Below are 55,409 nucleotides of genomic sequence, written 5' to 3' on the forward strand. Positions count from 1 at the left end.
CGCGCCCCAGCTGCGCCAGCGCCACCTGCGGGTCATGGGTGAAGAACAGCCGTACGTTGCGCGCCAGCTTGTCTTCAAGGAACTGCCGCTTCTCGTCGATCAGCAGTTCGGCGTTGCGGTCGTAACCCATGGTGATCGGCACGTGCACCCATGAGCGCCCTGGAATCAGGTCGGCACAGAACACCACGCCACCGTGCGCACCCTCGCCGGCATGCGCGTGACCGACGATCTCGGCCAGCATCAGCCCCGGCGTATGCCCGTCGCTGTAGCTGAAGCGCACGCTGCGGCCGAGGACCTTCGAGTACTCCCCGTCCACCACTTCCAGCCGGCCACTGGCCTGCAGCAGGCCGGGCAACTCCGGAATGAAGCTGGCCCGGTCACGCGGGTGCGGATGCATGGCGCGCTGCCAATGCTGTGCGCCGACCACATAGGTTGCGTTGGGGAACAGCAACTCGGGCTCACGCCCTTCGCTCCATGCCGCCAGCAGTCCGCCGGCGTGATCGAAGTGCAGGTGGCTGAGCACCACAACATCGATATCCTCGTGCTCGAAACCGGCTTCGCGCAGCGAATCGATCAGCACGTGCTGGCTTTCCTGCACGCCGTAGCGCTCACGCATGCGCGGATCGAAGAATGCACCGATGCCGGTTTCAAACAGCACCGTCTTGCCTTCCAGCGGGCTGGCAAGCAGCGCACGGCAGGCCAGCTCGATGCGATTGAGCTCGTCCGGTGCCGCCCATTTTTCCCACAACGCACGCGGTGCGTTGCCAAACATCGCGCCGCCATCAAGGCGCTGCGAGTTTCCACGAATAGACCAGAGTTTCATGCGCCGATTATCGGCGCCGGCTCGTTAAATAATCGCTAGAAAGGAAACAGAAAACCCCGCCGGCAAAGGCGGGGTTTCGGCGATCGGCCAGATTGCCGGCGAGCGGCCGGCGCTACCGGATCAGCGCGCCGGTACGACCTGGGCGCTGCCCACCGGATTGCGGGGATCGCTGCCGCCGAACAGTCTGTTCGCCTTGCGGTCCCATTCCACGGTCTGCAGGTTGCCCCACACGTGGCTGGAACCACGGCCGCCTGCGGCGACGTCACCCGGCAGGTCGATCTTGTGGCCCATCGCCTGCAGCTGCTTCACCGTCGCCGCGTCGAACGCATCGTCCTCGGCCTCGATCAGGTCCGGCAGCCACTGGTGGTGGTAGCGCGGCAGCGCGGCCACCTGCTGTGCGTCCAGGCCGGCGTCGTAGCCGAGGATGCCCAGCAGCACCATGGTGATGATACGGCTGCCGCCCGGGGTGCCCAGCACCACCACCTTGTCGGCGTTCTCCATGAAGGTCGGCGTCATCGAGCTGAGCATGCGCTTGCCAGCCTTCGGCGCATTGGCCTCGTAGCCCATCACGCCAAACGCGTTGGGCGTGCCCGGCTTCAGCGCGAAGTCGTCCATCTCGTTGTTCAGCAGTACGCCGGTGCCCTTGGGAATCAGCCCCGAGCCATACAGCAGGTTGACGGTCTGGGTGGCGCCGACGCGGTTGCCGTCGCGGTCGATGATCGAGAAATGCGTGGTCTCGTCGTCTTCCAGCGGCGTCGGATTGCCCGACAGAAGGTCGCTGGGCGTGGCCTTCTCCGGATGGATGGTCGCCCGCAGGCCCTGCGCGTAGTCCTTGCTGGTCAGCACTTTCTGGGGGATCTGCACGAAGTCCGGATCACCGAGGAAGAAGGTGCGGTCGCGGTAGGCGCGGCGCATCGACTCCACCACCAGGTGCGTGCGGTGCGCCGGGTCCATCCTCTTGATGTCCCAGCCTTCCAGGATCTGCAGCATGCTGGCCAGCGCGATGCCACCGGACGACGGCGGCGGCGCGGTGGTGATCTTCCAGCCGTTGTAGTTGAACACGATCGGCTCGCGCTGCTTCACGCGGTAGCCGGCCAGCTCTTCGGCGGTCCACTTGCCGCCAGCCTGCTTCACGCCGGCCAGCAGCAGCGAACCGGTCTGGCCCTTGTAGAAGCCATCGAAGCCACCGGCGGCCAGCCGCTCCAGCGTCTGCGCCAGCTCCGGCTGCTTGAACAGGTCACCGGTGGCGATCGGCTTGCCGTTGCGCAGGTAGACCTCGCGCGTGCCGGGGTAACGCTCCATCACTTCACGGCGCGAGGCATAGCCCTTGGCCATGCGGTCGTACACCGGGAAACCTTCGCGCGCGATGCGGATCGCCGGCTGCAGCGACGCCGACAAGGGCAGCTTGCCGTGCTTGGCCGACAGCTCGACCAGCGCTGCGGGCAGGCCGGGAATACCGGCCGACCAGGCACCGTTGACCGAACGATCACGGTCCAGGTTGCCCTGCTTGTCGAGGAAGGCCTGCGGGGTCGCGGCGGCCGGTGCGGTCTCGCGCGCATCCAGCATCACGTCCTTGCCGGTGGCCGCGTCGTGCAGCAGGAAGAAGCCGCCGCCGCCCAGCCCGGAACTGATCGGCTCGACCACCGCCAGCGTGGACGACACCGCCACCGCGGCGTCGAAGGCGTTGCCGCCCTGCGCGAGGATATCGATTCCGGCCTGGGTGGCCAGCGCGTGGCCGCTGGCAATGGCGGCGCCGTCGGGGCGCTCGGCACGGGCCGGGCTGTCGGCCCAGGCAATCGGGCTCAGCAACAGGCCGAGCAGCAACAGCGGACGGACGATCAGCGTCTTCATTCGGATGGAGGCTCCGCGTAGAGTTCGGGGTGATCGTGCTGCAGCTGGCGCAGCTTGGCCAGCAGCTGGTCTTCCGTTTCCACGATCTCCGGGTCCGGGTCGATGCACTCGACCGGGCAGACGACCACGCACTGTGGCTCGTCGAAATGACCCACGCATTCGGTGCAGCGCGCAGGGTCGATCACGTAGATGGTTTCACCCATCGCAATGGCCTGGTTCGGGCAGGCCGGCTCGCATACGTCGCAGTTGACGCAGAGCTCGTTGATTTTCAGCGACACGGCGATACTCCTCGCCCGCGCCCTGGGACAAAGGACCGGCCAGCGCGGGCGCGCGGGCCGGTCAGGTCATCAGCGGCGCCCTTGCAGGACGACGCCCGGGCCATGCCGGAGCATGGCCGCCATGGCTCGGTATTACTTGGCTTCGACGAAAATGTACTCGGCACCGGTCGGCTGGATCGCAGCCTGGACGCGGGCGTTGTCGGCCGACTGGCCGATGAAGACGACGCGCACGCCCTTCATCGAATCCGGCGACACGTCCTTGAACACGGCCTGGATCATGTCAGCCATCTTGCCCGAGGCCGACGAACCGAAGGCCAGCATGTTGCCCGGCTGCACGCCACGGGCCACGGCCTGGGTCGCGCTCTCGGTCTGGCGCTCGTACTTGGCCTGGAAGTCCGGGTCCGATTCCGGCGAGAGGTAGTACAGGAACGGGCTGTTGGTGATGTTGCCCATGTTCTGGATCGCCACTTCCTGCAGGTACTTCTTCCAGCCTGCATCGTCGTCCTTGGACGGAGCGACCAGGGCCTGCTTGGCCTCGTCGACCGGAGCGGCCTCTTCCTTCTTGCAGGCGGTGAAGGCCAGGGCCAACGAAGCGATCAGCATCGCGCGCATGGTGGTGTTCATGGGTTTCCTCCCGGAATGGTGCGTGGTGTTGTACGTAATGGGGTGCGGGTACAGCGGGGCTTACGACTGTGCCGACTTCGCTTCGCGGACCTTGCGCAGGGCTTCGAGCACCGCGGCCGGCACGAAACCGGACACGTCGCCGCCCAGGCGTGCGATCTCGCGGACCAGCGAGGACGAAATGAAGCTGTGCTGCTCGGCCGGGGTCAGGAACAGGGTCTCGACCTCGGGGATCAGGTGGCGGTTCATGCTGGCCATCTGGAACTCGTACTCGAAATCGGACACCGCGCGCAGGCCGCGCAGCAGCACCCCGCCCTGGACCGAGCGTACGAAATGGGCCAGCAGGGTATCGAAGCCGATGACCTCGACGTTGCCGTGGTGGGCCAGCGCGCCACGCGCCAGCTGCACGCGCTGCTCCAGCGGCAGCGCCGGGCCCTTGGACGGGCTCTGCGCCACGCCGACCACGACCTTTTCGAACAACGGCGCGGCGCGGCTCACCAGGTCGATGTGACCGTTGGTGATCGGGTCGAACGTGCCGGGATAGACGGCGATGCGGCGGTTGGCCACGGTCATGGGCGGATGCAGATGTTCAGATGAGGTCAAAGTGTAGCAGTGGCGCGGCGGTACAGGGCAAAGCGCACCTCGCGGGTGCCGCCCTCGCGGTGCAGCAGCCAGTCCGGCGGCAGCACCGGCACGTGGCCGGCCGGCGATTCCAGGTACAGCCAGGCATCGGCGGCCAGGTGCCGGGGCAGCTGGGCCAGCACGTCCTGCCACAAGCCATCGGCGAATGGCGGGTCGATGAAGACCAGGTCGGCCTGCTGCGCGGGTGCGCCCTGCAGCCAGCGCAGGGCATCGGCCTGCACGACGCTGATCTGGTCGCTGGCCTGCAGCTTGGCCACCGCGGCGGTCAGATTACGCCCCAGCTGTGCATCGCGCTCGACCAGGGTGGCGTGGGCGGCACCGCGCGAGACCGCCTCCAGGCCCAGCGCGCCGCTGCCGGCGAACAGGTCCAGCACGCGGGCCCCACCGAGCCTGGGCATCAGCCAGTTGAACAGGGTTTCGCGCACACGGTCGCTGCTGGGCCGCAGGCCCGGCAGGGTCGGCACCGGCAGGCGGGTATTGCGCCAGCGCCCGCCGATGATGCGGACCTGGCCGTCATTGCCCCCACGACCGCTCATCGGCGCCCCCGGCGGAGGTTGTTCGAGAAATTCAGCATGAGCGGGATTGTAATTCGGCCGGGCGGCGCCCGGGGATGCGTCGAATCAACGGCCACCGCAGGTCACCTGGGGGGGCATGGGACTCCAATGTCGGGATCACGCCCCAGCCAGGTCGACTCCATCGCTCTGAAACATCCGCGCATTGACCAGACTCTCTACGAACTCGGCCACTTCCCAAAGGTCATGAGGCTTGATCTTCGCCGGGGACCAATACTGTCCATGGGCAATCCAGTGTCGAAGCTGGAATGCACTGTTGATACGGCCGTACTGGTGATGGGTCAGCACACCCTGCTGCAGCCAGGCCTTGACGATGTCGTCCATGAGCGCGGCCTTGTTGCGCTTGCGATTGAACAACCTGATGAGGACCCTGGACAGTCCATCTTTGAGCTTCAGACGCTTTCTGTTTGCGTAGTCCAATCGGAAACATGCTTCCAGAAAGGCCAGCAACGCCATCATGTCCCGATTTTGCTGGACTAGGACGCATGCCTTGCGGCGCTTTTCTAGCTCCTGCCGGGATAGGTCCGAGTTGTCAGGATTGTCTTCGGAAAAGAGCAGGTCGATCGCTGCGCGTGTGGTGGTGTGATGTCCCATCACGTGCATGTAATTGGGAAGATCGGGATTAACGACGAGCGGATTGGCCACGGGCAACATCCATGATGGCCGACTGCAGTGCTTCCGGATCCAGAGCGCTGTAGCGGATCAGGGGCGGAGACGTGGACACCTTCCAGACGTACGCAGCCAGATCCATCGGTTTCGCCGGCTTGTCGGGGCGAGCCCCTTCGGAAGCGGTCGACCCAACAAGTATCGGTCGATCTGCATCCGGCAAGGTCAGCACGAAGCGGACTTTGCCGTGCGGCCCCACGAGGTCCACGCGCCCAGGCGACCCCAGCAGGATCGTCCCTACCGGAACGAAGCGTACGCTGCTGTTTCCCAGGTCGATGTTCAGACTCGGCACCTCGTAACTGCCCAGTAACTCTTCACGGAGCTCCATGCTGGACACATGGACCCTCATGGCGCCGCGCTCTATGTAGGGGAAAAGAATTTCCTGGACAGTCGCATAGAGAATCTTGATTTTCTCCAGCCATTGAGCCTTGCGGTCAACCAAGTTGCCGCGCTCGGCCCTCCCTGCATTCTGCTCCCTGAGGAACTGATCGAAATCCAGATGCCTTGTCATAGTGATTGTCGCCATCGAACCGCCCCGCTGAATTGTCTCACGACCCTGACCGGCTTTCCTGGGCAAGACAAGAGATCGAATACGACAATCTAGGCCGCCCCTCTTGGATTAGCCCATCGTGTGCCTGGCTGGCACGGCCTAGGGGGCCGACCGGCCGCCTTGAGCAGGGCCAAATCCGACCCACGCGAGGTGATGGCAGCGAACGGCCAAGGCAATCCAATGCGATTCAGCCCCTGCTCGCCCCCTTGATTTCGGGACAATCAGCCATACCCCTTGGCGAGGCCGCACGCGCTGGCGCGGCATTGCACACGGAGCCTTATCGATGACCGAGACCACCCAGACCGAAACCCTTGGCTTCCAGACCGAAGTCAAGCAGCTGCTGCAGCTGATGATCCACTCGCTGTACTCCAACAAGGAAATCTTCCTGCGCGAGCTGGTCTCCAACGCCGCCGACGCCGCCGACAAGCTGCGCTTCGAGGCCCTGACCCAGCCGGCCCTGCTGGAAGGCGACAGCGAGCTGCGCGTGCGCGTCAGCTTCGACCCCGCCGCCCACACCATCACCATCGAAGACAACGGCATCGGCATGAGCCGCGCCGAAGCCATCGCCCACCTCGGCACGATTGCAAAGTCCGGCACCGGCGACTTCCTGCGCCAGCTGTCCGGCGACCAGAAGAAGGATTCGCAGCTGATCGGCCAGTTCGGCGTCGGCTTCTACAGCGCCTTCATCGTCGCCGACGAAGTGGAAGTGACCTCGCGCCGCGCCGGCCTGGCTGCAGCCGAAGGGGTGCGCTGGACCTCGCGCGGCGAAGGCGATTTCGACGTCGCCACCGTCGACAAGGCCGAGCGCGGCACCCGCATCGTGCTGCACCTGAAGGATGGCGAACACGATTTCGCCGACGGCTGGCGCCTGCGCAGCATCCTCAAGAAGTACTCGGACCACATCGGCCTGCCGATCCAGATGCCCAAGGAGGGCGGTGAAGAAGGCGCAGCGGTCGAGTGGGAAACCGTCAACCGCGCCAGCGCACTGTGGACCCGTCCGCGCACCGAAATCAGCGATGCCGAGTACACCGAGTTCTACAAGCACGTCGCGCACGACCACAGCGACCCGCTGGCCTGGAGCCACAACAAGGTCGAGGGCAAGCTGGAGTACACCTCGCTGCTGTACGTGCCCGGCCGCGCGCCGTTCGACCTGTACCACCGTGATGCGCCCAAGGGCCTGAAGCTCTATGTGCAGCGCGTATTCGTGATGGACCAGGCCGAGCAGTTCCTGCCGCTGTACCTGCGCTTCATCAAGGGCGTGGTCGACTCCAACGACCTGTCGCTGAACGTCTCGCGCGAGATCCTGCAGTCCGGCCCGGTCATCGATTCGATGAAGGCGGCGCTGACCAAGCGCTCGCTGGACATGCTGGAGAAGCTGGCCGCCGACAAGCCGGAGCAGTACGCCACGTTCTGGAAGGAATTCGGCCAGGTGCTGAAGGAAGGCCCGGCCGAGGACTACAACAACCGCGAGAAAGTGGCCGGCCTGCTGCGCTTCGCCTCCACCCGTGGCGACGGCGATGCGCAGAACGTGTCGCTGGCCGATTACCTCGGCCGCATGACCGAAGGCCAGGACAGGATCTATTACCTGACCGGCGAGAGCTACAGCCAGGTCCGCAACAGCCCGCACCTGGAAGTGTTCCGCAAGAAGGGCGTGGAAGTGCTGCTGCTGACCGATCGCATCGACGAGTGGCTGATGGGCTACCTGACCGATTTCGACGGCAAGGGCTTCGTCGACATCGCCCGTGGCGACCTCGACCTGGGCGCGCTGGAAAGCGAGGCAGACAAGCAGGAGCAGGAAGCGGCGGCCAAGGACAAGCAGGGCCTGGTCGAGCGCCTGAAGACGGTGCTGGGCGATGACGTGGCCGAAGTGCGCGTCTCGCACCGCCTGACCGATTCGCCGGCGGTGCTGGCCATCGGCGAGCAGGACCTGGGCCTGCAGATGCGCCAGATCCTGGAGGCCAGCGGTCAGAAGGTACCGGACAGCAAGCCGGTGCTGGAGATCAACCCGGGCCACCCGCTGATTGCCAAGCTCGATGCCGAGGCGGATGGCGCGCGCTTTGACGACCTCGGCCGGGTGCTGTTCGACCAGGCCGCTCTGGCCGCTGGTGACAGCCTGAAGGACCCGGGTGCCTACGTGGCGCGCCTGAACAAGCTGCTGCTGGAACTGTCGGCCTGATCGACAGATCGGGTGCCGGGCAGCGCTTGGCGATGCTCTGGTAGGTGCCAACCTTGGTTGGCGCCCCAAAAGCGTGCCAACCAAGGTTGGCACCCACCAGGGGCAGCGGTCGGCACCTGCCAAAACGGTGTTGCTCAGGCTTCCCGATCCAGCAGCGAGCCCAGCATCTGGTCCTGGCGGCGGATCATAGTGGCATTGGCAGCGAAGGCCACCACCTCGGCTTTCGCGGCCAGCAGATCACCCAGCGGCGCGGTGGCATCGGCGCCGGCGGACGTCACCGAAGCCTGCACCCCACCCTGCCCGGTGGTATTGCGCTGCAACTGCAGGCGCTGGGCATCCGGGGTCGCCAGGTTGGCCACGTTGTGCGCGGCCACCTGCACGCCTTGCTGGGCCGCACGCATCCCGCTGAGGGCAATTCCCATCACGTTGTCCATGGCGGTCTCCGGGCCGCACGACGCAGCCCTCCGGACCGGTTAACGGCCGGTGGGCCGCGACCTTGAGTCCACATCGGCCGGACAGGCCCGAGTGGTAGCATATCCCTCTGATTTCAGCGCCTTTTGCCAATGCTCAGTTTTTTCCGCCGCAAGAAGCCCCAGGATGCCCCCGCAGCGGAGGCACCCAAGACCCAGCACTACTCGGCTGAAGAGCTGGCGGCGGCATTCCCGTCGGCCGCGCCGGTCGAGGACAAGGAACCCGCGCCGGTAGCTGCGCCGGCCGCACCTGCCCCCGTTGAGCCGCCCGCGGCAGCGGTCGCCCCGGTAACGGTCGAGCCCACCCCGGTGGCTCCCGCTCCGGTGGTCCCGGCCGTCCCGGCCCCCATTGCCCCGGCCCCGATCGCGCAGATCGAGGTCGCCCCTGTCGCTGCCCCAGCCATCGAGCCGGTGCCTGCGCCACTGCCGGAACCTGCGCCTGCGCCGACCCCGGCACCGGTCTCCGACGACCTGCCTGCCGCTGCCTCGGTCGACGCCGTTCCGGCGCCTGCCGGCAAGCCCGGCTGGCGCGAACGCCTGCGCAACAGCGTCATCGCGCGCAGCTTCGGCGGCCTGTTCTCGCGCAATCCCAAGCTCGATGACGACCTGCTGGACGAGCTGGAAACCGCACTGATCACCGCCGACGTCGGCGTGGGCGCCACCACCGACCTGGTCGAGGGCCTGCGCAAGCGCATGAAGTCGCGCGAGTTCGCCGACGCCAATGCGCTGCTGGCCGCGCTGCGCGCCGAACTGATCGCGATCCTGCAGCCGGTCGCCAAGCCGCTGGTGATCGACCGCAACGCCAAGCCCTTCGTGGTGCTCACCGTCGGCGTCAACGGCGTCGGCAAGACCACCACCATCGGCAAGCTGGCCAAGCGCTTCAAGGATGACGGCCACAGCCTGATGCTGGCCGCCGGCGATACCTTCCGCGCCGCCGCCGTGGCCCAGCTGCAGGCCTGGGGCGAGCGCAACGGCGTGGCCGTGGTCGCGCAGGGGCAGAACGCCGATGCCGCTTCGGTGGCATTCGACGCGCTGCAGGCCGGCAAGGCCCGCGGCACCTCGGTGCTGATCGCCGACACCGCCGGCCGCCTGCACACCCAGTCCGGCCTGATGAACGAGCTGGGCAAGATCCGCCGCGTGCTCGGCAAGATCGATCCCACCGCCCCGCATGAGGTGCTGATGGTGATCGACGGCACCACCGGCCAGAACGCGCTGTCGCAGCTGCGCCAGTTCAATGCTGCGGTGAACGTGACCGGCCTGGTAGTGACCAAGCTGGACGGCACTGCCAAGGGCGGCGTGGTGTTCGCGCTGGCCCGCGAGTTCGGCATTCCGATCCGTTTCGCCGGCATCGGCGAGCGCCCGGAAGACCTGCGCGTGTTCGATCCGGATGCCTTCGTCGACGCCCTGCTGCCCGAAGCGCTGGGCGCCTGATACACCGTGCAGCCACGCATGGCGTGGCTCTACTGCAATCCGGTAGAGCCACCCCACGGGTGGCTGCCTCTCTGGAACACCGATGCCCCGCCAGCCGCACGCCAGCGCCAAGACTGCCCGGGAAGACGGTTTCGTCGCCCGCCTGCTGCACTGGTTCGACGACCACGGCCGCCACGACCTGCCCTGGCAGCACCCGCGCAGCCCCTACCGGGTCTGGCTGTCGGAAATCATGCTGCAGCAGACCCAGGTGACCACGGTCATCCCGTACTTCCAGCGGTTCCTGCAGCACTTCCCGACCCTGCCCGACCTCGCCGCCGCCAGCAATGACGCGGTGATGGCACAGTGGGCCGGGCTGGGCTACTACGCCCGCGCACGCAACCTGCATGCCGCCGCGAAGCGCTGCGTGGAACTGCACGACGGCGATCTGCCACGTGACTTCGATGCACTGCATGCGCTGCCCGGCATCGGCCGCAGCACCGCCGGCGCGATCCTCAGCCAGGCCTGGAACGACCCGTTCGCGATCCTCGATGGCAACGTCAAGCGCGTGCTCAGCCGTTACCACGGCATCGATGGCTTCCCCGGCCTGCCGGCCATCGAGAAGCAGCTGTGGGTGATCGCCGAGGCGCACGTGGCACAGGTGCCGGCCGGGCGCATGGCCGACTACACGCAGGCACAGATGGACCTGGGCGCAACGGTGTGCAGCCGTGCCAGACCCGCCTGTGTGATCTGCCCGCTGCAGGACGACTGCGTGGCGCGCCGCGAAGGCCGAACTGCCGAACTGCCGACGCAGAAGCCCAGCAAGACCCTGCCCGAACGGGAAGCGGTGGCCCTGCTGCTACGCGACGCCCAGCAGCGCGTGCTGCTGCAGAAGCGGCCGGACACCGGCATCTGGGCGCAGCTGTGGACGCTGCCGCAGGCCGACGCCGGCAGCGAGCTGCAGGACTGGTTCGACGTGCACGTTGAAGGCTCCCTGGAGGACGCCGAAGAACTGCCGGTGCTGCAGCACACCTTCAGCCACTACAAGCTGCACCTGCAGGTACTGTCGCGGCAGGTACACGGCCTGCGCGTGGAAGAACCCACGCTGCGCTGGGTCGCCACCGACGAGCTGCCCGCGCTGGGCTTGCCAGCCCCCATCCGCAAGCTGCTCGACGGCGCCACGATCAAGGCGCCGAAACGAACGTCCAAGAAACCCCGCAACCACGAGTGAGTGCCATGTCCCGAACCGTCTTCTGCCAGTACGAACAACGCGATGCCGAGGGCCTGGACTTCGTGCCCTACCCCGGCGAACTGGGCCAGCGCATCTTCAACAACATCGGCAAGCAGGCCTGGGCTGCGTGGCTGGCGCACCAGACCATGCTGATCAACGAGAACCGCCTCTCGCCGCGCACCCCGGAGCATCGCGCGTTCCTTGAAGGCGAACTGGTCAAGTTCCTGTTCGAGAAGGACGCGGAAAAGCCGGCCGGCTTCACCCCCGAAGCCTGACACGCAGGTAGTGCCGGCCGCTGGCCGGCAACCTGGCATCTGCGCGATGCCGGCCAGCGGCCGGCACTACCATGCTATTTTGCGGTTTCCGCCTCGCGCTCCTGCACCTGCGCCTGGCGCAGCTCCTGCTCGGAAGTGCGCAACGCCTTCACGTCCAGCTTGCGGATGCTGTTGATGAAGCACGGCATGCGCGGGCCACCGGTCGGGTCGCGCACCAGCACCTTGTCGAAACGCGACGACACCCTGCCCATGCTGCTGGTCAACCCGATGGCGGTGGCGTAGGACAGGTCCGGGCACGGGCCACTCAATTCCAGCAGGTAAGCCTCGCTCGGCCGGGTCCAGACCGCCAGGGCGCTGTCACCCAGCTCGGTCCAGCCATTGAGGCTGCCGAAGAACTGCATGTCGTTCTGCGGCGCGCCGGCGTGGGCACGGTACAGATCCAGTTTCTCGGTACTGCTGAGCCGGCCGGTGGTCGCGCAGGCGGCCAGCGCCAGGCAGAGTCCGGCGATCAGGATCGGGGTCTTCATGGCGATCTCCTCAGGGAACCTGCTGCGATCATGCGCCGGCCGATGTGCGGCCGGCGCGATGGCAGGTAAACCCGTTCAGGCGCCGGGAGGCGGGCGTTGCCGGCCGCTCAGACGTCGGCGTGGGCCAGTGCGTGCAGGCGCCCTTCGCGCAGCTCCAGCACCCGGTCCAGGCGCCGCGCCAGGCTGCGGTCGTGGGTGACCAGCACCAGGCTGGTATGACGCGCGCGGTTGAGTTCCAGCATCAGCTCGAACACGGTGCCCGCGGTACGGTCATCCAGGTTGCCGGTCGGCTCGTCGCCGAGCACGCACGCCGGATGATTGACCAGCGCACGTGCCACCGCGGCACGTTGGCGTTCGCCGCCGGACAACTCGCCCGGCTTGTGGTCCAGGCGATGGCCGAGGCCGACCGCTTCCAGCAGCGTGGTGGCCCGGCTGCTCGCTTCGGCCACGGCGGTGCCGGCCAGCAGCACCGGCATCATCACGTTTTCCAGCGCGGTGAACTCAGGCAGCAGGTGGTGGAACTGGTAGACGAAGCCCAGCGCCTGGTTGCGCAGCAGGCCACGCGCGGTGTCCGACAGCGCCGACATGCGCTGGCCGGTCACGTAGACCTCGCCCGCGGTCGGAATATCCAGCCCGCCCAGCAGGTGCAGCAGCGTGCTCTTGCCCGCACCAGAGGCGCCGATGATCGCCACGGTTTCGCCGGCGGTCACGGTCAGGTCCAGGCCATCGAACACCGGGGTCTGCATGCGCCCTTCGGCGTAGGTCTTGCCCAGTGCTTCGGCGCGGATCACTTCATCGCCGCGGTTGAAGACCTTATTCATAACGCAGGGCCTCCGCCGGCTGGGTGCGTGCTGCCCGCCAGGCGGGATACAGGGTGGCCAGGAAGCTCATCAGCAGCGCGACCACGGTGATCGCCACCACGTCGCCGGTCTGCATGTCGGTCGGCAGGCCGGTGATGTAGTAGACGTCCTCCGGCAGCAGCTTGACGTTGAACACGCTCTCGATGGCACCAAGGATGCGTTCCAGGTTGAGGGTCAGAGTGATGCCGCCGATCAGGCCGGCCAGCGTGCCGAAGATGCCGATCAGCGAACCCTGCACCATGAACACCTGCATCACCCCGCCCGGGGTCAGGCCCAGCGTGCGCAGGATCGCGATGTCGGCCTGCTTGTCGGTCACCAGCATCACCTGCGAGGACACCAGGTTGAAGGCGCCCATGGCGATGATCAGCGACAGCAGGATGCCCATCACCACCTTCTCCATGCGCAGCGAGTGGTAGAGGTTGGCGTTCTGCTGGGTCCAGTCACTCACGCGGTACGCACCGCCAAGGCTCTGCGCCAGATCCACGCCCACTTCCAGCGAGCGGTCCATGTCGTGCAGTTTCAGCCGCACGCCGGTGGCACCGTCGCTGCGCAGCACGCGCTCCAGGTCCTGCATGTTGGCGAAGCCGACGCCGCGGTCGACCTCGTTGTAGCCGGCCTCGAAGATGCCGCTGACGGTGAAGCGTTTCATTCGTGGCACCGCACCGGCAGGCGTGCCCTGCACTTCGGCGAAGGTCACCAGCACCTGGTCGCCGACATCAACGCCCAGCCAGATCGCCAGCTCCTTGCCCAGCAGCAGGTTGAAGCTGCCCGGCGTGAGGCTGTCATAGCTGCCCTTGGTGACCTTCTTGTCGATCACCGACACCTTCGGCTCCAGTGCCGGATCGATGCCCTGGATGATCGCACCCTGCACGCGCGGGCCGCTGATCATCGACTGGATCTCGATGTACGGCGCTGCACCGGCCACGCGCGGATCCTTGCGGGCGATGTCGACCACGCGCATCCAGTCCGGCATCGGCTCGCCGTCGCGGCTGATGGTGGTGTGGGCGGTCATCTGCAGCAGGCGGCTGCGGATTTCCTTCTGGAAACCGCTCATCACCGCCAGGGTGGTGATCAGCACCGTGACGCCGAGCGCGATGCCCAGGATCGATGCCATCGAGATGAAGGAGATGAAGCCGTTGCGGCGCTTGGCGCGCAGGTAGCGCAGGCCAATGGCCACGGGAATGGGTTTGAACATGCAGGCACGCCGGTCAATTCAGCTTATGGTGCCATCGTACGGGGCCGACGGGAAACGGCGCGTGCGGCCACGGCCAGTCGCAGTTCACGTCGCTGCCCGGAATCCAGCACATCGGGCCAGAACAGCAGGCGTTGGCGGCGCTGGTCCCGGTGCCAGAGCAACAGCAGCCACGGCCCGCGCACCACCAGCCGGGGGGCCTCGACCTCCTGCCCTGCCACCCGCATCGGCTCGGGAAGCAGAGGCAGAAGCACCTGCACGCGTGGCCTGCGCTGGCGCCAGGCCAGTTCGGCCAGCCCGATGCCCCAGGCCAGCATCACCGCGGGCATCAGCAGCCGGGGCGGCAGATCCGATGCGCGCAGCAGCCAGGGGGCGGCCAGCAGCACCGCCAACTGGGCGGCGGCCTGCAGCCGCGAGGGGCGCCACTCAAGGCTTGAGGGCGAGGATCTTCTGCATGAGGGGGATCGCGTGCGCATGCGGGCAGGCCTCATAGCCCATGAACCAGCGCCACAACTTATCGTCCTCGCAATCGAGCAGGAACAGGAAAACCTCGCGCTCTTCGGTCGGCGCAGTGCTCCACTCACGGTCCAGGTAGCGGCCGAACAGCTGGTCCAGTTCACGCATGCCGCGACGGCAACGCCAGCGCAGCTTCTTCAGCAGAACGTCTTCTTCCATTGTGTTTCTCCAGATACAGCAAAGCCACGCATCGCGTGGCTCTACTGGGGTGGCACAGCCACGCGTGGCGTGGCTCTACCCGGTACAGCCAGAGCCGATCAGGCGCGGCGTTCCATCATCAGCTTCTTGATCTCGGCGATCGCCAGCGCCGGGTTCAGGCCCTTCGGGCAGGTCCGGGCGCAGTTCATGATGGTGTGGCAGCGGTACAGCTTGAACGGATCTTCCAGATCGTCCAGGCGCGCACCGGTGTCCTCATCGCGCGAGTCGATGATCCAGCGGTAGGCCTGCAGCAGGATCGCCGGGCCCAGGTAACGCTCGCCGTTCCACCAGTAGCTCGGGCAGCTGGTCGAGCAGCAGGCGCACAGGATGCACTCGTACAGGCCATCCAGCTTCTTGCGGTCTTCCGGCGACTGCAGGCGCTCACGGTCCGGCGGCGCCGGGGTCTGGGTGCGGATCCACGGCTTGATCGACGCGTACTGCGCGTAGAAGTGGGTCAGGTCCGGAACCAGATCCTTGACCACGTTCATGTGCGGCAGCGGGTAGATCGGCACTTCCTTCTTGCCGCAGTCCGAGATGGCTCGGGTGCAGGCCAGGGTGTTGGTGCCGTCGATGTTCATCGCGCACGAACCACAGATACCTTCGCGGCAGGAGCGGCGGAAGGTCAGGGTCGGGTCGATCTCGTTCTTGATCTTGATCAGGGCGTCCAGGACCATCGGGCCACAGGCGTCCAGATCGACTTCATAGGTATCGGTGCGCGGGTTGCTGTCGTCGTCCGGACTCCAGCGGTAGATCTTGAAGGTGCGCACGTTCTTGCCGCCGTTCTTGACGGGGAAGTGCTTGCCCTTCGTGATCTTGGAATTCTTGGGGAGTGAAAACTCGGCCATGGCTGCTCTCGTTGGCTCAGGCGGCCCGCGCCCGTGGGCGCGGATTGCATGGTAGGCGGGGTCGGATCAGTACACGCGCGGCTTCGGCGGCACCACGGACACGTCGTCGGTCAACGTGTACATGTGCACCGGACGGTAGTCGAAGCTGCACTTGCCCTTCTCGTCGACGCTGACCAGGGTGTGCTTCTGCCAGTTGACGTCGTCGCGGTCCGGATAGTCCTCGTGCGCATGCGCGCCGCGGCTTTCCTTGCGCTGTTCGGCCGAGTTGATCGTCGCCACCGCGTTGAGCAGCAGGTTGTTCAGCTCGTAGGTCTCGATCAGGTCCGAGTTCCAGACCAGCGAACGGTCGGAGACCTTCACGTTCTGGAACGAGTCGAAGATCTTGTCCATCTTCTCGCAGCCTTCCTTCAGCGTCTGGCTGGTGCGGAAGACCGCCGCGTCGGCCTGCATGGTGCGCTGCATGCGGTCGCGGATGACCGAGGTCGGGGTATCGCCGTTGGCGTGGCGCAGCTTGTCCAGCAGGCCCAGCGCCTTGTCGCAGGCATCGGCCGGCAGCGGCTTGTGCGAAGCGCCCGGCTTGATGGTCTCGGCGCAGCGGTTGGCCACCGCACGGCCGAACACCACCAGGTCCAGCAGCGAGTTCGAGCCCAGGCGGTTGGCGCCGTGCACGGACACGCAGGCCGCTTCACCGATGGCGTACAGGCCCGGCACGACCGCATCCGGGTTGTCGCCGACCTTGCGCACGACTTCGCCGTGGTAGTTGGTCGGGATGCCACCCATGTTGTAGTGCACGGTCGGGATGACCGGGATCGGCTGCTTGTGCACGTCGACGCCGGCGAAGATGCGGGCGCTCTCGGCGATGCCCGGCAGCTTCTCGTCGATCACGCCCGGGCCGAGGTGGGTCAGGTCGAGCAGGATGTGGTCCTTGTGCTCGCCGACGCCGCGGCCTTCGCGGATCTCGATGGTCATCGAACGGCTGACCACGTCGCGCGAGGCCAGGTCCTTGTAGTGCGGTGCGTAGCGCTCCATGAAGCGCTCGCCGCTGCTGTTGCGCAGGATGCCGCCTTCACCGCGGACACCCTCGGTGATCAGGCAGCCGGCGCCGTAGATGCCGGTCGGGTGGAACTGCACGAACTCCATGTCCTGCATGGCGATGCCGGCACGCATGGCCAAGCCGCCACCGTCGCCGGTGCAGGTGTGCGCCGAGGTGGCGCTGAAGTAGGCACGGCCGTAGCCGCCGGTGGCCAGCACCACGCCCTGGGCGCGGAACAGGTGCAGGGTGCCGTCGGACATGTCCAGCGCCAGCACACCGCGGCAGGCGCCTTCGTCATCGAAGATCAGGTCGAGTGCGAAGTACTCGATCATGAAGCGCGCATCGTGCTTCAGCGACTGCTGGTACAGGGTGTGCAGCATCGCGTGGCCGGTACGGTCGGCCGCCGCGCAGGTACGCTGCGCCGCCGGGCCTTCGCCGTACTTGGTGGTCATGCCACCGAACGGACGCTGGTAGATCTTGCCTTCGGCGGTGCGCGAGAACGGCACGCCGTAGTGTTCGAGCTCGATGATGGCCGGGATGGCCTCACGGCACATGTATTCGATGGCGTCCTGGTCGCCCAGCCAGTCCGACCCCTTGATGGTGTCGAAGAAGTGGTAGCGCCAGTCGTCCTCGCCCATGTTGGCGAGTGCGGCCGAGATACCGCCCTGGGCGGCAACGGTGTGCGAACGGGTCGGGAAGACCTTGGTCAGGCACACGGTCTGCAGGCCCTTGGCGGCCAGGCCGAACGTGGCGCGCAGGCCGGCACCGCCGGCGCCGACCACGACCATGTCGTACTTGTGTTCGGTGATCTTGTAAGCGGACATCTAATCTGGATTCCTGTGTTGGTGCCTGGGCTCAGGCAACGCCGAGGGCGATGCGGCCCACCGCAAACACACTGACGATCATGCCGAGCACGGCGACGAACTTCACCGCGGTCTGCAGCACCAGGGCCAGCAGCGATTCGTGGATGTAGTCTTCCAGCACGACCTGCATGCCGAGCTGCGCGTGCCAGAACATGGCGATCAGCAGGCCGATCAGCGGCACGGCGTTCCACGGCTTGGCCACGGCGGCGGCGGCGGTCGCGTAGTCCGAGCCCAGCAGGCTCAGCACGAAGACCAGGAACCAGATGCCCAGCGCCACCAGGGCGGCGGCGGTCAGGCGCTGGTGCACGAAGTGCTCGGTGCCGGTCTTGGCCGAGCCAAGGCCACGCACGCTCTTCAACGGGGTACGGAACTTGCTCACGCGGCACCTCCGAACATCACATAGGCCCACACCAGCAGGGTGATCACCAGGCTGCCGATGACCGACAGCCAGCTGCTGCGGATGAAGGCGGGGATGCTGAAGCCGATGGCGAAGTCCTGCACCACATGGCGGATGCCATTGCACAGGTGATAGGCGAACGACCATGTCCACGCGAACAGGAACACGCGGCCATACCAGGCCCCGGCATGGCCGGTGAAGCAGTTCCAGGACTCGGGCCCCATCATCAGGGCCAGCAGGCCGGCGGCGATGATGAGGGCACCAACAGACAGAAAGACGCCAGTGGCTCGATGCAGGATCGAGGTGGCCATCTGAATCTGCCAGCGATACACCTGAAGGTGCGGGGAAAGTGGGCGTTGTCTGGTCGCCATTCGCTGGGCTCGTTGTCTCGGCTGGGCGGCACGCGGCCGCGTTGGCTCAATGCTGATCAGAAATCGATGCAGCGTCCGTTTTTCTCCCAATCGCCATACCGCACCGGATCAAGTCCGCCGCGGCCGCCGAATTCTTCTGCTTTTTCCTGTTCCACGGGCACGGGTGCCGCGGGGACCAGCGGGGCTTCAGATTCGTCGTCGGGAGTGGGGGTTGTTTGGCCTATCATGTTCGGTCTCGCAACGCACAAATTTTAGACCTCGTTCACGTGCCTGACAACCTGCCCCCTGCTTTCGTCGGATATCCGCGCCTGCCCGGCCACCAGCTGCTGAGCCTGCAAGGCCCGGATGCGGCTGTCTTTGCCCACGCCCAGTTCAGCAGCGATGTCACCGCCCTGCCCCTGCAGCACTGGCAGTGGAGTGCCTGGCTGAGCGCCAAGGGCCGCACCCTGGCGGTGTTCCAGCTGCTTCGGCTGGCCGACGACCACGTGATGCTGGTGCTGGCCGACGGCGATGCCGATGCGATTGCGTCGCAACTGCAGCGCTTCGTGTTCCGTCGCAAGGTGAAGGTGCAGGTGCGCAGCGATCTGGCCGTGGCCGGCGCGTTCACCGCACCCGAGGCCGCCAGCGGCGCCGCGATTGCGCAGACCGCAGGTGACGGTTGGGAGCTGGACCTGGGCAGCGATGCCCTGCCGCGCACCCTGCGTATCGGCAGCGCCGATGCCTTCGCCGCCGGCAGCGAAGCCGATGAGGCCGCCTTCACCCTGGCCTGGCGCCAGGCCGACCTGCGCTATGGCCTGCCGCGGCTGGAAGAAAGCCAGCGCGAAGTGTGGACCCCGCAGCAGCTGGGTCTGGACCGCCTGAACGGCTACAGCGTGAAGAAGGGCTGCTATCCCGGCCAGGAAATCGTCGCCCGCACCCACTTCCTCGGCAAGGCCAAGCGCGCGGTGCAGTTGCTGCATACCGCAGCACCGGTACAGGCCGGCGATGGCGTGCAGCAGGATGGCGCGGCGCTGGGCACGATCGCCACCGTGGCCGGCGACCTGGCACTGGCGGTACTGCCGCTGGAGGCCAGTGATGCCGAGCTGCACGTGGGTGAAGCGATCGCGCAGCGCGTACCGCTACTGGATGGGCTGGCACGCTGAATCTGAAGGGCTCTCATCCACGCATGGCGTGGATCTACTGACCGACCCAGTGGGTGCGGACCGTTGGTCCGCACGCTTGGAATGGTAGTGCCGGCCGCTGGCCGGCAACCACGCATGGTTGAGGTTGCCGGCCAGCGGCCGGCACTACCGCTTACAGGCGCTCGCCGGTTTCCGGGTTGAAGAAGTGCAGGCCCTGCGGGTGGATCGCCACGCGGATCTGCTCGCCCACCGCCGGCAGCGCCTGTGGCGCCACGCGCATGGTCAGCGCATGCTGGCCACTGCTCAGGTTGACGAAGATCTCGTTGCCGACCGGTTCGATGCCTTCAATGCGCGCGGTGAATGCATGCGTATCATCGGCGACCGCCGGTTGCAGGTGTTCCGGACGCACGCCCACCGCGATCGGCTTCTGCAGCCATGCCGGATCGATCGTGGCCTGGCCCAGCGGTGCACGCCACTCGCCGTCGACCACGGTCACGCCGCCGGCGTCGCCCTGCAGCGTGCCACGCAGCACGTTCATCGCCGGGCTGCCGAGGAAGCCGGCCACGAACAGGTTGGCCGGGCGGTCGTACAGCGCCATCGGCGTATCGATCTGCTGGATGATGCCGTCCTTCAGCACCACGATGCGCTGGCCCAGGGTCATCGCTTCGACCTGGTCGTGCGTCACGTAGATCATGGTGGTGCCCAGCTTGCGGTGCAGCTGCGCGATTTCGGTACGCACGCTGTGGCGCAGCTTGGCGTCAAGGTTGGACAGCGGCTCGTCGAGCAGGAACACCGCCGGCTCGCGCACCAGTGCGCGACCCAGCGCAACACGCTGGCGCTGGCCACCGGACATCGCCTTGGGCAGCTTGTCCATCATCTCGGTCAGGCCCAGCGTCTGCGCCGCCTCGGCGATGCGCTTGTCAATGGTCGCCTTGTCATGACCGCGCAGCTTCAGCCCAAAGGCCAGGTTCTCGGCCACGGTCATGTGCGGGTACAGCGCATAGCTCTGGAACACCATCGCGATGTCGCGGTCCTTCGGCGCAACATCGTTGACCACGCGATCACCGATGGTCAGCGTGCCGCCGCTGATCTCCTCCAGGCCAGCCACCATCCGCAGCAGGGTCGACTTGCCACAGCCGGACGGGCCGACCAGCACCATCAGCTCGCCGTCGGCGACCTCGAAGCTGGCGTCCTTCACCGCGACCTGGCCGTTGTCATAGACCTTGCGCACACCCTGCAACTGCACTTTTGCCATATCACCTATCCGGTCCGCCCGAAGCCGGGCTGTCTTTTGGGACTGCCTCGGCCCTCCCGATGGCAGTGATGATTGCGCGCCTGCCGCATGACGGCGAGCACTGCAATCGAATACAGTTGCCCATTCTGCCATGTAAACGTTTTCACGTGGCACTATCCGATGATCGGTGCGCACCGATCTGCGTCGGCGGTTGAACGAAGGTTCCGCCGAGGTAGTGGTTTCGAATGGAACGGTCTTCCGGTACCCCGGAGAACGCCCCTGACGAGCCTCGGACAGGCAGTTGCGCGGATGTCCCCCGAACCCAGCCATGAAGCGATTGACAACGATGTCACCCGGATCTGAAACTCGAGCGATGCACGACACCCTCTTCCTGTTCGGTGCCACAGGTGATCTGGCCCAGCGCTACCTGTTCCCTTCGCTGCTTCGCCTGCTTGGCGACGGCCTGCTGCCGGAGGACTTCCGCATCCGCGCACTGGCCCTGTCCGGGCATGACACCGAAGCCTTCCATGACATCCTGCGGCCGCGCCTGCAGCAGGCCATGCCGATGGCCACGCAGGACGACATCAGCGCCCTGCTGCGCCGCATCGACTACCGTTCGGTGGACCTGCGCGACGTCGACTCGGTTGCCGCCGCGGTCGCCGACCTGGTGCACCGCAAGTGCGTCAGCTACCTGGCCATCCCGCCGGGCCTGTACATCTCCACCTGCGAAGGCCTGGCCAAGGGCGGCGCCCTCGCCGCGCCGGCACGCCTGATGCTTGAAAAGCCGATCGGCAGCGACAGCGAGAGCGCCGAGGAAATCATCAGCACCATCGGCCAGTGGATCGACGAGGACCGTGTGTTCCGCCTCGACCATTACCTGGGCAAAGCGGCGGTGCAGAACCTGATCGCACTGCGCTTCGGCAACACGCTGCTGGAAGCAGTGTGGAACCGCAACTACATCGAATCGGTGCACATCCTGGTGGCCGAGAGCGAAGGCGTGGATGGCCGCGATGCCTATTACGCCCGCTCCGGCGCGCTGCGCGACATGGTGCAGAGCCACATCCTGCAGCTGCTGTGCATGGTGGCGATGGAACCTCCGGCTTCGCTGGAAGCCGACCGCATCCGCGACGAGAAGGTCAAGGTGCTGCGCGCCCTGCGCCCGCTCGATGCCAAGCATGCCGCGCGTGACAGCATCCGTGGCCGCTACACCGCCGGCACCATCAACGGCCAGCCGGCCCAGGCCTACCAGCCGCCGGAAGGCAGCGACGTGGAAACCTTCGCCGGTGTCACCGCGCATATCGACAACTGGCGCTGGAGCGGCGTGCCGTTCCACCTGGTCACCGGCAAGCGCCTGCCCGAACGCACCACCCGCGTGGTGGTCACGCTGAAGCCGGTCACCCACTGGCTGTTCGAGCGCCCGCAGCGCGCGCAGGCCGCACCGAACCGCCTGGTGTTCCAGCTGCAGCCGCAGGAAAACATCGAGCTGGGCCTGATGAGCAGCCTGGCCGGCCCGGAATGGGGCGCGCTGGAACTGCATCCGCTGGAACTGGAACTGTCGGTGCCGACTGGCCTGCACCGCCGCATCGCCTACGAACGCCTGTTCCTGGATGCCTTCAACGGCAACCACACGCTGTTCGTGCGCGACGACGAAGTGCGTGCTGCCTGGGCCTGGATCGACAGCGTGGCCGATGCCTGGAAGGACGCCAAACTGCCGCTGGAACCCTACCCCGCCGGCCAGTGGGGCCCGGCCAACGCGGGCGAGTTCCTGCCGCAGGGCGTGGATGCGCCGGACAGCGGAGCGTCGGCATGAGTGCCAGCTCGCAGCCGGTGCTGGTCGCCGACATCGGTGGCACCAACGCCCGCTTCGCCCTGGCCGACACCTCGCTGGACGCACCGTTGCAGAAGGACAGCATCCGCGAGTACGCGGTGGCGGAGTTCCCGTCGCTGGGTGATGCCGCGCGCCACCATCTGGAACAGATCGGCGCCACGGCAAGCCGCGGCGTGTTCGCGGTGGCCGGTCGCGTGGATGGTGACGAAGCACGCATCACCAACCATCCGTGGGTGATCTCGCGCAGCCGCACCGCCGCCATGCTCGGGTTCGACGAGCTGCACCTGATCAACGACTTCGCCGCACAGGCGATGGCGATTTCACTGCTGCAGCCCGATGACGTGGTCCAGGTCGGCGGCGCCGCCTGGGTCCCGGGCAAGCCGGGCCAGCCACGCAACTACGCAGTGATCGGGCCGGGTACCGGCCTGGGTGTCGGCGGCTTGATCCTGCGCCACGGGCGCTGCTATCCGCTGGAAACCGAAGGCGGCCATGTCAGCTTCCCGCCGGGAACCCCGGAGGAGATCCGCATCCTTGAGATCCTGTCCGAACAGTTCGGCCGCGTCTCCAACGAGCGCCTGATCTGCGGCCCCGGGCTGGTCAACATCCATCGCGCCGTGTGCGAGATGGCCGGCATCGATCCGGGCCAGCTGCAGCCGGTGGACGTGACCGCCCGCGCCCTGCACGGTGATCCGCAGGCGATGCGCACCGTCGATGTGTTCTGCGCCGTGTTCGGCGCCATTGCTGGCGATCTGGTACTGACCCAGGGCGCGTGGGACGGCGTGTTCCTGACCGGCGGACTGACCCCGAAGATGCTCGATTCGCTGCAGCACTCCGGTTTCCGCCAGCGCTTCGAGCACAAGGGACGCTTCTCCTCGATCATGGCGCGCGTGCCCTCGTTGGCGGTGATGCATCCCCACGCCGGATTGCTGGGCGCCGCCGCCTATGCCACCGACGCCGAACGTGACGCACCTGGAGTTGCCGCATGAGCCCCACCACCTTCCACGACGACCGCATCGAGTTCATCAACCATGGCGATGCCGATGGCTGGATCGAAGCGGTGGCCGCCGAGATGGCGCAAACCCTCAACCACGACATCAACGAAGTGGGCCGTGCCCGCCTCCTGCTGTCCGGTGGCACCACGCCGGCACCGGTCTACCAGGCCCTGGCCGAACTGGACGTGCACTGGGACCGGGTGGAAGTGAGCCTGGCCGACGAGCGCTGGCTGTCGCCGCAGGATCGCGACAGCAATGCCTGGCTGGTGCGCGAACACCTGCTGAAGCGCGCCGAGGGCGCCCATTTCGATCCGCTGGTGCGGATCGGCAAGCCCCTGCCCGAATGCGTGTACACCGCCAACCTGCAGGCGCAGCACAGCCAGCCGCCGAGCCTGGTGGCACTGGGCATGGGCAACGACGGCCACACCGCCTCGCTGTTCCCGGGCTCGAAGGACCTGGCCCGCACACTGGAAAGCACCCTGCCCTACGCGGCGCTGGATGCCACCGGCTGCCCGGGCGCGAACCAGTGGCCGCTGCGCATCACCCTGACCCCGCATGGCCTGCGCCAGTGCCGCCAGCGCCTGCTGCTGCTGCGCGGCAAGCAGAAGCTGCAGGTGCTGCGCCAGGCGCTGGACAGCAACGACGCCCAGCAGTACCCGATCCTCAACGCGATCAACCTGGAAGGCGCGCGCCTGCGCGTCCACTGGGCTGATTGATGTCGGCGGCGGCGCCGCGCCGCCGCTTGCCTCTCGCCACCACGAACGCCGGTAGCCAATGAGCCTCCATCCGCAACTGCAAGCCATCACTGAGCGTGTCATCCGCCGCAGCGCCGCCTCACGTGCCGCCTATCTGGCCGCGATCGACGCCTCCCTGCGTGAGGGCCCGTTCCGCAGCCGCCTGAGCTGCGGCAACCTCGCCCACGGGTTCGCCGCCTGCGGCGGCACCGACAAGAGCCGCCTGCGCGGCGGCGTGACGCCGAACCTCGGCATCATCACCGCCTACAACGACATGCTCTCGGCGCACCAGCCGTTCGAGACCTATCCGGAGCAGATCCGCGACATCGCCCGCGAGCTGGGCGCCACCGCACAGGTGGCCGGCGGCGTGCCGGCGATGTGCGACGGCGTCACCCAGGGCCGTGGCGGCATGGAACTGTCGCTGTTCTCGCGCGATGTGATCGCGCAGGCCACCGCGATCGGGCTCAGCCATGACATGTTCGACACCACCGTCTACCTCGGTGTGTGCGACAAGATCGTGCCGGGCCTGCTGATCGGTGCGCTCGCGTTCGGCCATCTGCCGGCGGTGTTCGTACCGGCCGGCCCGATGACCCCGGGCATCCCGAACAAGCAGAAAGCCGAAGTGCGCGAGCGCTACGCCGCCGGCGAAGCCACCCGCGAAGAACTGCTGGAAGCCGAGTCGGCGTCGTACCACGGCGCCGGCACCTGCACCTTCTACGGCACGGCCAATTCCAACCAGGTGCTGCTGGAAGCGATGGGCGTGCAGCTGCCGGGCGCGTCGTTCGTCAATCCGGGCACGCCGCTGCGCGACGCGCTGACCCGCGAGGCGACCGAACGTGCACTGGACATCACCGCGCTCGGTGACGACTTCCGTCCGCTGGGCCGGATCATCGACGAGCGCGCGATCATCAACGCGGTCATCGCGCTGATGGCCACCGGCGGGTCGACCAACCACACCATCCACTGGATCGCCGTGGCGCGCGCGGCCGGCATCGTGCTGACCTGGGACGACTTCGACGAACTGTCGCAGCTGATCCCGTTGCTGGCCCGCGTCTATCCGAACGGCGACGCCGACGTGAACCGTTTCGCGGCCGCAGGCGGCCCGGCGTTCGTGTTCGGCGAGCTGATCAAGGCCGGGCTGATGCACGGCGATCTGGCCAGCGTGGCGCGTGGCGGTATGGCCGACTATGCGCGCGAACCGCAGCTGCGTGACGGCCAGCTGGTCTATCTGCCCGGCCTGGAACGCAGTGCCGATGACGAGGTGGTGCGCGGCGTCGACAACCCGTTCGAACACCAGGGCGGCCTGCGCCTGCTGCGCGGCAACCTGGGCAAGTCGCTGATCAAGCTGTCGGCGGTGAAGCCGCAGTACCGCACGATCGAAGCCCCCGCCGTGGTGGTCGATGCGCCGCAGGTGCTGAACAAGCTGCATGCCGGCGGCCTGCTGCCCGAGCATTTCGTGGCGGTGGTGCGTTACCAGGGCCCGCGTGCGAACGGCATGCCGGAACTGCACTCGCTGGCGCCGCTGCTGGGCCTGCTGCAGAACCAGGGCCGGCGCGTGGCGCTGGTCACCGACGGCCGCCTGTCCGGCGCCTCGGGCAAGATTCCGGCGGCGATCCATGTGACGCCGGAAGCGGCGCGGGGTGGTCCGCTGGCCAAGGTCCGCGAGGGCGACATGATCCGCCTCGACGGTGAGGCCGGCACGCTGGAAGTGCTGGTGGACGCGGCCGAATGGGCTGCGCGTCCGCTGGCACCGAACACTGCACCGGCCGCGCACGACCTGGGCCGCAACCTGTTCGCGATCAACCGTCGCGTGGTGGGTCCGGCCGACCAGGGCGCGATTTCGATTTCGTGCGGGCCCGCGGCGGCCGATGGCGGGCCGTGGGAGTACGACGCGGAATATGAGCTGGGGCACGATGCCGCGGCGGCGGCGGCGCCGCACGAGGCGAAGGACGCCTGAGGGTTGAAGGGCGTTGCGGGTGTGTCGCGGCGGTGAGTGTGCTGGTGGCGGCGGAGGGCAGGCCGTCGCCAGGACACGCCGTAAATACGTCCCTGTAGGCTCGGTCGCGCCATCCATGGCGCGAACGGTCCTGGCGACGGCCTGCCCTCCGCCGCATCACACTCTCCGGCGCATCAATGCCGCGAAGTGATCACTGAAAATCAAATTCAAACGCAGAAGCAAAGGCAGAAGCAGAGCTATGGGTATCGAACAACATCAGGTTAAGGCGGCGGAGCTGTTGCATGCGGCGGGCATCCTGCCGGTGGTGACGATTCATACGCTGGACCAGGCGCGTGCGGTCAGCGCGGCGCTGCTGGAAGGTGGTTTGCCGGCGATCGAGCTGACGCTGCGCACGCCGGTGGCGATGGAAGCGCTGGCGATGCTCAAGCGCGAGCTGCCGGACGTGGTGGTGGGTGCCGGTACGGTGCTGACCGTGGAGCAGATGCAGCAGTCCATCGATGCGGGCGCGGACTTCCTGGTGACCCCGGGTACGCCGCCGGCGCTGGCCGATGCGTTGGCCGCTGCGCCGCTGCCGGTGGTGCCGGGTGCGGCCACGCCGACCGAGCTGCTGTCGCTGTATGCGCGTGGCTTCCGCGTGTGCAAGCTGTTCCCGGCCACGGCCGTGGGCGGGCTGGCGATGATCAAGGGCCTGGCCGGCCCGGTCGCCGACCTCAAGCTGTGCCCGACCGGCGGCATCACCGAAAACACCGCCGCCGAATACCTCGAGCAGAAGAACGTGGTCTGCATCGGCGGTTCGTGGATGGTGCCGGGCAACTGGATCGCCAACGGCGAATGGGACAAGGTGCGTGCCAGCGCCGCCGACGCGGCGAAGATCATCAAGCGCGTGCGCGGCCACTGAGCCCGACAAAGGTGTAGAGCTGAGCCCACGCTCGGCTCCGGCATCATCAGGGGTCAGAGCCCTTTCCCACCGGGCAAAGGATCCGACCCCGGGCGACCCGCTCCTGCTCTTCCTTCTTCATTCCGCGGTGGACGCGCACGGAACCTGTCCGTGGCCCTGCGGAGGGATTGCGCAGGGGCGTAAGCGCCATGGATGGCGAGCCCGAGCCTCCAGGGATGGATTCACGGCGTCCCCTGCGCAATCCCTCCGCAGGGCCAACCCCACGAATCCTGCCGCACACCGCGAGGGGCTCAGCCATTGGCCGAAACCCTTACAACGGCCGCGCCGGATCCACCAGCCCGTACTGGCTGGCCATGCGCGCCAGCGCGATGTTGTCGTGGATCCCCATCTTCTCGAACAGCCGCGCCTTGTGCGTGTTCACCGTCTTCGCGCTCAGGCTCAGGCGCCGCGCGATGTCTTCCTGGCGCAGGCCCTGGGTCAGCAGCAACGCCACCTCCAGCTCGCGCGGCGACAGGCTGTCGAACGGCGAACCGTTGCCTTCCACGGTCGACAAGGCCAGGTTCTGCGCGATGCTGGTACCCAGGTAACGCCGGCCCATGGCCACGTCGCGCACCGCACGCAGCAGCTCCTGCGCATCGCAGCCCTTGCCGATGTAGCCGGCAGCCCCGGCTTCCAGCAACCGCTTCGGCAGCGGCCCGTCTTCCAGCACCGACACGATCACCACGCGGGTGTTGCGGTGGCTGCGGACGATGCGCTCGGTCACTTCCATGCCACTCACGCCGGGCAGGTGCAGGTCGCACAGCACTACGTCTGGCAGCAGCTGGCGAACATCGCGCAGCGCGTCTTCGCCGGTCTCGGCTTCGCCCACCACCTCGATGTCGGTCTCCCCCGACAGGATCATCTTCATCCCGGTGCGGACCAGTGCGTGGTCATCCACCAGGTAGACTCGAATCGTCATTCACGTACCTCTTCGAATGCGGCCATTGCAGGTCAAGCTAGGCAGGGCGCCGATACCCCTGCAAGCGCGTTCGAGATGCGACCCAGGCATTCTGCCTTGCGCATCACAGTACCGCGCGTTGTGCTTGCCCCCTGTCTTGCAGAACCTGCTGCAACGAAACAACTGATCTATTACGTAAACGCCCCGGAGGGGTCATCCACGTCAATCCCCCTGTGATGATGCTTCGCTGGCCGTCGCTGGCGGCGAATCCTGACGTCGCCAAGGATGCCGGCGACTGAACATGACCAGATAGCACCCTACCACCCAAACCAGCGCGGCACACCACCCGGCCAGGATGTCGGAGGGGTAATGCACCCCCAGATAGACCCGGGAGACGCTGACCAGCAGGCTGAACGAGGGCGCCAGCACGAGCACCGGCCAGCGCCAGCGGGTGTTCCAGGCCAGCAGCACCAGGGTCACGGCCAGGGTCATCGAGCCCATCGCGTGGCCGCTGGGAAAGCTGAACGTCGATTCCGGCGCGATCGATTCCCACAGGCTTGGGCGCTGGCGCTGGAAGAAGTGCTTGCTGCCCATGTTCAGCAACGCCGAGCCGACGAAGCTGACCGCCACGAACGTAGCCTCGCGCCAACGCCGGTAGCCCAGCAGCACGCCGATGATCAGCACGTCGGCCGGAATCAGGAACCATTCGTAGCCGAGTTTCGAGATGAGCACGAAGAAGCGGTCCAGCAGCGGCGAATGCAGGCCATGCATCTGCCACAGCAACGGCGCATCGAAATGGAACGATTCAAACTCGTGCACTTCGTCGGCCAGGGCGACGAAACCGGCCAGCGGCAGCAGCACGCCGCCGAACAGCAGCACCAGGCGCCAGGCGTTGCGTGCCATCCAGTGTCGGAAACCGGAGGCGGACTCCGGCGCAGCAAGGATCGCGGGCTTATCCTGCGCTTCGGACATATTTGTGTTCGACGTAGTCGTCGATCAGGGCGACGAATTCCTGGGCGATGTTCTCGCCACGCAGGGTCACCTTCTTCTCGCCATCGACGAACACCGGTGCTGCAGGCGTCTCGCCCGTGCCCGGCAGCGAGATGCCGATGTTGGCATGACGCGACTCACCCGGCCCGTTGACGATGCAGCCCATCACCGCCAGGGTCATGTTCTCCGCACCCGGGTGGTGGATCTTCCACAGCGGCATCTTCTCGCGCACGTGGTTCTGCACCACCTTGGCCAGTTCCTGGAAGAACTCGGAGGTGGTGCGGCCGCAGCCCGGGCAGGCCGTGACCAGCGGCGTGAAGGCGCGCTGGCCGGTGGTCTGCAGCAGTTCCTGGGCGACGATCACTTCCTGCGTGCGCGACTGGCCCGGTTCCGGGGTCAGCGAAATGCGGATGGTGTCACCGATGCCTTCCTGCAGCAGCACGCTCAGTGCCGCCGACGAGGCGACGATGCCCTTGCTGCCGATACCGGCCTCGGTCAGGCCCAGGTGCAGGGCAAAATCGGAGCGCTGGGCCAGGTCGCGGTACACCGCGATCAGCTCCTGAACGCCACTGACCTTGGCCGACAGCACGATGCGGTCGCGCGGCAGGCCGAGCTCCACCGCCTGCTCGGCCGAATCCAGCGCCGAACGGATCAGCGCCTCGCGCAGCACGCGACCCGCATCCCAGGGCTGCTCGCGCAGGTTGTTCTCGTCCATCAGCTTCGCCGCCAGGGCCTGGTCCAGCGAGCCCCAGTTGGCGCCGATGCGCACCGGCTTGTTGTAGCGGATCGCGAACTCGATCAACTGGGCGAACTGCAGGTCCTTCTTCTTGCCGAAGCCGACGTTGCCCGGGTTGATGCGGTACTTGGCCAGCGCTTCGGCACACGCCGGTTCGGCGGTCAGCAGCTGGTGGCCGTTGTAATGGAAGTCGCCGATCAGCGGCACGTCGATGCCCATCATCGCCAGCTTGTCGACGATGCGCGGGATCGCCGCAGCAGCTTCCACGGTATTGACGGTCAAACGCACCATTTCCGAACCGGCCCGCCACAGCTCGGCCACCTGCTTCACGCTGGAGGCCACGTTGGACGTGTCGGTGTTGGTCATCGACTGCACCACCACCGGCTTGCCTCCGCCTACGGTGACCCCGCCGATCTGCACGGCATGGGTCTGGCGGCGGGGCCAGGAGGTGGCATCGGAGGGAGGAGTCGGGCGGGTGACGGCGTCGTGCATGGGCGCATTCTACCGCCCGCCCCCGCATTCCGGGTGACTCGCATTCAGCCGGTGGCACGGCTGCGGCCTATTGTCGCAGGCACGGTCGCCCGTGAACGCATACGATGAGCGTGAATGACCGGTCCCGACGCCCCGTTTCTCCGTACCCTGTGCAGCCTGCGCTGGCTTGCCGTAGGCGGCCAGGCCGCCACCATCCTGGTTGCCACCTGGGTGCTGGGCCTGCCGTTGCCGCAGCTGCCGCTATGGGCCGGCGTGGCGGTGCTGGCCCTGTTCAACATCTATACCCAGCTGCGCCCGGAAGCGGCCGACACCGCACCGCTGACCGCGTTCGGCCACATCCTGGTGGACGTGATCATCCTGACCTGGATGGTCGGCTGGAGCGGCGGCATGGCCAACCCGTTCAGCTCGCTGTTCCTGATCCTGATCGCGCTGGCCGCGTTCGCCCTGCCCCTGCGCTGGGCACTGGCGGTGGCGCTGGCCTGCCTGCTCGGCTACGCCGCCAGCGGCATCTTCGGCCAGCCATTGCCGGACGGTTACTTCCGCGCGCAGGACCTCAATCGCTGGGGCGTGGTCGCCAACTTCCTGATTTCCGCTGCGGTGGTACTGGCCTTCTCCACCCGGCTGGCGCTGGCCCTGCGGGAGCGCGAACTGGAACTGTCGGCACTGCGCGAGCGCTTCGCCCGCAACGAGGGCATCGTCGCGCTGGCCACCCATGCCGCTTCGGTGGCGCATGAACTGAACACGCCGCTGGCGACGATGACCCTGCTCGCCGACGACGTCGCCGAGCGCAGCGAAGAGCCGGAAGTGCGCGAGGACATGGAAACCCTGCGCGAGCTGCTGGTGCAGTGCCGGGAGCGCGTGCTGGCGCTGGCTGCTCCGGCCTCGGCCGACGCACCGGGCCGCAGCCACTCCAGCGCCCAGCAGGTGCTGGAGCAATGGCGCCTGGTGCGGCCGACCATCGACCTGCACCGCAACGACGATGCGCCGCTGCGGCTGCCGCTCGACCCGGGCGTGGGCCATCTGCTGATGGTCCTGCTCAACAACGCCGCCGACGCCGGCGAGAAGGCCGGCCGGCCGCGCGTGGACCTGGACCTGCGCATTGAAGGCGACGACCTGATCGGCGAAGTCCGCGACTACGGCCATGGCTTCGACGCCCGTGCCGCCGTGCTGCCGGGCAAGCTGTTCGGCAGCAGCAAGAGCGAGGGCATGGGCGTCGGCCTGGCCCTGTCCCATGCCACCATAGAACGCCTCGACGGCGAGATGTGGATGCGCCCGGCCCAGGGGGCCGGCAGCCGCGTCGGCTTCCGCCTGCCGCTGGCCCCACGCGAGGACACCCCATGAGCCTTCACCATTCCACCCTGGGCCTGCTGGTCGACGACGACGAGCTGTACCTGCGTACCCTGCAGCGCAGCCTGGCCCGCAAGGGGCTTGAAACGCAGACCGCACAGGATGCCGCCAGTGCGCTGGCGCTGGCCCGCCAGCATCCACCGGCGTTCGCGCTGATCGACCTGAAGCTGGGCAGCGACTCCGGCCTGGCACTGATCCAGCCGCTGCGCGCGCTGCGCGCGGACATGCGCATCCTGCTGGTGACCGGCTACGCCAGCATCGCCACCGCGGTGGAGGCGATCAAGCTGGGTGCGGATGATTACCTGCCGAAGCCGGCCACGGTGCCGATGATCCTGCGCGCCCTCGGCGAGGAAGACGACGGCCCGGCCGACGATGGCGAAATGGAAGTGCCCGATGCGATGACGCCGATCAGCCGCCTGCAGTGGGAACACATCCAGCAGGCGATGCACGAGACCGGCGGCAATGTGTCAGCGGCCGCGCGCCTGCTCGGCATGCACCGGCGCTCGCTGCAGCGCAAGCTGGCCAAGCGGCCGAGCCCGGAGCGCGACCCGAGCCGGTGACGCCGCGTCGCGCCCGCCGGGCATGACCCGGCGTTACCGGATTGTAGAGTCGAGCCATGCTCGACTACACGCACAAGGCAGTCGAGCATGGCTCGACTCTACAGGGGGCATCAGCCCTTCAGCTGCGCCAGGATCTCGCGGGTCATCGGATCGGCAATCGCCACATCCTCGCCCTGCAGCGCCGGCAGCAGGCCACTGGCCAGCTGCTTGCCCAGCTCGACACCGAACTGGTCGAACGCGTTGATGTTCCAGATCACCGACTGCACGTACACGGCGTGTTCGTACATGGCGATCAGCGCACCCAATGCCTGCGGGGTCAGCGCGTCGAGCAGGATCAGCGTGCTCGGGCGACCGCCCGGGTAATCACGGTGCGGATCCTCGCTGCTCTGGCCATTGGCCAGCGCTTCGGTCTGCGCCAGCAGGTTGGCCAGCAGTGCCTGGTGATTGATCGTGTACGGATCGTCGTTGTGCACGCAGCCGATGAAATCGGCCGGAATGATGCTGCTGCCCTGGTGCAGCGCCTGGAAGAAGCTGTGCTGCACGTCGGTGCCCGCCCCACCCCACCACACCGGCACGGTGTCGGTGGTGACCGGCGCACCATCACGCTGCACGCGCTTGCCCAGGCTCTCCATCACCAGCTGCTGCAGGTAGGCCGGCAGCAGCGCCAGGCGCTGGTCGTAGGTCATCACCGCGTGCGTGGCATGGCCCAGCACGTTGCGGTTCCAGATGTCGGTCAAGCCGTGCAGCACCGGCAGGTTGCGCTCCAGCGGTGCATCCAGCGCATGCGCATCCATCTGCGCGGCGCCTTCCAGCAGCTGCTCGAAGCGCTCGAAGCCGATCGCCAGCGCGATCGGGAAACCGACCGCCGACCACAGCGAATAACGGCCACCGACCCAGTCCCACATCGGCAGTACGCGATCAGCGGCGATCGCGAAGGCCTTGGCGGCACGTTCCGGATTGGCGCTGACTGCATACAGGCGCTCGCTGCCGCCCAGCCAGTCGTGCAGGATCTGGCCGTTGAGCAGGGTTTCCTGGGTGCCGAAGGTCTTGGAGATGAGGATGCCGGCGGTCTTCGCCGGATCCAGCGTGGCCAGCGTGCGCTGCATGGCGGCGCCGTCCACGTTCGACACGAAATGCACGCGCAGGCGCGCACCGGTGACCGGGCGCAGCGCGTCGGCGACCAGGCGCGGGCCGAGGTCGGAACCACCGATGCCGACACTGACCACATCGGTCACGCCACTGCCTTCCAGCGCGCGCACCAGCACGCCCATGCGCTGGCGGATCGCGCGCGCTGTGGCATAGGCCTCGGCCGCCACCGGCGCATCGACCACATCGCCACGCAGCGCGGTGTGCAGCGCGGCGCGGCCTTCGGTCAGGTTGACCCGCTCGCCGCGGAACAGGCGCGTGATGGCGCCGCCGACATCACGCTCGGCAGCCAGCGCCAACAGCGCCTGCAACGCCGCGGCATCGTACTTCTGCCGGGCGAAATTGACATACAACGGACCGACCCGCAGCGCCAGGTCCTGTACACGGCCGGGTTCGGCGGCGAGCAGGCTGGGAATGCTTGCGCCCTTCAGGCGCTGGGCGTGGGAATGCAGCGAGTCGAATCCGTTGTTCGTTGTCATGCGGCCTGGGTCGGGATCGTGTCGTTGGTGTGGGTGATCTGGTTGTTGCCATCAACGTACACCAGCTTCGGTTTGAAGCTGTCAGCTTCCTGCTCGGTCATGCTGGCGAACGCGGCGATGATGATGATGTCACCGACCTGCACGTGGCGCGCGGCGCCACCGTTGAGCGAGACAACGCCGCTGCCGGCTTCGGCGCGGATGGCGTAGGTCGAGAAACGCGCACCGTTGGTCACGTCCCAGATGTGCACCTGCTCGAACTCGCGGATGCCGGTGGCAGCCAGCAGGTTGTCATCGATGGCGATCGAGCCTTCGTAGTTCAGCTCGGAATGGGTGACGGTGGCGCGGTGGATCTTGGTCTTGAGCAGGGACAGGTGCATGGGGGCGCTGCAACGGCAAAGGAAAGAGCGGATTCTAGCACCCGCTTGGCCGTCATCAGGGGGCTGCAGCAGGACGCTGAAGGCCGTTCAGGCGCGCTCGCCCGGCAGCGCTGGCGGCATGGGGCCAACGCTGCCTGCCAGCGACAGGCGGAACACCGCATGGAACGCCCAGCCGGCCACCGAACCGAAGCCCCCGGCAGCCAGCACTGACAGGCCATAGCTGATCACATCGAAGGTGTCGACGTAGCGCAGGCGCTGCAGCAGCGGGCCGCTGTCGTCGCCCGGCCAGGCACAGGTGGCCATGGCCAGCGCGCCCAGGCCGAACCCCACAAGGACGAAACCGACCCGGCGCAGGCGCTGCTGAGACTGCAGGATCAGCGCCATCGGCAACAGCACGGCAATGGCATTGCAGACCGCCAGTACGAACATCAGCCCGCCACCGATCAGGGCCGGCACCGGCGTACGCCCAAGGTCCAATGCGAACAGCAGGCCGCCGAACAGCTGCGCCGGCAGCATGCCGGCAGCCAGCACTGCGAGGATCGAGGCCTGGGCAAGGCGGCCGGCGTCAGTGGTGCGGGGTGTCATGTCCAGTCTCCCATCCGTGGGATGTGAGAGGCGCCCATTGCGGGCGCCCCGGAGCCGCATGCGGCTCAGAACTCCAGGTTGTCGATCAGGCGGGTGGTGCCCAGCCGCGCGGCAATCAGCGCCACGCGGCCACCGCCGTCGAAGGTCGGCTCGGCCAGTTCCGGAGTGCGCAACACGGCGTAGTCGACCTGGAAACCGGCGGCCTGCAGCGCAGCGGTGGCATCGGCCTCGATGCGCTCGCGCACCTGCCCGGCGACGTAGCCCTCGCGCATCCCCAGCAGGGTGCGGTGGATGGTGGTCGCGACCGGGCGCTGTTCGGCGCTCAGGTACTGGTTGCGCGAACTCTTGGCCAGGCCATCCTCGTCCCGCACGATCTCCGCACCGACGATCTGGACCGGGAACGACAGCTCGGCCACCATCTGCTTGATCACGGCAAGCTGCTGGTAGTCCTTGCGGCCGAACACGGCCACGTCCGGCTGCACCTGCAGGAACAGGCGCGCCACCACCGTGCACACGCCATCGAAGTGGCCCGGGCGGCTGGCGCCTTCCAGCACTTCACTGACACCCGGCGCGTGCATGCGCGTGGTCCTGTCCACGCCCAGCGGATACATTGCCTCCACGCTGGGCAGCCACACGGCATCGCAGCCAACCTGTTCCAGCCCGGCCACGTCGGCCTCGGGTGTGCGCGGGTAGCGGCTGAAATCCTCGTTGGGGCCGAACTGGGTCGGGTTGACGAAGATGCTCGCCACCACCTTGTCGGCGTACTGGCGGGCCAGGGTCACCAGCGAATGGTGGCCCCCATGCAGGTTGCCCATGGTCGGCACCAGCGCCACGCGCAGCCCCTCGCGCTTCCACTGGGCGATCTGCTCGCGCAGTGCGCCGAGCTCGTTGAAGGTCTGGATCATTGGGCGTAGGCGTGCTGTTCGTCGGGGAAGCTGCCGTCGCGCACCGCGTCGGCATAGGCGCGGGTGGCACCGGCCACCGAGCCACCTTCGGCGAGGAAGTCCTTGACGAACTTCGGACGGCGGTGACCGCTGTCCAGGCCGAGGAAATCGTGCAGCACCAGCACCTGACCATCGCACTGCGGGCCCGCGCCAATGCCGATGGTCGGCACATCCACCGCAGCGGTCACTTCGGCGGCGACCGGAGTCGGCACGCATTCGAGCACCATGATGCTGGCGCCGGCAGCGGCCACGGCCCTGGCATCTTCCACCAGCTGGCGCGCGGCATCGCCACGCCCCTGGATCTTGAAGCCGCCCAGTCGCAGCACCGACTGCGGGGTCAGGCCCAGATGCGCGCAGACCGGAATCTCGCGCTCCACCAGGTAGCGGATGATGTCGACCTTGAAGCCGGCACCTTCGATCTTGACCATCTCGGCGCCGGCCTGCAGCAGCTGCAGCGAGGCATCCAGCGCGCGCTCCGGGGTGGCGTCGGCGCCGAACGGCAGGTCGGCCACCAGCAGCGCACGCTGCAGCACGCGGGCCACGGCGCGGGTGTGGTAGACCATGTCGGCCACGGTCACCGGCAGGGTCGAATCATGGCCCTGCACGACCATGCCCAGCGAGTCGCCGATCAGGATCAGGTCAACGCCATTGGCGTCGAAGGTGCGGGCAAAGCCGGCGTCGTAGGCGGTCAACATGACCAGCTTCTGGCCATTGCGCTTGGCCTCGGCCAGGGCGGGAACGGTCCAGGGCTTGCTGTCTGCGTGGGTGCTCATGTGCTGATAACCGGGGGAGATAACCCGGTCATTATCACCCTATCGGCGCGATCCCGCAGGCATCGACCCGCATCACTGCATCCTGCACGCGTCCATGGCCAGGAATTGTCAGTTCCGGCGCGATTTCGGCGAGCGGCACCAACACGAAGGCACGCTCGTGCAGGTATGGATGCGGCACCTTCAATCCAGGCTGGTCGAGCGCCTGCGCGCCATACAGCAGCAGGTCCAGGTCCAGCGCGCGCGGGCCCCAGTGCACTGCCGGATCGCGCACGCGACCGAAGCGCTGCTCCAGCGCCAGCATGGCCTGCAGCAGCTCATCGGCCTGCAATGTGGTTTCGACCGCAGCCACCGCGTTGACGAACGGCGGCTGGTCTTCATTGCCCCAGGCCGGCGTGGCATACAGGCGCGAGGCCAGGCGCAGGCGGGTCGCAGGCAGGCCGTCGAGCGCGGCGATCGCCGCGCCGACGGTGGCCGCCGCGTCGCCGAGGTTGGCGCCGAGGCCGATCCAGGCAAGGGTCATCGCTTACTCGCCCGCCGCACCGGCCGGGGCACCCGGACGACGGCGGCGACGGCGGCGCTTGCGCGGCGCTCCGCTCTCGTCATCGCCGTCTTCACTGTGCATCGCATCCAGCGACGACTCCAGCTCACGACCGGACTGCGCCTGCGCTTCGCGCCAGAACTCGACATCGGCGGCGTGCTCGGACGAAGCCACCTGGCGCAGGCTGAGGAAATCGAACGCGGCGCGGAAGCGCGGATGGGTCAGGGTACGGAACACGCGCTTGCGCTGGCGCGAGCTGAAGCGCGACTGCAGCAGCCAGATTTCCTGCATCGGCAGCGAGAAGCGGCGCGGCAGCGCGATGGTGCTCAACTGCTGCACGGTGACGCGGTCGGCAGCGCGGCGCTGCGCCTCTTCCGGTGCCACGCCCTGCTTGAGCAGGGTCGCCTGTGCGCGGCAGAACGCCGGCCACAGCAGCAGCGCGAACAGGAACGCCGGCGACACCGGTTCGTCGTTGGCCACCCGTGCATCGGTATTGGCCAGGCCCTCGACCAGCATGCGGCGCAGCGCGCCGGTACGGTTGGCCTTCAGCGCCTTGGCGCTTTCCGGGAACAGCACGTCGAGCAGGCCGTAACGCTCCAGGCCTTCGAAGCTGGCCACGCCATGCCCGGACAGGAACAGCTTGAGCACTTCCTCGAACAGGCGCGCCGGCGCGGCTTCGTTGAGCAGGCCGGCCAGGTGCGGGATCGGCGCGGCAGTGCCCTCTTCGATCTGGAAGCCGAGCTTGGCCGCCAGGCGCACCGCACGCAGCATGCGCACCGGATCTTCGCGGTAACGCTGCTCGGGGTCGCCGATCAGCTTCATCAGGCGCGCCTGCACGTCCTCGAAGCCACCGGTGTAGTCACGCACCGAGAAGTCCTCGATGGCGTAGTACAGGGCGTTGCAGGTGAAGTCGCGGCGGATGGCGTCGTCTTCGATGGTGCCGTACACGTTGTCGCGCACGAGCATGCCGTTTTCCATCTCACGGTCGCCGCTGCCGTCATCGCTGTTGGCACGGAAGGTGGCGACTTCGATGATCTCGCGGCCGAACACCACATGGGCGAGGCGGAACCGGCGGCCGATCAGGCGGCAGTTGCGGAACAGCTGCTTGACCTGCTCGGGCGTGGCGTCGGTGGCCACGTCGAAATCCTTGGGTTGGCCATTGACCAGCAGATCGCGCACCGCGCCGCCGACAAGGTAGGCGCCGAAGCCGGCATCGCGCAGGCGATAAAGCACGCGCAGGGCGTTCGGGCTGATGTCCTTGCGGGAGATCGTGTGCTGGTCGCGCGGGATGACGCGCAGGCTGAACGGTGATGTAGCAGAGGAAATGATGTTGGCGCTTCCGGTTGAAGTTTCGGGATTGCCCAATGGCATCGAGGTGCATATACTAGCGCTCCTGCCCCGGCAGCGACACAGTTACGCTCCCTTCGTCTAGTGGTTAGGACGTGGCCCTCTCAAGGCTAAAACAGGGGTTCGAGTCCCCTAGGGAGCGCCAGTCGCCGCAGCAGGAACCGAAAAAGCCCGCCTCGTGCGGGCTTTTCTGTTTTCCGGGGTTTGCATTGGCATCGGTCGGCCTGGTCGCAGTAGCACCTCCCTGTTCCTGCGTGGGAGGGGGCAGGCCACCCCCTCCAGACAATTTCCCGCGACGGCGGCACGAACAACCTCGCTCCTCCGCAGCCAATTCGATCCCGACGCGCAGACCTGCGTCCGCCACCCGCAATGTGTCGAGAGGCTGCAGGCCAGCCGATCCAGGACCGTTGGCGCCATGGATGGCGCCATCGAGCCCCCATGGATGGGTTTACGGCGTGTCCTGGATCGGCTGGCCTGCAGCCTCCCCACGGAGAAAGGAGGCACTGAAACACAGGCCGGCCGTCAGCCTTCCATCTGCTCCAGCTCCTTGCCCTTGGTCTCGCGCACGCAGCGGACCACGAAGAAGATCGAGAGGATCGCGGCGACCGCGTAGATGCCATAGGCTCCAGCCAGGCCGATGCCGGCCAGCAGCATCGGGAAGGTCACGGTGATCGCGAAGTTCGAGGTCCACTGCGCGGCCCCCGCCACGGCCAGCGCCGGGCCGCGGATCTGGTTGGGGAACATCTCGCCCAGCATCACCCACATCACCGGGCCCCAGGACATGTTGAAGAACACCACGTAGACGTTGGCCGCAACCAGCGCCAGCCGCCCCATGCCATCGGACAGCTGCAGGCGCCCATCGACCAGGCTGCCGCTGGCAAACGCCACCACCATCAGCACCAGCGCCACCGACATGCCGAGCGAGCCGACCCACAGCAGCGGTTTGCGACCGATGCGGTCGATCAGCAGTACCGTCAGCAGGCAGGCACCGATGCTCAGTGCGCCGGACAGCACATTGATCAGCAGCGCATCGCTTTCCGAGAAACCCACCGCCTGCCACAGCACCGCGCCGTAGTAGAACACCACATTGATGCCGACCAGCTGCTGGAACATGGCCAGGCCGATGCCCACCCAGAGGATCGGGCGCAACTTGCCGGTGACCTTGTCGCGCAGATCACTGAAGCGCGGCTTGTGCTGGTCCTGGGCCAGGCTCGCCTCGATCTCGGCCTGCTTGGCCGTGGCCGCGGCCTCGCCGTACAGCCGCGCCAGCACCGCCCTCGCCTGCGCCTGACGGCCCTTCAGCACCAGGAAACGCGGGCTTTCCGGGATCACCAGCAACAGCAGCAGGAACAACCCCGACGGCAGCGCCTGCATCCAGAACATCCAGCGCCAGGCCTCATGCCCCAGCCACAATGGCTCGGTGGAGGCCCCGGCTGCACGGGCCAGCAGGTAATTGCTGAGGAAGGCGGCAAACAGGCCGCAGATGATCGCCATCTGCTGCACCGTGGCCAGCCGGCCGCGATAGCGCGCCGAGGCGACTTCGGCGATGTAGGCCGGCGACATCACGCTGGCCGCCCCCACCGCAAAGCCGCCCAGCACGCGGGCCGCGATGAACAGCCAGGAAGCATGGGCCGCACCGGCGCCCAGCGCCGAGACCAGGAACATCAGCGCGGACACGATCAGGACACCCCGGCGCCCCAGGCGGTCGCCCAACCAGCCGGCCAGGAATGCACCGATCGCGCAGCCCAGCAGCATCGAGGCGACCTCGAAACCCAGCGCCGCCTCGCTGGAGTTGAAGGCCTGGCGCAGGCCATCGACCGTGCCGTTGATGACACCACTGTCGAAGCCGAACAGGAATCCACCGAGCGTGGCCACGCAACTGATCAGGACGATGAACGCCGTGTTTTCACCACCGTGGGAGGCGGTGCCGGACTGGGCTTGGGACATGGATGATCCTGCTGGGAAGGGAGCCCGGCCACCAGGACCGGTTGCCGCGCAGCGTCGCACAGGCCCTGCCGTGCCGCCAATGACCGCCACGGCCGCGCCTGCCAGACGCCCGTTTTCCGTCCCGCGCCGACACCGGGGGCCAACCTGTTCTAGAATTGGCGGGTTCAGGAATCGATCCACCCCCAAGCCCATGCCCTTTGTCGTCACCGAAAACTGCATCAAGTGCAAACACACCGATTGCGTGGAAGTGTGCCCCGTGGATTGCTTCCACGAAGGCCCGAACTTCCTGGTGATCGACCCGGATGAGTGCATCGACTGCACCCTCTGCGAGCCGGAGTGCCCGGTCAATGCAATCTTCCCGGAGGACGATGTTCCTGCGGGCCAGGAGGGCTTCGTTGCCCTCAACGCCGAGCTGGCGAAGGAGTGGCCGGTGCTGACCGTGCGCAAGGACCCGCCCGCCGACGCCGGCGAATGGGACGGCAAGCCGGACAAGCTGAAGCTGCTGGAGCGCTGACAAGCGCCCGCTGCGACAACGAAAAAGGGCGCCCATGGGCGCCCTTTTTTGTTCTCGGCAGGTGCCAACCTTGGTTGGCACAGAAGCGCCGACCAAGATTGGCCTCTACCCGACCAGCCCTTACTGGGCCAGCTTCGCCTTCAGCGCGGCGATCAGCTTCACCGGCGCTTCGGCGATGGCCGGCAGGCCACGCGGGTCGACCGCAGAGATGTAGGCGCCGGCATCAACGGCCACCACGCGGACCAGGAAATTGCTGCCTTCGTAGGCCACGTCGTACGAGCCCAGCAGCTGCGCGCGGCTGGCGATGGTCACGCCTTCGACGCCTTCCAGTGCCGAACCGACCTTGGCGAAGGCTTCATCCTTGCCGCCGGCAATGGTGAAACCGGTGTTGCCCACCGCCGGGGCCGCAGCAACCGGTGCCGCCGGCTTGGTCGCCGAGGTCAGCGCCGGCACCTTGTTGTCGGTGGTGGCATTGGGCAGGTTCAGGTCCGGCGGCACTTCCAGCGGACGCATTTCCGGGGCCAGGGCGTAGTCGCCCTTGACGCCACGCTTGAAGCAGCCGGTGGTACCGGCGGCGACAGCCACGGCAAGCAGGGCGTAGGACAGCACGCGGACGGTGGAAACGGATTGACGCATGTGAATCTCCTGGGTCAGACCAAGACGGAAGGTCAGTGGCTGGAAAGGGCTTCGAGGGCGGCGATGTCGCCGGCAAGATGGTCGGCCGCCGGATGATGCGCTGCCGACAGCGGCAGCAGCGGCAGGCGCAGGTCGTGACCGATGCCGATGCGGCGCAGCAGCGCCTTGACCGGGATCGGGTTCGGTTCGACACCACAGAAATCATGGAACGGATGCAGGCGCGCATCCCACGACCCGGTGGCTTCGTGATCGTGCGCGGCGGCCAGTTCGCACATCCGGCGGTAGGCGCCCGGAAGCACATTGGAACCCACCGAGATCAGGCCGTCGATACCGGCCTGGATCGAACGCGCAGCCGTGCCGTCGTCGCCGCTGAGCACCGCGAACTGCGGGCTGCGCAGCGCGAGCAGCGCCTGCACCCGGCCGGTATCACCCACCGCTTCCTTGATGCCGACGATGTTGGGATGGCTGGCCAGCTCGGCCACGGTCTCCGGCTGCATGTCGCAGCCGGTACGGCCAGGCACGTTGTACAGCACGACCGGCAGCCCGCCCTGGTCGGCAACCGCGCGGTAGTGCGCGATCAGGCCGGCCTGGGTCGGCCGCACGTACGGCGGGGTGACCACCAGCGCGTGGCTGGCGCCAAGGGCGGCGGCACGGCGGGTCTGTTCGATGGTCTTGGCGGTGCCCGACAGGCCGGTGCCGGCCATGACCGGGATGCGGCCGCCGATGCGTTCGACCGCACTGGCCAGCAGCTGGTCGTACTCGGCATCGGTCAGGGTCGCCGCTTCGCCGGTCGAGCCAGCCACGACAACGCCATGGACGCCACCCTCCAGTTGCAGGTGCAGCAGGCGCTGCCAACCATCGGGATCGAGGGCGCCGTCGGCCCGGAACGGGGTCGCCAGCGCGGTGATGAGGCCGGAAAGGGACAAGGACGTGCTGCTCTTGGCTGGGAAGGGAAACGCCCGCCACGAAAGGCTGGGGGCGACCTGAATGTTACTTGCGGCGCGAAAGCACGGGCAAGTATGCTGGACACCGGTGGATCCCCGCCTCTGGCGGGCATTCAGACTAACGCATGCATTACCCGGAATCGCCTTGACCGACACCACCCCGCGCCCCGCGCCGAGCGAAAACCACCTCCTGATCAACGCCTATACGACGCATCCGGAGTCTCCCCTGCTGTCCGTCACCCGCCGCATCGCCGACAGCGGTTGCAACCTGGTGGACGCACGCCTGGCCACGGTCGGCCGCGATGTCTCGGTCACCGCCCTGGCCACCGGCTCCTGGGACTCGGTGGCCAAGCTGGAGGCGATGCTGACCCGGCTGGAGCGCGAAGAGGGCCTGAAGCTGGTCTGGTACCGCACCGCCGCCAAGCAGGCGCAGTCCAACCTGCTGCCGTACATCGTCGAAGTGATCGCCGCCGACAAGCCGGGCATCCTGTTCCAGCTGGCCGACTTCTTCGACCGCCAGGGCATCACCATCGAGAACCTGCAGAGCACGCGCTACCGCGCCATGCAGACCGGTGCGGAAATGTTCAGTGCACAGGTCACCATCGGCGTGCCGGCCAACATGCACATCGCCGCGCTGCGCGACGATTTCCTTGAGTTCTGCGACCACCTGAACCTGGACGCGATCATGGACCCGATGAAGTTCTGAATGAATTCCTGATTTTTTCGCGCGCCTCTCACGGGCGCGTGGCGTTTCATGCAATTGTCTTGGAAAGAACCCAGGCTCGACAGAAGGACCTCATGAACAACGGCGATACCCTGGACAGCACCACCCTCTCCCTGCCACTGGCGCTGTCCGGTGGTGAACAGGCCACCCTCGGCGACTACGCCGGCCACTGGCTGGTGCTGTACTTCTACCCCAAGGACAGCACCCCCGGCTGCACCACCGAAGGCATCGACTTCAACGCGCTGCTGCCGAAGTTCAAGAAGGCCGGCGCGGTCGTGCTGGGCGTCTCGCGCGATTCGGTGAAGTCGCACGACAATTTCTGTGCCAAGCAGGGCTTCGGCTTCCCGCTGGTCAGCGATGGCGACGAGGCGCTGTGCAGTGCCTTCGACGTGATCAAGATGAAGAACATGTACGGCAAGCAGGTACGTGGCATCGAACGCAGCACCTTCCTGATTTCCCCCGACAGCCGCATCGTGCAGTCCTGGCGCAAGGTCAAGGTTGCCGGCCATGCCGATGCCGTTCTCGCCGAACTGAAGGCCTCCCAGTCCAAGTGAGTCCCACTGCCTACTGTGTCTGCCATCACCCTGCCCTGCAGCAGGCCGTGGTGGTTTTTCCCTGTCCGTAACCAGGAATCGACGATGACCCGAGGCAAGCGCATCTACGTGCTGGATACCAACGTGCTGATGCACGATCCCACCGCGCTGTTCAAATTCGAGGAGCACGACGTCTACCTGCCCATGCAGGTGATCGAGGAGCTGGACAACGGCAAGAAGGGCACTTCCGAAGCGAGCCGCAACGCCCGCCAGGTGAGCCGCTTCCTCAACGAGCTGGTGCAGGCCTCCGGCCTGGACAACCTGGCCGACGGCATTCCGCTGCAGCGCCCCAATGGGCTGCAGCTGCGCGGCAAGCAGAGCGCCGGCAAGCTGCGCTTCCAGACCAGCCATTTCGACGCCGGCAAGAGCTTCGGCAAGGTGATCCCGGACAACGCCATCCTCGGCGCGATCCTGGCCCTGAAGGAAGAAACCCCGGACCTGCCGGTGGTGTTCGTTTCCAAGGACATCAACCTGCGGATCAAGGCCGCCATCGCCGGCATCGTGTCCGAGGACTACGAGAACGACCGCGCGCTGGACGATTTCAGCCTGCTCTACACCGGCGCCACCGAACTGCCGGAAGACTTCTGGAAGCGCCACGGCGACGACCTGCGCAGCTGGAGCGACAAGGGCCGCACGCATTACGAAATCCTGGCGCAGGATGGCGAGGAGTGGTACCCGAACCAGTACGTCTACCTGCCCGGCGAAGATGAAGTCGAGCTGCGCGTCAGCCGCGTGGTCGGCGACGGCAAGGTGGTGCTGTCGCTGGTCGATGATTTCCGCCACGGCAGCCACGCCGTATGGGGCATCAGCGCGCGCAACCGCGAGCAGAACTTCGCCCTCAACGCACTGATGGATCCGGAGATCGACTTCGTCACGCTGCTGGGTACCGCCGGCACCGGCAAGACCCTGCTGGCGCTGGCCGCCGGCCTGGCGCAGACGATGGACCAGCAGCGCTACCGCGAGATCATCATGACCCGCGCCACGGTCAGCGTCGGCGAGGACATCGGTTTCCTGCCCGGCACCGAAGAAGAGAAGATGACGCCGTGGATGGGCGCACTGACCGACAACCTGGAGGTGCTCACGCACAACCAGGAAGGCGGCACGTGGGGGCGGCAGGCGACCAACGACCTGCTCGCCAGCCGCATCAAGATCCGCTCGATGAACTTCATGCGCGGCCGCACGTTCCTGTCGCGCTACCTGATCCTGGACGAGGCGCAGAACCTCACCCCGAAGCAGATGAAGACGCTGATCACCCGTGCCGGCCCCGGCACCAAGATCGTCTGCCTGGGCAACGTCGAGCAGATCGACACCCCGTACCTGACCGAGACCACCTCGGGCCTGACCTACGCGGTGGATCGCTTCAAGAACTGGCCGCATAGTGCGCACATCACCCTGCGCCGTGGCGAACGCTCGCGCCTGGCCGATTACGCCTCGGAGGTGTTGTGAACCGCTGCACCCGCCTGCTGCTGCCCACGGCTGCGATCGCGCTCGCAGCCGCCCTGGGTGCCTGCACCACCACGCGTGGCCCGGCCAGCGTGCCGACCGCCGAGCGTACCGGCCAGTCCTGGGTGGTCACCCGCCCGATCATTGCCGCGCAGGTGCTCGACACCTGCTCGCGGCCCAGCCCCGGCCGCGAGGCCGGGCGGGTCAGCGGCTACTGGGCGCCCAGCCGGCAACAGGTCGACCAGCTGGAGGCGAAACTGTCTTCGCTGGAAGCCCAGGTGCCGAAGGTGCTCGACTTTGACCGCCAGTACGTCGGCATCGAAAGCGCAGGCCAACGGCTGATCTACATCAACGCCTTCCATCTGCCCGACGACAGCGGCATCAACCCGGCCCGCGAAGCGATCCGCGTCTGTGACGGCGGCACGCAGTTCTGGGGCGCCGTGTTCGACCCGGCCAGCAACACCTTCAGCGAGCTGCAGTTCAACGGCGGCTTCGGCGGGCCCTGAGGGGCCCCGCCGATGGGAATACGCCTGCCCACCTGGGTCTGGATCGGCGCGGTCGCGCTCTCGTGCGTGGCCGGCATGGTCAACGTGGTCGGCTTCCTCGGTTTCGAGCACCAGGCGGTCAGCCACATGACCGGCAGTACCAGCCAGCTCGGCATGGCACTGGCCCAGGGTGACTGGCGCGCGGTCGGCCACCTGTGGGGCCTGCTGATCGCGTTCTCGCTGGGCGCAATGCTCAGCGGCCTGCTGATCCAGGACAGCACCCTGCAGCTGGGCCGCCGCTACGGCGTGGCACTGGCGCTGGAATCGGCGCTGTTGCTGGTGTCCATTCCGCTGTTCGAACGGCACCAGATCTGGGGCGCCCTGGCCGCCGCCATGGCCTGCGGCCTGCAGAACGCGATGGCCACCACCTTCAGCGGCGCGGTGGTGCGCACCACCCACCTCAGCGGCATGTTCACCGATCTCGGCATCGGCCTCGGCCACCTGCTGCGCGGACTGCCACTGCAGGTGCGACGACTGACCCTCAGCGGCCTGATCATCAGCGGCTTCCTCGCCGGCGGCATGATCGGCGCCTGGCTGTTCATGCGCTGGCAGTACGACGCCCTGCTCGCCCCGGCCCTGCTGACCGGCCTGACCGGGCTGGGCTATGTGCTGTACCAGCAATGGGCGCGCTGGCGGCATTGAATCAAGGACATCCACGCATGGCGTGGATCTACCTTCCCCAGCGGGACCACGGCACAATCGCTGGATGAGCCCGACCACTCCCGTATCCGCCCTCACCATCGCCGGCTCCGACTCCGGCGGCGGCGCCGGCATCCAGGCCGACCTGAAGGCCTTTGCAGCACATCGCGTGCACGGCCTCTCCGCGATCGCTGCACTGACCGCACAGAACACCCGCGGCGTCATTGCCGTGCACGTGCCGCCGATCGATTTCCTGCGCGCACAACTGGACGCCTGCTTCGACGACTTCGACATCCACGCGGTGAAGCTCGGCATGCTGGCCAACGCCGAGGTGATCAACACCGTCGCCGACGCACTGCAGCGCCATCGCCCGCCGCACGTGGTGCTGGACCCGGTGATGGTGGCCACCAGCGGCGCACGCCTGCTGGAAGACAGCGCCCTGCAGGCGATGCGCGAGCGCCTGATCCCACTGGCCACGCTGATCACCCCGAACACGCCGGAAGCAGAGCTGCTGGTCGGACGGAAGATCGGCAACGGCGATGACGCGGAGCGCGCCGCTTCCGCCCTGCTCGACCTCGGTGCCGGCGCGGTGCTGCTGAAAGGCGGCCACCTGCAGGAAGGCAACCGCGTGATCGACCGCTACTTCGACGGCGTCAGCAGCGAAGAATTCATCCACGCCCGCCTGCCACTGGATGCACATGGCACCGGCTGCACGCTGGCCTCGGCCATCGCCGCGCAGCTGTGCAACGGCCTGAGCCTGGCCAACGCCTGCGAAGCCGGCATCGACTACGTTGCACGCGGCCTGCAGCAGGGCTATGCGCCTGGCCGCAGCGAGGTGCTGGTGCTCGATCACTTCGGCGCGGCACCGCACGCATGAGCCTGACGCCGACCCTCCTTGCCGTGCAGTGCGGCGATGGCCATCGCTATGAAGTGATTGCCTGCGTGCCCGCACGGCCCATCGCGCGCCTGCTGTGGTTGCCGGCGCTGGGCGTGGCCGCGCGCCACTACCTGCCGCTGGCGCAGGCGCTGGCGGCGAAGGGCGTGGCGGTGTACCTGCATGAGTGGCGCGGCAACGGCAGCAGCTCGCTGCGCCCGTCGCGCACGCAGGACTGGGGCTATCGCGAAGTACTGGAGCAGGATCTGCCCACCAGCCAGGCGGTCCTTGTCGCGGCGGATGATGAGGCCGGCGCCCTGCCCTGGATCATCGGCGGCCACAGCCTCGGCGGTCAGCTGGCCTGCGTGCATGCCGGCCGCAACCCGCAGCACTTCAACCGCTTGTGGTTGGCGGCCAGCGGCTCACCGTTCTGGCGTGGCTTCCCGCCACCGCGCGGCTGGCTGCTGCCGTTGGTCTACCGCTTCCTGCCGTGGATCGCGCAGCGCCAGGGCGTGCTGCATGGTCGGCGCCTCGGCTTCGGCGGCACCGAAGCTCGCGGGCTGATCGCCGACTGGGCGCGCGTGGGCCTGAACAACCACTACGCCGCGGCCGGCATGGACGAAGACCTCGATGCGCAGATGGCGCGCGTGCATGGCAGCGCGCAGGCGGTGCTGATGGAGCACGACTGGTTGGCACCGACCGGATCGATGCAGGCGTTGCTGGCCAAGCTGCCGAATGTGGACGCGCAGCTGCGCGTGTTGTCCGCGCAGGAGCTGGGCACGCGCGCCGATCATTTCGCCTGGCTGAAGGCCCCGGACGCCGTGGCTGACAGCTTTTTCATTCAGTTGGATGAAAATTTTCACAAAACTGTTGACGGTACGCGCCGACATCCGCATAATTCCGCTCCTGTCGCAGGGCGCCCGTAGCTCAGTTGGATAGAGTACCTGGCTACGAACCAGGCGGTCGGGAGTTCGAATCTCTCCGGGCGCACCACTCGACAGGTTTCCAGCATCCGCCGCTGGAAATGCAGTAAAATTAGGCAGTAAGTTGATTGTGTACCGCGCGCCCGTAGCTCAGTTGGATAGAGTACCTGGCTACGAACCAGGCGGTCGGGAGTTCGAATCTCTCCGGGCGCACCATTACACCGAAACAGCAGGCCTCGGCCTGCTGTTTTTTTATGCGTGTTTTTCGGCAGGGCTGCGCCCTGCACCTGCAGAAGCAACAGCAACAGCAACAGCGCGCATTCCGCGGGATGGCGGGGCGGTGTCGGAGTGCGGGGACGCCGCAAGTACGTCCCTGTAGGCTTGGCAGCCGCATCCATGCGGCTGACACCCCGCACTCCGACACCGCCCCACCTTCGACAGGTTCACGCGACTGTTGGTAGGTGTCGACCTTGGTCGACACATCTGTCAGATATCGAATGAATTCATCCACGCATGGCGTGGATCTACCGTGTCGACCAAGGTCGACACCTACCAGAGCAGTACGCCGTTCCGACAGATCGCGGAAAACTGTCGAAGGCGGGGTGGGTCCGGTTGCGGGAGTGTCCGCGGCATGGATGCCGCGGCCAAGCCCCCATGGATGGGTTTACGGCGTCTCCCGCAACCGGACCCACCCCGCCATCCCTCAGGAAACCAGCTTTTGCTTCGGCTTCGGCTTCGGCAGGTGCAGGGCGCAGCCCTGCCGTACCCCTACCCCTTGGCCATTGACTGCCACCACTGCGACAGCAGCTCCGGCCTGCGCAGGCGCTCGCGCCACCAGCGCAGTGCCGCGCCATCCTCGCCGGTGCGCCAGGCCAGCCAGAACGTTTCCTCCGGCTTGTGTTCCTCCACCTCGCGGATCACCAGCTGGCCACGCGCCACTGCAGCGCGCGCACACGGCTCGGGCAGGAAACCGAAGCCCACGCCTTCGCATTGCAGCTTCAGCTTGCTGGCCATGTCCGGCACGGTCAGCATCTCCTGCCCCATCAACAGGCCCACCGTGCGCGGCAGCAACCGCCGCGCCGAATCGGAGACGGCGATCGCGCAGTGCTCGACCAGCTGCTCGCGACCCAGCACGCCCGGCACGTTGGCCAACGGATGATCCGGCGCGACCGCGAACACGAACTCCACCGTTCCCAGCGGCTCAACCACGTAACCGCCGCCACTGGGCCCCTCGCCCGGTGCGCCGACCAGCAGGTCGGCGCGGCGGTCCAGCAGGGCCTCCCAGGTGCCGGACAGGGCCTCGCCGATCAGCCGCAGCCGGGTCGGCGCCTCCGCCTCACGAAACGCAGCGATGTCCGGACCGAGCAGCCAGGTCGGGAACACCGAGTCCACCGCCAGGGTCAGTTCGGTCTCCCAGCCCGACGCCACCCGGCGCACCCGCAGCTCCAGCTCGCGGGCCGCGCGCAGCAGATGCCGCCCCTCGTCCAGCAGGGCGCGCCCGGCCTCGGTCGGTTCGGCACGCGGGCCAACCCGGTCGAACAGCTGGACGCCGAGGTCCTCCTCCAGCTTGGCCACGGTGTAGGAAATGGTCGAGGGCACCTTGTGCAGGGCCTTGCCGGCGCCGGCGAACGAGCCGCGGCGGTCGATGGCGTCCAGGATCTGCAGGGCATCGAGGCTGAGCTTGAGCATTCGAATTTTTCGATGATGGCTGTCAAAACTATCCGTTTTTCAAACCCCCGGCGCAAGCGGATACTTCTCTCCAACGGGGAAACACGGCGGCTACCGCCCCACCCCGCCCCATCGAAACCATCGAACAAGGAGATTCCATCATGCTGCAGATCCGCAAGAGCGCTACCCGTGGCCTGGCCGAGCATGGCTGGCTGTCCTCGCGCCATACCTTCTCCTTCGCCAACTACTACGATCCCCGCTACGTCAGCTTCGGCCCGCTGCGGGTGATCAACGAAGACAAGGTGATCGGCGGCCAGGGCTTCGGCACCCACAGCCACAGCAACATGGAGATCGTTTCCTATGTGCTGGGCGGCGCGCTGGAGCACAAGGACTCGATGGGCACCGGCTCGGTGCTGCGCTACGGCGACGTGCAGCGCATGAGCGCCGGCAGCGGTGTCAGCCACAGCGAGTTCAATCACTCGGCCGACGAAACCGTGCACTTCCTGCAGATCTGGATCTTCCCGGACACCGAGAACATCACGCCGTCCTACGAGGAGACCCACTTCGCCCCGGAAGCCAAGCGCGGCCAGCTGCGCCTGATCGCTTCGCCGGACGGTGCCGATGGTTCGCTGCGCATCCACCAGGATGCCCGCATCTTCGCCACCATCCTCGATGGCGGCCAGAAGCTGCACCACGCGCTCGGCAACGGACGTGGCGCCTATGTGCAGGTAGCCCGCGGCCAGCTGCAGGTCAATGGCATCACCCTGGAAGCCGGTGATGCGCTGCAGGTCAGCGACGAAGCGCAGCTGACCCTGGAAAACGGCAACGACGCCGAAGTGCTGGTGTTCGACCTGCCGCTGTAACCGCAGCGCCCGCGATGCCATGACGCACCGCGGGCGTTTTCGTGCAGCACCTGGTGTCAGAACCTGTACGTCATCGCCAACCGCACATTGCGCGGCTCACCCCAGGTGTAGGTGCTGTACCAGCTGAAGATCGTGTAGTAGCGCTTGTCCAGCAGGTTGTTGACGTTGAGCGTGGCCGACAGGCGATCGTTGAATTCATAGCGCGCCATCGCATCGAGCAACCAATAGGGCTGAGTGCGATGCACCACCTTGGCCTGCGTGGCCGGGTTGGTGATCTCGCCGAAGGTGGAATCCTGCCAGCGCGCGCCACCGCCCAGCGTCAGCCCCTTCCAGTCGCCGCGCAGGCGGTAGCTGGTGTGCAGGCTGAACTGGTTTTCCGGCTCCAGCGTGGTCACCTTGCCACCGGCCTGGCGCGCGATCTTGTGGGAGAACCCACCCTGCACCTGCCAGCCCTCGGCCAGCTGGCCAGACATTTCCAGCTCGTAACCCTTGGTACGCACCCCCATCAGAGCGCGATAGGCATCCTGACCATCCGGCGTCTTGCCACCGGTGGGCTGGGCAAAGTTGTCCTGGTCAAGCTGGAACAGCGCCGCACTGGCATTGAGGCGACCATCGAAGAACTCAGCCTTCAGGCCCACCTCGTAGCTGCGGCCTTCCAGCGGATCCAGCGCCTTGCCCTGCTCGTCGCGCTGCCCCTGCGGTTTGAAGATGGTGCTGTAGCTGGCGTACACCGAGTAGTGCTCACCCAGGTCGTAGACCACACCGGCATACGGCACATAGACGCCGGTCTCGCGCGTGTCCGGCGAGCGGTAGCTGGCCAGCCGGCTGCCGACGATCAGCTTCAACGGATCGGCCACGTCGAAACGACCGACCACGTACAGGCCGTTCTCACGCGTCACTTCGTTGTTGCTGTAGCTGCGCTGCCACTCCGGCTCGGGAATGTCGCCCTGCCATGCGCGGTAGTCGGGTACTTCCGTCGGGTAGCCAGGCTGCGGCGAGTAGCCGGTATTGGTCCAGCGCTTGCGCGAGGCACTGCCGCCCACCACCAGCTCATGCTCGCGGCCGAACAGGCCGAAATGACCGCTCAGATAGAAGTCGGCAGCGTTGCTGACGGTCTTGCCGACATACTTGCCCAGCCATAGCGACACGCCTTCGCCAGTGACCGGATCAGGATTTCCACCCGCCGCCCCGGCCAGCGCGGCGTCGTAGCCGTTGACCTGGTGGTTGAGCTGCAGCTTGGCGACCCAATCGTTGTCGAAGGTGTGCTCCAGCGTGGCAAAGCCGGTACGCACATACTGGCCCCAGCCACTCCAACGGGTGCCGTTGTTGAACGAGCGCGGCATGTCATTGAAGTTGCCTGCACTGTCCAGCAGCGGAATGCCGCCCCAGGTCGAGCCCTTCGGATCGCTGTCCATCACGTCGCCGCCGATCGACAGCAGCGTGCGCTCTCCCAGATCAGCTTCCAGCACGGCATAGCCCACCTTGCTGGTGCGCTGGTAGTGGTCGAGGTTGGAGTGCTTGTCTTCCCAGGCTCCCACCGCGCGACCGCGCACGCGACCGTCGGCGGTGAGCGGGCCACCGACATCGAGCTCGGCGCGATAGTCGTCCCAGCGGCCGACACCCAGCGAAGCACTGCCCGCGAAATCCTTGCCGGGCTTCTTGCGCACCAGGTTGATGGTCGCGCCCGGATCGCCCATGCCGGTCAGCAGGCCGGTGGCACCCTTGAGTACTTCGATGCGGTCATAGATCGCGGTATCGCTGAGCGTGTTGCCCGCCGAATAGGCCGAGTCACGCGACATCGGGATGCCGTCGTACTGGAAGTTCTGCACGGCAAATCCACGCGCGTAGTATTCGGTGCGCTCGCTGTCGTAGGTAACGATGCTGATGCCCGGGGTCACCCGCATGACGTCATCGATGCCGTTCAGGCCGAAGTCGTCCATCTGTGCGCGGGTAATGACGCTGATGCTCTGTGGCGTCTGGCGCGGCGTCAGCACCAGGCGGGTGGCGGTGGCGATGGTACCGGGCGTGTACGCGCCGCTGCCCTCGGTGATGGTACCGAGCAGGTTGGCGGTGACCTGCACGGTCTGCAGCGTCTGCGATGCCGGCGTGCGGGGGGCCTTGTCCGGCTCGGTGGTGGACTGCGCGGCTGCGATGCCGCTGCTGGCCAGTGCGGTGATCAGCAGGCTCTGGGCAAGCGCCTGCGGCAATGCACGGCGACGCGGCAACGGGGACGGAATACGGGCATCAGGCACAGGCAGCACGACGGGACCTCCACGATCGGGTGGGATCCTCTGGCGGCGGCTGGAGGGAAGACGGGACGCGGCCGGATGGCCGCAGGCGCAGGAGTGTACTCCCCTGCGCCCCAGCTGTCGTGCGATGTGCTGTGGTGCGGCGCGCTGCCGCAGGCTCAGCCGCCGATGGCGGCGCAGGCCTCCAGGATCAGCGCGGTCACTTCCTTCGGCCGCGAGGCCAGCGAGGCATGGCTGGCATCCAGCTCCAGCAGTCGCTTGGGCTGCATCCTGCCAGCCATGGCCTTCTGGTTCTCCGGCGCGATCATGCGGTCATGGCGGGACAGCTGGTACCAGCTCGGCCTGTGCTTCCACGCCGGGTCGCTGACCGCATCGCCAAAGGTGCTGGCCAGCGGCGCCTTCTGGGTCACTGCCATCACCCGGCCTTCGTCGTCGCTCAGGTCCTGGCAGAAGCTCTCATGGAACTTGTCCGCACGCAGCCACAGGTAGCCATCGCTGTCCGGTGCGAGGTTCGGCGCCGCCTCCGGCAGGTGCTGCTGGGTGATGCCCCCCGGGCTTTCGCCGGCATCGGGCGCGAAGGCAGCGATGTAGACCAGGGCCTTCACGTTGTCCTCGTTGCCGGCCTGGCTGATCACCGCGCCCCCATAGGAGTGGCCAACCAGCACCACTGGTCCATCGATCTGCCGGATCATCTTCTGCGTGCGTCCTGCATCATCGGCCAACGACGTGAGCGGCAACTCCACCGCCTGCACACGGTCATGGCCATTGCGATGCAGTTCCAGGATCACCTTGGCCCAATGTGCGGCCCCGCCCCAGAATCCATGGACGAGGAGGATGGTGGGTGTCGTGCTCATGTACAGGTCTCCGGCAGCGGGCGGCGGAATGCCGACCGTGCAGCCACTGTCCGCGAGCCGCGTTAATCGCTGGTGACGCAATCGGGTCACTGCAATCGTATGCGTCGTTCAATGTCATACATGGCACTTGCCGACTCAATCTGAAAACGTTTTCATCCTGATTCCCCGGAGCTTCGCATCGCGCATGACGCCTTCATCCCCACGTGCCCAGCAGCACGCCACCCGTGCCGCCTTCTTCATTCCCGGATTCGCCACTGCCGCGTGGGCGCCGATGGTGCCCTATGCCAAGGCCAAGGCCGGGCTGACCGATGCCAGCCTTGGCGCGGTGCTGCTCTGCCTTGGGCTGGGTTCGTTGCTGGCGATGCCTTTGGCAGGCGCGCTGACCGGCCGCCTCGGCTGCCGACGCTTGATGGTGATTACCTGCACGCTGGTGCTGCTGGCACTGCCGTTGCTGGCGCTCGCCCCTTCCCCCTTCACATTGGGGGCGGCGCTGTTCGTGTTCGGCGCCGGCGTGGGCGCGATGGATTGCACGATGAACATGCAGGCCGTCGCGGTCGAGCGCGATGCCGGCCGCGCGATGATGTCCGGCTTCCATGCGTTCTACAGCATCGGTGGATTCGTCGGCGCCGGCTGCATGACCGGGCTGCTGATCGTCGGCACGCCGCTGTGGCTGGCCGCACTGGTTTCGGTGGCGGCATTGCTGCTGGTCGCCGTACTGGCGGCACCGCATTGGCGTCCACAGCGCCTCCTGCACGATGGCCCGATGCTGGCGTGGCCGCATGGGGTTGTGCTGTTCATCAGTGCTCTGGCCTTCGTGGTATTCCTCGCCGAAGGTTCGATGCTGGACTGGAGCGCGGTGTTCCTGGCCGACGTACGCCAGGTGCCCCGTGATCAGGCCGGCGCCGGCTTTGCGCTGTTCACCCTGGCGATGACCGCGATGCGCCTGTTCGGCGACGGCATCGTCGAGCGCCTCGGCCGGACCCGCACGCTGGTCATCGGTGGCATCACCGCGGCAGCCGGCTTCACCCTGGCCACGCTGGTGCCCTCGTTCCCGGTGGCGCTGGCCGGCTACGTGCTGGTCGGGCTGGGTTGCGCCAACATCGTGCCGGCGCTGTTCTCGATGGCGGGCCAGCAGCGGGTGATGCCGGAGAGCATCGCCATCACCGCGGTCACCACGCTGGGTTACGCCGGCATCCTCGCCGGCCCCGCAGCGATCGGCGCACTGGCGCATGCCACCAGCCTCGGTTTCGCCTTCCTGTGCGTGGCCGCGCTGCTGCTCGGCGTCGCGGCGTCTGCGCGCTCATTGGCACGACGCGTGGCCTGACAGAAAAAGGGGACGGAGGGGATTAAGTCTTTTCTGCCCCGGGTGTGCTGCAAACGACTTAATCCCCTCCGTCCCCTTTTCTCAGCTGTGCGTCAGCCACTCGGCCTGGGCCGGCAGCTGCGGTGCCGGGCACGCGCTCTGCGGATGGTGCTCGTCGCGCGCCATCCAGTCATCGACCACCCCGGCCAGCAGGTCCAGCCGCAACGGCAGGGTGATGTGATCCTCGCCACGCATTTCGATGTAGTGCGCTCGCGGGTTGGCCAGGGCCAGTTCGCGCCCCTGGCTGACCG

59 protein-coding genes and 3 tRNA genes (2 of these 62 running past the window's edge) are annotated in these 55,409 nt (G+C 67.0%); 25 read left to right on the forward strand and 37 right to left on the reverse strand.

Annotated features, from left to right (window positions below):
* The 8 genes from BKE09_RS02310 to BKE09_RS02345 form a co-directional block, all read right to left on the reverse strand.
* A protein-coding gene (locus BKE09_RS02310) for an MBL fold metallo-hydrolase (RefSeq protein WP_075674743.1) crosses the window boundary here: on the reverse strand, positions 1-823 show its 5' portion. The gene continues 65 nt to the left of window position 1, outside the view; 823 of the gene's 888 nt are visible here — the first part of the coding sequence; its start codon is at positions 821-823; its stop codon lies beyond the left edge, outside the window.
* Positions 824-943: 120 nt separating this feature from the next.
* A complete protein-coding gene (gene ggt / locus BKE09_RS02315; protein ID WP_075674744.1) occupies positions 944-2,674 on the reverse strand; it encodes a gamma-glutamyltransferase in 1,731 nt (576 codons plus the stop codon).
* Positions 2,671-2,952 (reverse strand): YfhL family 4Fe-4S dicluster ferredoxin, encoded by a 282-nt coding sequence (locus BKE09_RS02320; protein WP_004153175.1) that lies wholly within the window; start codon positions 2,950-2,952, stop codon positions 2,671-2,673. The genes ggt and BKE09_RS02320 overlap by 4 nt, the downstream gene beginning before the upstream one ends.
* Before the next feature lie 132 nt (positions 2,953-3,084).
* Positions 3,085-3,576, reverse strand: a complete 492-nt coding sequence (locus BKE09_RS02325) for a hypothetical protein (protein WP_004153167.1) — start codon at positions 3,574-3,576, stop codon at positions 3,085-3,087.
* Between the two features lie 60 nt (positions 3,577-3,636).
* Complete coding sequence (coaD, locus tag BKE09_RS02330) at positions 3,637-4,146, reverse strand: pantetheine-phosphate adenylyltransferase (RefSeq protein ID WP_014036814.1); 510 nt, start codon at positions 4,144-4,146, stop codon at positions 3,637-3,639.
* Between the two features lie 26 nt (positions 4,147-4,172).
* Positions 4,173-4,751, reverse strand: coding sequence for a 16S rRNA (guanine(966)-N(2))-methyltransferase RsmD (gene rsmD / locus BKE09_RS02335; RefSeq protein ID WP_014036813.1), 579 nt, complete (start codon positions 4,749-4,751; stop codon positions 4,173-4,175).
* Positions 4,752-4,886: 135 nt separating this feature from the next.
* Positions 4,887-5,432 (reverse strand): hypothetical protein, encoded by a 546-nt coding sequence (locus tag BKE09_RS02340; protein ID WP_139319607.1) that lies wholly within the window; start codon positions 5,430-5,432, stop codon positions 4,887-4,889.
* Positions 5,410-5,979: a hypothetical protein gene (locus BKE09_RS02345; RefSeq protein ID WP_075674746.1), complete on the reverse strand. Its 570-nt coding sequence runs from the start codon at positions 5,977-5,979 to the stop codon at positions 5,410-5,412. The genes BKE09_RS02340 and BKE09_RS02345 overlap by 23 nt, the downstream gene beginning before the upstream one ends.
* 307 nt (positions 5,980-6,286) lie before the next feature.
* Here BKE09_RS02345 and htpG point away from each other — a divergent pair, with 307 nt between their 5' ends.
* Positions 6,287-8,179 carry a molecular chaperone HtpG gene (htpG, locus tag BKE09_RS02350; RefSeq protein WP_075674747.1) on the forward strand — a complete coding sequence of 631 codons (1,893 nt, stop codon included), beginning with the start codon at positions 6,287-6,289 and terminating at the stop codon, positions 8,177-8,179.
* Between the two features lie 134 nt (positions 8,180-8,313).
* Here htpG and BKE09_RS02355 read toward each other — a convergent pair whose 3' ends face one another.
* Positions 8,314-8,613, reverse strand: a complete 300-nt coding sequence (locus BKE09_RS02355; protein ID WP_075674748.1) for a hypothetical protein — start codon at positions 8,611-8,613, stop codon at positions 8,314-8,316.
* 129 nt (positions 8,614-8,742) lie between these two features.
* On the opposite strand from BKE09_RS02355, the gene ftsY reads away from it, so the two are divergent.
* The 3 genes from ftsY to BKE09_RS02370 all read left to right on the forward strand — a co-directional run bounded on the left by ftsY (position 8,743) and on the right by BKE09_RS02370 (position 11,562).
* Complete coding sequence (ftsY, locus tag BKE09_RS02360) at positions 8,743-10,080, forward strand: signal recognition particle-docking protein FtsY (protein WP_075674749.1); 1,338 nt, start codon at positions 8,743-8,745, stop codon at positions 10,078-10,080.
* Between the two features lie 82 nt (positions 10,081-10,162).
* Entirely contained in the window at positions 10,163-11,287 is a 1,125-nt protein-coding gene (gene mutY / locus BKE09_RS02365) for an A/G-specific adenine glycosylase (protein ID WP_075674750.1), read from the forward strand.
* A 5-nt stretch (positions 11,288-11,292) separates the two neighbouring features.
* Positions 11,293-11,562, forward strand: coding sequence for an oxidative damage protection protein (locus tag BKE09_RS02370; protein ID WP_004153160.1), 270 nt, complete (start codon positions 11,293-11,295; stop codon positions 11,560-11,562).
* A gap of 74 nt (positions 11,563-11,636) precedes the next feature.
* Here the strand turns inward: BKE09_RS02370 and BKE09_RS02375 are convergent, their stop codons facing one another.
* The 10 genes from BKE09_RS02375 to BKE09_RS23700 all read right to left on the reverse strand — a co-directional run bounded on the left by BKE09_RS02375 (position 11,637) and on the right by BKE09_RS23700 (position 18,519).
* Positions 11,637-12,089: a DUF6491 family protein gene (locus tag BKE09_RS02375; RefSeq protein WP_075674751.1), complete on the reverse strand. Its 453-nt coding sequence runs from the start codon at positions 12,087-12,089 to the stop codon at positions 11,637-11,639.
* A gap of 107 nt (positions 12,090-12,196) precedes the next feature.
* Positions 12,197-12,910, reverse strand: a complete 714-nt coding sequence (gene lolD / locus BKE09_RS02380; RefSeq protein WP_014036806.1) for a lipoprotein-releasing ABC transporter ATP-binding protein LolD — start codon at positions 12,908-12,910, stop codon at positions 12,197-12,199.
* Positions 12,903-14,144, reverse strand: coding sequence for a lipoprotein-releasing ABC transporter permease subunit (locus BKE09_RS02385; protein WP_014036805.1), 1,242 nt, complete (start codon positions 14,142-14,144; stop codon positions 12,903-12,905). The genes lolD and BKE09_RS02385 overlap by 8 nt, the downstream gene beginning before the upstream one ends.
* A gap of 23 nt (positions 14,145-14,167) precedes the next feature.
* On the reverse strand, positions 14,168-14,617 hold the full coding sequence (locus tag BKE09_RS02390; protein WP_075674752.1) for a hypothetical protein: 450 nt from the start codon (positions 14,615-14,617) through the stop codon (positions 14,168-14,170).
* Positions 14,568-14,816, reverse strand: coding sequence for a succinate dehydrogenase assembly factor 2 (locus BKE09_RS02395; protein WP_004153155.1), 249 nt, complete (start codon positions 14,814-14,816; stop codon positions 14,568-14,570). Before BKE09_RS02395 ends, BKE09_RS02390 begins: the two co-directional genes overlap by 50 nt.
* A 98-nt stretch (positions 14,817-14,914) precedes the next feature.
* Positions 14,915-15,700, reverse strand: coding sequence for a succinate dehydrogenase iron-sulfur subunit (locus tag BKE09_RS02400; RefSeq protein ID WP_005409079.1), 786 nt, complete (start codon positions 15,698-15,700; stop codon positions 14,915-14,917).
* Positions 15,701-15,766: 66 nt separating this feature from the next.
* Positions 15,767-17,557, reverse strand: a complete 1,791-nt coding sequence (gene sdhA, locus BKE09_RS02405; RefSeq protein WP_075674753.1) for a succinate dehydrogenase flavoprotein subunit — start codon at positions 17,555-17,557, stop codon at positions 15,767-15,769.
* 31 nt (positions 17,558-17,588) lie between these two features.
* Positions 17,589-17,975 carry a succinate dehydrogenase, hydrophobic membrane anchor protein gene (gene sdhD, locus BKE09_RS02410; RefSeq protein WP_024958619.1) on the reverse strand — a complete coding sequence of 129 codons (387 nt, stop codon included), beginning with the start codon at positions 17,973-17,975 and terminating at the stop codon, positions 17,589-17,591.
* Positions 17,972-18,364: a succinate dehydrogenase, cytochrome b556 subunit gene (sdhC, locus tag BKE09_RS02415; protein ID WP_024958620.1), complete on the reverse strand. Its 393-nt coding sequence runs from the start codon at positions 18,362-18,364 to the stop codon at positions 17,972-17,974. The genes sdhD and sdhC overlap by 4 nt, the downstream gene beginning before the upstream one ends.
* Positions 18,365-18,420: 56 nt before the next feature.
* A complete protein-coding gene (locus BKE09_RS23700; protein WP_021202022.1) occupies positions 18,421-18,519 on the reverse strand; it encodes a DUF1674 domain-containing protein in 99 nt (32 codons plus the stop codon).
* Positions 18,520-18,630: 111 nt separating this feature from the next.
* On the opposite strand from BKE09_RS23700, the gene BKE09_RS02425 reads away from it, so the two are divergent.
* Complete coding sequence (locus tag BKE09_RS02425) at positions 18,631-19,506, forward strand: folate-binding protein YgfZ (protein ID WP_075674754.1); 876 nt, start codon at positions 18,631-18,633, stop codon at positions 19,504-19,506.
* Positions 19,507-19,657: 151 nt separating this feature from the next.
* Here the strand turns inward: BKE09_RS02425 and ugpC are convergent, their stop codons facing one another.
* On the reverse strand, positions 19,658-20,740 hold the full coding sequence (gene ugpC, locus BKE09_RS02430; RefSeq protein ID WP_075674755.1) for a sn-glycerol-3-phosphate ABC transporter ATP-binding protein UgpC: 1,083 nt from the start codon (positions 20,738-20,740) through the stop codon (positions 19,658-19,660).
* 352 nt (positions 20,741-21,092) lie between these two features.
* Here ugpC and zwf point away from each other — a divergent pair, with 352 nt between their 5' ends.
* From zwf to eda, 5 genes are all read left to right on the forward strand, one after another.
* Positions 21,093-22,529 (forward strand): glucose-6-phosphate dehydrogenase, encoded by a 1,437-nt coding sequence (gene zwf / locus BKE09_RS02435; RefSeq protein ID WP_049445486.1) that lies wholly within the window; start codon positions 21,093-21,095, stop codon positions 22,527-22,529.
* A complete protein-coding gene (glk, locus tag BKE09_RS02440) occupies positions 22,526-23,533 on the forward strand; it encodes a glucokinase (protein WP_014036799.1) in 1,008 nt (335 codons plus the stop codon). The genes zwf and glk overlap by 4 nt, the downstream gene beginning before the upstream one ends.
* Positions 23,530-24,255, forward strand: a complete 726-nt coding sequence (gene pgl, locus BKE09_RS02445) for a 6-phosphogluconolactonase (protein WP_075674756.1) — start codon at positions 23,530-23,532, stop codon at positions 24,253-24,255. Before glk ends, pgl begins: the two co-directional genes overlap by 4 nt.
* A 58-nt stretch (positions 24,256-24,313) precedes the next feature.
* Positions 24,314-26,230: a phosphogluconate dehydratase gene (edd, locus tag BKE09_RS02450; RefSeq protein ID WP_075674757.1), complete on the forward strand. Its 1,917-nt coding sequence runs from the start codon at positions 24,314-24,316 to the stop codon at positions 26,228-26,230.
* Positions 26,231-26,468: 238 nt separating this feature from the next.
* The gene (gene eda, locus BKE09_RS02455; RefSeq protein ID WP_049400946.1) at positions 26,469-27,128 is read left to right on the forward strand and encodes a bifunctional 4-hydroxy-2-oxoglutarate aldolase/2-dehydro-3-deoxy-phosphogluconate aldolase; all 660 of its coding nucleotides are present in this window, start codon (positions 26,469-26,471) and stop codon (positions 27,126-27,128) included.
* Positions 27,129-27,438: 310 nt separating this feature from the next.
* On the opposite strand, the gene BKE09_RS02460 is transcribed toward eda, so the two are convergent.
* From BKE09_RS02460 to ispG, 3 genes are all read right to left on the reverse strand, one after another.
* Positions 27,439-28,086: a response regulator gene (locus tag BKE09_RS02460; RefSeq protein ID WP_005416124.1), complete on the reverse strand. Its 648-nt coding sequence runs from the start codon at positions 28,084-28,086 to the stop codon at positions 27,439-27,441.
* A 201-nt stretch (positions 28,087-28,287) separates the two neighbouring features.
* Positions 28,288-29,037, reverse strand: a complete 750-nt coding sequence (locus tag BKE09_RS02465) for a phosphatase PAP2 family protein (protein WP_075674758.1) — start codon at positions 29,035-29,037, stop codon at positions 28,288-28,290.
* Positions 29,018-30,283 (reverse strand): flavodoxin-dependent (E)-4-hydroxy-3-methylbut-2-enyl-diphosphate synthase, encoded by a 1,266-nt coding sequence (ispG, locus tag BKE09_RS02470; RefSeq protein ID WP_075674759.1) that lies wholly within the window; start codon positions 30,281-30,283, stop codon positions 29,018-29,020. The genes BKE09_RS02465 and ispG overlap by 20 nt, the downstream gene beginning before the upstream one ends.
* Before the next feature lie 114 nt (positions 30,284-30,397).
* Between ispG and BKE09_RS02475 the strand changes: the two genes are divergently transcribed.
* Both BKE09_RS02475 and BKE09_RS02480 read left to right on the forward strand, forming a co-directional pair.
* On the forward strand, positions 30,398-31,624 hold the full coding sequence (locus BKE09_RS02475; protein WP_049447253.1) for an ATP-binding protein: 1,227 nt from the start codon (positions 30,398-30,400) through the stop codon (positions 31,622-31,624).
* Complete coding sequence (locus tag BKE09_RS02480; RefSeq protein WP_012510702.1) at positions 31,621-32,190, forward strand: response regulator transcription factor; 570 nt, start codon at positions 31,621-31,623, stop codon at positions 32,188-32,190. The genes BKE09_RS02475 and BKE09_RS02480 overlap by 4 nt, the downstream gene beginning before the upstream one ends.
* Before the next feature lie 110 nt (positions 32,191-32,300).
* Here BKE09_RS02480 and pgi read toward each other — a convergent pair whose 3' ends face one another.
* The 7 genes from pgi to pcnB all read right to left on the reverse strand — a co-directional run bounded on the left by pgi (position 32,301) and on the right by pcnB (position 38,397).
* A complete protein-coding gene (gene pgi / locus BKE09_RS02485; RefSeq protein WP_075674760.1) occupies positions 32,301-33,815 on the reverse strand; it encodes a glucose-6-phosphate isomerase in 1,515 nt (504 codons plus the stop codon).
* The gene (panD, locus tag BKE09_RS02490; protein ID WP_006432456.1) at positions 33,812-34,192 is read right to left on the reverse strand and encodes an aspartate 1-decarboxylase; all 381 of its coding nucleotides are present in this window, start codon (positions 34,190-34,192) and stop codon (positions 33,812-33,814) included. The genes pgi and panD overlap by 4 nt, the downstream gene beginning before the upstream one ends.
* Before the next feature lie 87 nt (positions 34,193-34,279).
* Entirely contained in the window at positions 34,280-34,777 is a 498-nt protein-coding gene (locus tag BKE09_RS02495; RefSeq protein ID WP_075674761.1) for a hypothetical protein, read from the reverse strand.
* Positions 34,778-34,842: 65 nt separating this feature from the next.
* Positions 34,843-35,682, reverse strand: coding sequence for a pantoate--beta-alanine ligase (panC, locus tag BKE09_RS02500; RefSeq protein ID WP_075674762.1), 840 nt, complete (start codon positions 35,680-35,682; stop codon positions 34,843-34,845).
* Complete coding sequence (gene panB / locus BKE09_RS02505; protein WP_004153072.1) at positions 35,679-36,494, reverse strand: 3-methyl-2-oxobutanoate hydroxymethyltransferase; 816 nt, start codon at positions 36,492-36,494, stop codon at positions 35,679-35,681. The genes panC and panB overlap by 4 nt, the downstream gene beginning before the upstream one ends.
* Positions 36,495-36,528: 34 nt before the next feature.
* Positions 36,529-37,014, reverse strand: a complete 486-nt coding sequence (gene folK / locus BKE09_RS02510; RefSeq protein WP_075674763.1) for a 2-amino-4-hydroxy-6-hydroxymethyldihydropteridine diphosphokinase — start codon at positions 37,012-37,014, stop codon at positions 36,529-36,531.
* Positions 37,015-37,017: 3 nt separating this feature from the next.
* Positions 37,018-38,397: a polynucleotide adenylyltransferase PcnB gene (gene pcnB / locus BKE09_RS02515; RefSeq protein ID WP_042358636.1), complete on the reverse strand. Its 1,380-nt coding sequence runs from the start codon at positions 38,395-38,397 to the stop codon at positions 37,018-37,020.
* Positions 38,398-38,449: 52 nt separating this feature from the next.
* Here pcnB and BKE09_RS02520 point away from each other — a divergent pair.
* A tRNA-Glu gene (locus tag BKE09_RS02520) sits at positions 38,450-38,524 on the forward strand.
* A 377-nt stretch (positions 38,525-38,901) separates the two neighbouring features.
* On the opposite strand, the gene BKE09_RS02525 is transcribed toward BKE09_RS02520, so the two are convergent.
* Entirely contained in the window at positions 38,902-40,326 is a 1,425-nt protein-coding gene (locus tag BKE09_RS02525; RefSeq protein ID WP_075674764.1) for a sugar porter family MFS transporter, read from the reverse strand.
* Positions 40,327-40,516: 190 nt separating this feature from the next.
* Between BKE09_RS02525 and fdxA the strand changes: the two genes are divergently transcribed.
* Positions 40,517-40,840, forward strand: coding sequence for a ferredoxin FdxA (fdxA, locus tag BKE09_RS02530; protein WP_005409054.1), 324 nt, complete (start codon positions 40,517-40,519; stop codon positions 40,838-40,840).
* A gap of 120 nt (positions 40,841-40,960) precedes the next feature.
* On the opposite strand, the gene BKE09_RS02535 is transcribed toward fdxA, so the two are convergent.
* Complete coding sequence (locus BKE09_RS02535) at positions 40,961-41,476, reverse strand: hypothetical protein (protein WP_075674765.1); 516 nt, start codon at positions 41,474-41,476, stop codon at positions 40,961-40,963.
* 32 nt (positions 41,477-41,508) lie between these two features.
* A complete protein-coding gene (gene dapA / locus BKE09_RS02540; RefSeq protein ID WP_075674766.1) occupies positions 41,509-42,402 on the reverse strand; it encodes a 4-hydroxy-tetrahydrodipicolinate synthase in 894 nt (297 codons plus the stop codon).
* 163 nt (positions 42,403-42,565) lie between these two features.
* Here dapA and BKE09_RS02545 point away from each other — a divergent pair, with 163 nt between their 5' ends.
* The 9 genes from BKE09_RS02545 (at position 42,566) to BKE09_RS02585 (ending at position 48,377) form a co-directional block, all read left to right on the forward strand.
* Positions 42,566-43,126 carry a glycine cleavage system protein R gene (locus tag BKE09_RS02545; protein WP_005409051.1) on the forward strand — a complete coding sequence of 187 codons (561 nt, stop codon included), beginning with the start codon at positions 42,566-42,568 and terminating at the stop codon, positions 43,124-43,126.
* A gap of 92 nt (positions 43,127-43,218) precedes the next feature.
* A complete protein-coding gene (locus BKE09_RS02550; protein ID WP_075674767.1) occupies positions 43,219-43,698 on the forward strand; it encodes a peroxiredoxin in 480 nt (159 codons plus the stop codon).
* An 84-nt stretch (positions 43,699-43,782) separates the two neighbouring features.
* Complete coding sequence (locus BKE09_RS02555) at positions 43,783-45,183, forward strand: PhoH family protein (protein ID WP_014036782.1); 1,401 nt, start codon at positions 43,783-43,785, stop codon at positions 45,181-45,183.
* Entirely contained in the window at positions 45,180-45,686 is a 507-nt protein-coding gene (locus BKE09_RS02560; RefSeq protein WP_075674768.1) for a hypothetical protein, read from the forward strand. Before BKE09_RS02555 ends, BKE09_RS02560 begins: the two co-directional genes overlap by 4 nt.
* A gap of 12 nt (positions 45,687-45,698) precedes the next feature.
* Positions 45,699-46,367, forward strand: a complete 669-nt coding sequence (locus BKE09_RS02565) for a YoaK family protein (RefSeq protein WP_075674769.1) — start codon at positions 45,699-45,701, stop codon at positions 46,365-46,367.
* A gap of 64 nt (positions 46,368-46,431) precedes the next feature.
* A complete protein-coding gene (gene thiD, locus BKE09_RS02570) occupies positions 46,432-47,241 on the forward strand; it encodes a bifunctional hydroxymethylpyrimidine kinase/phosphomethylpyrimidine kinase (protein ID WP_075674770.1) in 810 nt (269 codons plus the stop codon).
* Positions 47,238-48,164, forward strand: coding sequence for an alpha/beta fold hydrolase (locus tag BKE09_RS02575; protein WP_075674771.1), 927 nt, complete (start codon positions 47,238-47,240; stop codon positions 48,162-48,164). Before thiD ends, BKE09_RS02575 begins: the two co-directional genes overlap by 4 nt.
* Positions 48,155-48,231: transfer RNA gene (locus BKE09_RS02580), tRNA-Arg, on the forward strand. Before BKE09_RS02575 ends, BKE09_RS02580 begins: the two co-directional genes overlap by 10 nt.
* 69 nt (positions 48,232-48,300) lie before the next feature.
* Positions 48,301-48,377 (forward strand) — tRNA-Arg (locus BKE09_RS02585).
* A 552-nt stretch (positions 48,378-48,929) separates the two neighbouring features.
* On the opposite strand, the gene BKE09_RS02590 is transcribed toward BKE09_RS02585, so the two are convergent.
* Entirely contained in the window at positions 48,930-49,850 is a 921-nt protein-coding gene (locus BKE09_RS02590; RefSeq protein ID WP_075674772.1) for a LysR family transcriptional regulator, read from the reverse strand.
* Positions 49,851-49,990: 140 nt separating this feature from the next.
* On the opposite strand from BKE09_RS02590, the gene BKE09_RS02595 reads away from it, so the two are divergent.
* A complete protein-coding gene (locus tag BKE09_RS02595; protein ID WP_049445628.1) occupies positions 49,991-50,692 on the forward strand; it encodes a pirin family protein in 702 nt (233 codons plus the stop codon).
* A 56-nt stretch (positions 50,693-50,748) separates the two neighbouring features.
* Here BKE09_RS02595 and BKE09_RS02600 read toward each other — a convergent pair whose 3' ends face one another.
* Together BKE09_RS02600 and BKE09_RS02605 are read right to left on the reverse strand one after the other, a co-directional pair.
* Positions 50,749-52,953, reverse strand: coding sequence for a TonB-dependent siderophore receptor (locus BKE09_RS02600; RefSeq protein WP_075674773.1), 2,205 nt, complete (start codon positions 52,951-52,953; stop codon positions 50,749-50,751).
* Between the two features lie 146 nt (positions 52,954-53,099).
* Positions 53,100-53,795, reverse strand: a complete 696-nt coding sequence (locus tag BKE09_RS02605; protein WP_075674774.1) for an alpha/beta hydrolase — start codon at positions 53,793-53,795, stop codon at positions 53,100-53,102.
* Between the two features lie 184 nt (positions 53,796-53,979).
* Between BKE09_RS02605 and BKE09_RS02610 the strand changes: the two genes are divergently transcribed.
* Complete coding sequence (locus BKE09_RS02610; protein ID WP_075674775.1) at positions 53,980-55,119, forward strand: MFS transporter; 1,140 nt, start codon at positions 53,980-53,982, stop codon at positions 55,117-55,119.
* An 81-nt stretch (positions 55,120-55,200) separates the two neighbouring features.
* On the opposite strand, the gene BKE09_RS02615 is transcribed toward BKE09_RS02610, so the two are convergent.
* Positions 55,201-55,409, reverse strand: partial view of an alpha/beta fold hydrolase gene (locus BKE09_RS02615; RefSeq protein WP_075674776.1) — the final stretch only. Its footprint extends 910 nt past the window's final position; 209 of the gene's 1,119 nt are visible here — the last part of the coding sequence; the start codon falls outside the window, past its right edge — the gene reads right to left on this strand; it ends in the stop codon at positions 55,201-55,203.

The organism is Stenotrophomonas sp. TD3 (assembly GCF_001939825.1).
Lineage (GTDB): Bacteria > Pseudomonadota > Gammaproteobacteria > Xanthomonadales > Xanthomonadaceae > Stenotrophomonas.

Coding starts and splice junctions, on each gene's coding strand:
- ggt (WP_075674744.1), bottom strand. CDS start 2,674: ATGAAGACGCTGATCGTCCGTCCGCTGTTGCTGCTCGGCCTGTTGCTG.
- BKE09_RS02325 (WP_004153167.1), bottom strand. CDS start 3,576: ATGAACACCACCATGCGCGCGATGCTGATCGCTTCGTTGGCCCTGGCC.
- coaD (WP_014036814.1), bottom strand. CDS start 4,146: ATGACCGTGGCCAACCGCCGCATCGCCGTCTATCCCGGCACGTTCGAC.
- rsmD (WP_014036813.1), bottom strand. CDS start 4,751: ATGAGCGGTCGTGGGGGCAATGACGGCCAGGTCCGCATCATCGGCGGG.
- BKE09_RS02345 (WP_075674746.1), bottom strand. CDS start 5,979: ATGGCGACAATCACTATGACAAGGCATCTGGATTTCGATCAGTTCCTC.
- htpG (WP_075674747.1), top strand. CDS start 6,287: ATGACCGAGACCACCCAGACCGAAACCCTTGGCTTCCAGACCGAAGTC.
- BKE09_RS02355 (WP_075674748.1), bottom strand. CDS start 8,613: ATGGACAACGTGATGGGAATTGCCCTCAGCGGGATGCGTGCGGCCCAG.
- ftsY (WP_075674749.1), top strand. CDS start 8,743: ATGCTCAGTTTTTTCCGCCGCAAGAAGCCCCAGGATGCCCCCGCAGCG.
- mutY (WP_075674750.1), top strand. CDS start 10,163: ATGCCCCGCCAGCCGCACGCCAGCGCCAAGACTGCCCGGGAAGACGGT.
- BKE09_RS02370 (WP_004153160.1), top strand. CDS start 11,293: ATGTCCCGAACCGTCTTCTGCCAGTACGAACAACGCGATGCCGAGGGC.
- BKE09_RS02375 (WP_075674751.1), bottom strand. CDS start 12,089: ATGAAGACCCCGATCCTGATCGCCGGACTCTGCCTGGCGCTGGCCGCC.
- lolD (WP_014036806.1), bottom strand. CDS start 12,910: ATGAATAAGGTCTTCAACCGCGGCGATGAAGTGATCCGCGCCGAAGCA.
- BKE09_RS02385 (WP_014036805.1), bottom strand. CDS start 14,144: ATGTTCAAACCCATTCCCGTGGCCATTGGCCTGCGCTACCTGCGCGCC.
- BKE09_RS02390 (WP_075674752.1), bottom strand. CDS start 14,617: ATGCGCACGCGATCCCCCTCATGCAGAAGATCCTCGCCCTCAAGCCTT.
- BKE09_RS02395 (WP_004153155.1), bottom strand. CDS start 14,816: ATGGAAGAAGACGTTCTGCTGAAGAAGCTGCGCTGGCGTTGCCGTCGC.
- BKE09_RS02400 (WP_005409079.1), bottom strand. CDS start 15,700: ATGGCCGAGTTTTCACTCCCCAAGAATTCCAAGATCACGAAGGGCAAG.
- sdhA (WP_075674753.1), bottom strand. CDS start 17,557: ATGTCCGCTTACAAGATCACCGAACACAAGTACGACATGGTCGTGGTC.
- sdhC (WP_024958620.1), bottom strand. CDS start 18,364: ATGGCGACCAGACAACGCCCACTTTCCCCGCACCTTCAGGTGTATCGC.
- ugpC (WP_075674755.1), bottom strand. CDS start 20,740: ATGGCAAAAGTGCAGTTGCAGGGTGTGCGCAAGGTCTATGACAACGGC.
- zwf (WP_049445486.1), top strand. CDS start 21,093: ATGCACGACACCCTCTTCCTGTTCGGTGCCACAGGTGATCTGGCCCAG.
- glk (WP_014036799.1), top strand. CDS start 22,526: ATGAGTGCCAGCTCGCAGCCGGTGCTGGTCGCCGACATCGGTGGCACC.
- pgl (WP_075674756.1), top strand. CDS start 23,530: ATGAGCCCCACCACCTTCCACGACGACCGCATCGAGTTCATCAACCAT.
- edd (WP_075674757.1), top strand. CDS start 24,314: ATGAGCCTCCATCCGCAACTGCAAGCCATCACTGAGCGTGTCATCCGC.
- eda (WP_049400946.1), top strand. CDS start 26,469: ATGGGTATCGAACAACATCAGGTTAAGGCGGCGGAGCTGTTGCATGCG.
- BKE09_RS02460 (WP_005416124.1), bottom strand. CDS start 28,086: ATGACGATTCGAGTCTACCTGGTGGATGACCACGCACTGGTCCGCACC.
- BKE09_RS02465 (WP_075674758.1), bottom strand. CDS start 29,037: ATGTCCGAAGCGCAGGATAAGCCCGCGATCCTTGCTGCGCCGGAGTCC.
- ispG (WP_075674759.1), bottom strand. CDS start 30,283: ATGCACGACGCCGTCACCCGCCCGACTCCTCCCTCCGATGCCACCTCC.
- BKE09_RS02475 (WP_049447253.1), top strand. CDS start 30,398: ATGACCGGTCCCGACGCCCCGTTTCTCCGTACCCTGTGCAGCCTGCGC.
- BKE09_RS02480 (WP_012510702.1), top strand. CDS start 31,621: ATGAGCCTTCACCATTCCACCCTGGGCCTGCTGGTCGACGACGACGAG.
- pgi (WP_075674760.1), bottom strand. CDS start 33,815: ATGACAACGAACAACGGATTCGACTCGCTGCATTCCCACGCCCAGCGC.
- panD (WP_006432456.1), bottom strand. CDS start 34,192: ATGCACCTGTCCCTGCTCAAGACCAAGATCCACCGCGCCACCGTCACC.
- BKE09_RS02495 (WP_075674761.1), bottom strand. CDS start 34,777: ATGACACCCCGCACCACTGACGCCGGCCGCCTTGCCCAGGCCTCGATC.
- panC (WP_075674762.1), bottom strand. CDS start 35,682: ATGATCCAGACCTTCAACGAGCTCGGCGCACTGCGCGAGCAGATCGCC.
- panB (WP_004153072.1), bottom strand. CDS start 36,494: ATGAGCACCCACGCAGACAGCAAGCCCTGGACCGTTCCCGCCCTGGCC.
- folK (WP_075674763.1), bottom strand. CDS start 37,014: ATGACCCTTGCCTGGATCGGCCTCGGCGCCAACCTCGGCGACGCGGCG.
- BKE09_RS02525 (WP_075674764.1), bottom strand. CDS start 40,326: ATGTCCCAAGCCCAGTCCGGCACCGCCTCCCACGGTGGTGAAAACACG.
- fdxA (WP_005409054.1), top strand. CDS start 40,517: ATGCCCTTTGTCGTCACCGAAAACTGCATCAAGTGCAAACACACCGAT.
- BKE09_RS02535 (WP_075674765.1), bottom strand. CDS start 41,476: ATGCGTCAATCCGTTTCCACCGTCCGCGTGCTGTCCTACGCCCTGCTT.
- BKE09_RS02550 (WP_075674767.1), top strand. CDS start 43,219: ATGAACAACGGCGATACCCTGGACAGCACCACCCTCTCCCTGCCACTG.
- BKE09_RS02555 (WP_014036782.1), top strand. CDS start 43,783: ATGACCCGAGGCAAGCGCATCTACGTGCTGGATACCAACGTGCTGATG.
- BKE09_RS02565 (WP_075674769.1), top strand. CDS start 45,699: ATGGGAATACGCCTGCCCACCTGGGTCTGGATCGGCGCGGTCGCGCTC.
- thiD (WP_075674770.1), top strand. CDS start 46,432: ATGAGCCCGACCACTCCCGTATCCGCCCTCACCATCGCCGGCTCCGAC.
- BKE09_RS02575 (WP_075674771.1), top strand. CDS start 47,238: ATGAGCCTGACGCCGACCCTCCTTGCCGTGCAGTGCGGCGATGGCCAT.
- BKE09_RS02590 (WP_075674772.1), bottom strand. CDS start 49,850: ATGCTCAAGCTCAGCCTCGATGCCCTGCAGATCCTGGACGCCATCGAC.
- BKE09_RS02595 (WP_049445628.1), top strand. CDS start 49,991: ATGCTGCAGATCCGCAAGAGCGCTACCCGTGGCCTGGCCGAGCATGGC.
- BKE09_RS02605 (WP_075674774.1), bottom strand. CDS start 53,795: ATGAGCACGACACCCACCATCCTCCTCGTCCATGGATTCTGGGGCGGG.
- BKE09_RS02610 (WP_075674775.1), top strand. CDS start 53,980: ATGACGCCTTCATCCCCACGTGCCCAGCAGCACGCCACCCGTGCCGCC.